48 protein-coding genes, 3 pseudogenes and 1 riboswitch (1 of these 52 running past the window's edge) are annotated in these 57,671 nt (G+C 30.8%); of the genes and pseudogenes, 15 read left to right on the forward strand and 36 right to left on the reverse strand.

What is annotated here, in order from left to right; genetic code table 11:
- Positions 1-297 (forward strand): annotated as a pseudogene (locus HKO22_RS05695) (relaxase); the annotation flags it as partial.
- A gap of 1 nt (position 298) precedes the next feature.
- On the opposite strand, the gene HKO22_RS05700 reads toward HKO22_RS05695, so the two are convergent.
- The 9 genes and pseudogenes from HKO22_RS05700 to rlmD all read right to left on the reverse strand — a co-directional run bounded on the left by HKO22_RS05700 (position 299) and on the right by rlmD (position 11,926).
- The gene (locus HKO22_RS05700) at positions 299-4,054 is read right to left on the reverse strand and encodes a YobI family P-loop NTPase (protein WP_169969195.1); all 3,756 of its coding nucleotides are present in this window, start codon (positions 4,052-4,054) and stop codon (positions 299-301) included.
- 46 nt (positions 4,055-4,100) lie between these two features.
- Positions 4,101-5,543 (reverse strand): annotated as a pseudogene (locus tag HKO22_RS10840) (LlaJI family restriction endonuclease).
- 9 nt (positions 5,544-5,552) lie between these two features.
- Positions 5,553-6,395, reverse strand: a complete 843-nt coding sequence (locus HKO22_RS05715) for an AAA family ATPase (RefSeq protein WP_328819006.1) — start codon at positions 6,393-6,395, stop codon at positions 5,553-5,555.
- A gap of 17 nt (positions 6,396-6,412) precedes the next feature.
- Positions 6,413-6,709, reverse strand: a complete 297-nt coding sequence (locus HKO22_RS10845; RefSeq protein ID WP_235932824.1) for a hypothetical protein — start codon at positions 6,707-6,709, stop codon at positions 6,413-6,415.
- A complete protein-coding gene (locus HKO22_RS05725) occupies positions 6,706-6,909 on the reverse strand; it encodes a helix-turn-helix domain-containing protein (RefSeq protein WP_169969201.1) in 204 nt (67 codons plus the stop codon). Before HKO22_RS05725 ends, HKO22_RS10845 begins: the two co-directional genes overlap by 4 nt.
- Before the next feature lie 595 nt (positions 6,910-7,504).
- Positions 7,505-8,686 carry an FRG domain-containing protein gene (locus HKO22_RS10850; protein WP_235932825.1) on the reverse strand — a complete coding sequence of 394 codons (1,182 nt, stop codon included), beginning with the start codon at positions 8,684-8,686 and terminating at the stop codon, positions 7,505-7,507.
- Between the two features lie 172 nt (positions 8,687-8,858).
- Positions 8,859-9,701, reverse strand: coding sequence for a nucleotidyl transferase AbiEii/AbiGii toxin family protein (locus HKO22_RS05745; protein ID WP_169969205.1), 843 nt, complete (start codon positions 9,699-9,701; stop codon positions 8,859-8,861).
- The gene (locus HKO22_RS05750; protein WP_169969207.1) at positions 9,698-10,285 is read right to left on the reverse strand and encodes a type IV toxin-antitoxin system AbiEi family antitoxin domain-containing protein; all 588 of its coding nucleotides are present in this window, start codon (positions 10,283-10,285) and stop codon (positions 9,698-9,700) included. The genes HKO22_RS05745 and HKO22_RS05750 overlap by 4 nt, the downstream gene beginning before the upstream one ends.
- 312 nt (positions 10,286-10,597) lie before the next feature.
- Complete coding sequence (gene rlmD / locus HKO22_RS05755; RefSeq protein WP_169969209.1) at positions 10,598-11,926, reverse strand: 23S rRNA (uracil(1939)-C(5))-methyltransferase RlmD; 1,329 nt, start codon at positions 11,924-11,926, stop codon at positions 10,598-10,600.
- 183 nt (positions 11,927-12,109) lie between these two features.
- Here rlmD and HKO22_RS05760 point away from each other — a divergent pair, with 183 nt between their 5' ends.
- From HKO22_RS05760 to HKO22_RS05780, 5 genes are all read left to right on the forward strand, one after another.
- A complete protein-coding gene (locus HKO22_RS05760) occupies positions 12,110-13,150 on the forward strand; it encodes a phosphate/phosphite/phosphonate ABC transporter substrate-binding protein (RefSeq protein ID WP_169969210.1) in 1,041 nt (346 codons plus the stop codon).
- Between the two features lie 94 nt (positions 13,151-13,244).
- On the forward strand, positions 13,245-14,009 hold the full coding sequence (gene phnC / locus HKO22_RS05765) for a phosphonate ABC transporter ATP-binding protein (protein WP_075659973.1): 765 nt from the start codon (positions 13,245-13,247) through the stop codon (positions 14,007-14,009).
- Positions 14,006-14,827 carry a phosphonate ABC transporter, permease protein PhnE gene (gene phnE, locus HKO22_RS05770; protein ID WP_169969212.1) on the forward strand — a complete coding sequence of 274 codons (822 nt, stop codon included), beginning with the start codon at positions 14,006-14,008 and terminating at the stop codon, positions 14,825-14,827. The genes phnC and phnE (HKO22_RS05770) overlap by 4 nt, the downstream gene beginning before the upstream one ends.
- A 1-nt stretch (position 14,828) precedes the next feature.
- Positions 14,829-15,641 carry a phosphonate ABC transporter, permease protein PhnE gene (gene phnE, locus HKO22_RS05775; protein WP_075659971.1) on the forward strand — a complete coding sequence of 271 codons (813 nt, stop codon included), beginning with the start codon at positions 14,829-14,831 and terminating at the stop codon, positions 15,639-15,641.
- Positions 15,638-17,077: a bifunctional metallophosphatase/5'-nucleotidase gene (locus tag HKO22_RS05780; RefSeq protein WP_169969213.1), complete on the forward strand. Its 1,440-nt coding sequence runs from the start codon at positions 15,638-15,640 to the stop codon at positions 17,075-17,077. The genes phnE (HKO22_RS05775) and HKO22_RS05780 overlap by 4 nt, the downstream gene beginning before the upstream one ends.
- Before the next feature lie 276 nt (positions 17,078-17,353).
- Here the strand turns inward: HKO22_RS05780 and HKO22_RS05785 are convergent, their stop codons facing one another.
- Both HKO22_RS05785 and HKO22_RS05790 read right to left on the reverse strand, forming a co-directional pair.
- Positions 17,354-17,902, reverse strand: a complete 549-nt coding sequence (locus HKO22_RS05785; RefSeq protein ID WP_169969215.1) for a cysteine hydrolase family protein — start codon at positions 17,900-17,902, stop codon at positions 17,354-17,356.
- Positions 17,903-18,388: 486 nt separating this feature from the next.
- A complete protein-coding gene (locus HKO22_RS05790) occupies positions 18,389-19,051 on the reverse strand; it encodes an S-layer homology domain-containing protein (protein ID WP_083635554.1) in 663 nt (220 codons plus the stop codon).
- 464 nt (positions 19,052-19,515) lie between these two features.
- On the opposite strand from HKO22_RS05790, the gene HKO22_RS05795 reads away from it, so the two are divergent.
- The gene (locus HKO22_RS05795) at positions 19,516-20,034 is read left to right on the forward strand and encodes a nitroreductase family protein (RefSeq protein WP_169969216.1); all 519 of its coding nucleotides are present in this window, start codon (positions 19,516-19,518) and stop codon (positions 20,032-20,034) included.
- A 126-nt stretch (positions 20,035-20,160) separates the two neighbouring features.
- Here HKO22_RS05795 and HKO22_RS05800 read toward each other — a convergent pair whose 3' ends face one another.
- A complete protein-coding gene (locus HKO22_RS05800; protein ID WP_169969218.1) occupies positions 20,161-21,393 on the reverse strand; it encodes an Nramp family divalent metal transporter in 1,233 nt (410 codons plus the stop codon).
- 244 nt (positions 21,394-21,637) lie between these two features.
- On the opposite strand from HKO22_RS05800, the gene HKO22_RS05805 reads away from it, so the two are divergent.
- Both HKO22_RS05805 and HKO22_RS05810 read left to right on the forward strand, forming a co-directional pair.
- Positions 21,638-22,378, forward strand: a complete 741-nt coding sequence (locus HKO22_RS05805; RefSeq protein ID WP_169969220.1) for an IclR family transcriptional regulator — start codon at positions 21,638-21,640, stop codon at positions 22,376-22,378.
- 103 nt (positions 22,379-22,481) lie between these two features.
- Positions 22,482-23,456 (forward strand): agmatinase family protein, encoded by a 975-nt coding sequence (locus HKO22_RS05810; protein ID WP_169969221.1) that lies wholly within the window; start codon positions 22,482-22,484, stop codon positions 23,454-23,456.
- Between the two features lie 383 nt (positions 23,457-23,839).
- Here the strand turns inward: HKO22_RS05810 and HKO22_RS05815 are convergent.
- A pseudogene (locus HKO22_RS05815) lies at positions 23,840-24,870 on the reverse strand (IS256 family transposase).
- A gap of 206 nt (positions 24,871-25,076) precedes the next feature.
- On the opposite strand from HKO22_RS05815, the gene HKO22_RS05820 reads away from it, so the two are divergent.
- Entirely contained in the window at positions 25,077-25,355 is a 279-nt protein-coding gene (locus tag HKO22_RS05820) for a hypothetical protein (RefSeq protein WP_169969223.1), read from the forward strand.
- Between the two features lie 19 nt (positions 25,356-25,374).
- On the forward strand, positions 25,375-25,866 hold the full coding sequence (locus HKO22_RS05825; RefSeq protein WP_169969224.1) for a hypothetical protein: 492 nt from the start codon (positions 25,375-25,377) through the stop codon (positions 25,864-25,866).
- Positions 25,867-26,049: 183 nt separating this feature from the next.
- On the opposite strand, the gene HKO22_RS11145 is transcribed toward HKO22_RS05825, so the two are convergent.
- The 10 genes from HKO22_RS11145 to HKO22_RS05875 all read right to left on the reverse strand — a co-directional run bounded on the left by HKO22_RS11145 (position 26,050) and on the right by HKO22_RS05875 (position 35,940).
- Positions 26,050-26,130, reverse strand: a complete 81-nt coding sequence (locus tag HKO22_RS11145) for a hypothetical protein (protein WP_141557086.1) — start codon at positions 26,128-26,130, stop codon at positions 26,050-26,052.
- Complete coding sequence (locus HKO22_RS05835; RefSeq protein ID WP_169969226.1) at positions 26,127-26,648, reverse strand: transposase; 522 nt, start codon at positions 26,646-26,648, stop codon at positions 26,127-26,129. The genes HKO22_RS11145 and HKO22_RS05835 overlap by 4 nt, the downstream gene beginning before the upstream one ends.
- A gap of 156 nt (positions 26,649-26,804) precedes the next feature.
- On the reverse strand, positions 26,805-27,668 hold the full coding sequence (locus tag HKO22_RS05840) for a DUF1002 domain-containing protein (protein WP_169969228.1): 864 nt from the start codon (positions 27,666-27,668) through the stop codon (positions 26,805-26,807).
- Positions 27,669-27,778: 110 nt separating this feature from the next.
- The gene (gene yihA / locus HKO22_RS05845; protein ID WP_169969229.1) at positions 27,779-28,378 is read right to left on the reverse strand and encodes a ribosome biogenesis GTP-binding protein YihA/YsxC; all 600 of its coding nucleotides are present in this window, start codon (positions 28,376-28,378) and stop codon (positions 27,779-27,781) included.
- Positions 28,365-30,698 (reverse strand): endopeptidase La, encoded by a 2,334-nt coding sequence (gene lon / locus HKO22_RS05850; RefSeq protein WP_169969231.1) that lies wholly within the window; start codon positions 30,696-30,698, stop codon positions 28,365-28,367. The genes yihA and lon overlap by 14 nt, the downstream gene beginning before the upstream one ends.
- Before the next feature lie 44 nt (positions 30,699-30,742).
- Positions 30,743-31,960 (reverse strand): ATP-dependent Clp protease ATP-binding subunit ClpX, encoded by a 1,218-nt coding sequence (gene clpX / locus HKO22_RS05855; RefSeq protein WP_169969233.1) that lies wholly within the window; start codon positions 31,958-31,960, stop codon positions 30,743-30,745.
- An 8-nt stretch (positions 31,961-31,968) separates the two neighbouring features.
- On the reverse strand, positions 31,969-32,553 hold the full coding sequence (gene clpP / locus HKO22_RS05860; protein WP_169969234.1) for an ATP-dependent Clp endopeptidase proteolytic subunit ClpP: 585 nt from the start codon (positions 32,551-32,553) through the stop codon (positions 31,969-31,971).
- Positions 32,554-32,570: 17 nt separating this feature from the next.
- The gene (tig, locus tag HKO22_RS05865) at positions 32,571-33,941 is read right to left on the reverse strand and encodes a trigger factor (RefSeq protein WP_169969236.1); all 1,371 of its coding nucleotides are present in this window, start codon (positions 33,939-33,941) and stop codon (positions 32,571-32,573) included.
- Positions 33,942-34,013: 72 nt separating this feature from the next.
- Complete coding sequence (locus tag HKO22_RS05870) at positions 34,014-34,235, reverse strand: YdbC family protein (protein WP_169969238.1); 222 nt, start codon at positions 34,233-34,235, stop codon at positions 34,014-34,016.
- A 1-nt stretch (position 34,236) separates the two neighbouring features.
- The gene (locus tag HKO22_RS05875) at positions 34,237-35,940 is read right to left on the reverse strand and encodes a proline--tRNA ligase (RefSeq protein ID WP_169969240.1); all 1,704 of its coding nucleotides are present in this window, start codon (positions 35,938-35,940) and stop codon (positions 34,237-34,239) included.
- Between the two features lie 234 nt (positions 35,941-36,174).
- Between HKO22_RS05875 and HKO22_RS05880 the strand changes: the two genes are divergently transcribed.
- Complete coding sequence (locus HKO22_RS05880; RefSeq protein WP_169969241.1) at positions 36,175-37,164, forward strand: YeiH family protein; 990 nt, start codon at positions 36,175-36,177, stop codon at positions 37,162-37,164.
- Positions 37,165-37,329: 165 nt separating this feature from the next.
- On the opposite strand, the gene HKO22_RS05885 is transcribed toward HKO22_RS05880, so the two are convergent.
- The 6 genes from HKO22_RS05885 to HKO22_RS05910 all read right to left on the reverse strand — a co-directional run bounded on the left by HKO22_RS05885 (position 37,330) and on the right by HKO22_RS05910 (position 45,682).
- The gene (locus HKO22_RS05885) at positions 37,330-38,058 is read right to left on the reverse strand and encodes an amino acid ABC transporter ATP-binding protein (RefSeq protein WP_075659956.1); all 729 of its coding nucleotides are present in this window, start codon (positions 38,056-38,058) and stop codon (positions 37,330-37,332) included.
- 1 nt (position 38,059) lies between these two features.
- On the reverse strand, positions 38,060-38,830 hold the full coding sequence (locus HKO22_RS05890) for an amino acid ABC transporter permease (RefSeq protein ID WP_169969243.1): 771 nt from the start codon (positions 38,828-38,830) through the stop codon (positions 38,060-38,062).
- A gap of 15 nt (positions 38,831-38,845) precedes the next feature.
- Positions 38,846-39,700 carry a transporter substrate-binding domain-containing protein gene (locus HKO22_RS05895; protein WP_169969245.1) on the reverse strand — a complete coding sequence of 285 codons (855 nt, stop codon included), beginning with the start codon at positions 39,698-39,700 and terminating at the stop codon, positions 38,846-38,848.
- A 101-nt stretch (positions 39,701-39,801) separates the two neighbouring features.
- A riboswitch (Lysine riboswitch) is annotated at positions 39,802-39,968 on the reverse strand.
- 132 nt (positions 39,969-40,100) lie between these two features.
- Positions 40,101-41,987, reverse strand: coding sequence for an S-layer homology domain-containing protein (locus HKO22_RS05900; protein WP_169969247.1), 1,887 nt, complete (start codon positions 41,985-41,987; stop codon positions 40,101-40,103).
- 178 nt (positions 41,988-42,165) lie between these two features.
- On the reverse strand, positions 42,166-44,745 hold the full coding sequence (gene clpB, locus HKO22_RS05905) for an ATP-dependent chaperone ClpB (protein WP_169969249.1): 2,580 nt from the start codon (positions 44,743-44,745) through the stop codon (positions 42,166-42,168).
- A gap of 19 nt (positions 44,746-44,764) precedes the next feature.
- Positions 44,765-45,682, reverse strand: a complete 918-nt coding sequence (locus HKO22_RS05910) for a DnaJ C-terminal domain-containing protein (protein WP_075659951.1) — start codon at positions 45,680-45,682, stop codon at positions 44,765-44,767.
- 302 nt (positions 45,683-45,984) lie between these two features.
- On the opposite strand from HKO22_RS05910, the gene HKO22_RS05915 reads away from it, so the two are divergent.
- Positions 45,985-46,824, forward strand: coding sequence for a gamma-glutamyl-gamma-aminobutyrate hydrolase family protein (locus tag HKO22_RS05915; RefSeq protein ID WP_169969251.1), 840 nt, complete (start codon positions 45,985-45,987; stop codon positions 46,822-46,824).
- A 355-nt stretch (positions 46,825-47,179) separates the two neighbouring features.
- On the opposite strand, the gene HKO22_RS05920 is transcribed toward HKO22_RS05915, so the two are convergent.
- Both HKO22_RS05920 and HKO22_RS05925 read right to left on the reverse strand, forming a co-directional pair.
- Positions 47,180-48,406, reverse strand: a complete 1,227-nt coding sequence (locus tag HKO22_RS05920; protein WP_169969253.1) for an ArgE/DapE family deacylase — start codon at positions 48,404-48,406, stop codon at positions 47,180-47,182.
- A 227-nt stretch (positions 48,407-48,633) separates the two neighbouring features.
- The gene (locus HKO22_RS05925; RefSeq protein ID WP_169969255.1) at positions 48,634-49,986 is read right to left on the reverse strand and encodes a hemolysin family protein; all 1,353 of its coding nucleotides are present in this window, start codon (positions 49,984-49,986) and stop codon (positions 48,634-48,636) included.
- A 133-nt stretch (positions 49,987-50,119) separates the two neighbouring features.
- Between HKO22_RS05925 and HKO22_RS05930 the strand changes: the two genes are divergently transcribed.
- Complete coding sequence (locus tag HKO22_RS05930; RefSeq protein WP_169969257.1) at positions 50,120-50,728, forward strand: DUF4230 domain-containing protein; 609 nt, start codon at positions 50,120-50,122, stop codon at positions 50,726-50,728.
- A 42-nt stretch (positions 50,729-50,770) separates the two neighbouring features.
- On the opposite strand, the gene HKO22_RS05935 is transcribed toward HKO22_RS05930, so the two are convergent.
- The 3 genes from HKO22_RS05935 to HKO22_RS05945 all read right to left on the reverse strand — a co-directional run bounded on the left by HKO22_RS05935 (position 50,771) and on the right by HKO22_RS05945 (position 53,630).
- Entirely contained in the window at positions 50,771-51,838 is a 1,068-nt protein-coding gene (locus tag HKO22_RS05935) for an enoyl-CoA hydratase/isomerase family protein (RefSeq protein WP_169969362.1), read from the reverse strand.
- A gap of 184 nt (positions 51,839-52,022) precedes the next feature.
- On the reverse strand, positions 52,023-52,649 hold the full coding sequence (locus HKO22_RS05940) for a cytidylate kinase-like family protein (RefSeq protein WP_075659948.1): 627 nt from the start codon (positions 52,647-52,649) through the stop codon (positions 52,023-52,025).
- 75 nt (positions 52,650-52,724) lie between these two features.
- A complete protein-coding gene (locus tag HKO22_RS05945) occupies positions 52,725-53,630 on the reverse strand; it encodes a DMT family transporter (RefSeq protein WP_075659947.1) in 906 nt (301 codons plus the stop codon).
- A gap of 182 nt (positions 53,631-53,812) precedes the next feature.
- Here HKO22_RS05945 and HKO22_RS05950 point away from each other — a divergent pair, with 182 nt between their 5' ends.
- Complete coding sequence (locus HKO22_RS05950) at positions 53,813-55,240, forward strand: leucyl aminopeptidase (RefSeq protein WP_169969259.1); 1,428 nt, start codon at positions 53,813-53,815, stop codon at positions 55,238-55,240.
- Between the two features lie 102 nt (positions 55,241-55,342).
- Here the strand turns inward: HKO22_RS05950 and HKO22_RS05955 are convergent, their stop codons facing one another.
- Complete coding sequence (locus HKO22_RS05955) at positions 55,343-56,035, reverse strand: hypothetical protein (RefSeq protein WP_169969261.1); 693 nt, start codon at positions 56,033-56,035, stop codon at positions 55,343-55,345.
- 215 nt (positions 56,036-56,250) lie between these two features.
- On the reverse strand, positions 56,251-57,671 hold the 3' portion of the coding sequence (locus HKO22_RS05960; RefSeq protein ID WP_169969263.1) for a sodium-translocating pyrophosphatase. It continues 583 nt past the right edge of the window; the window shows 1,421 of its 2,004 coding nt (coding positions 584-2,004); the start codon falls outside the window, past its right edge; its stop codon occupies positions 56,251-56,253.

The following is a 57,671-nucleotide window of genomic DNA, read 5'->3' on the forward strand; positions in this document are numbered from 1 at the left end:
AATACTATAAATAAGTATCGTGAAATCTATAAATACCACAAGAAAAATCCTGAAGATAAGCAATTTGCAGAAGAATATTATAGTGAACTTTCCGTCTATAAAATAGCCGCTAAAGAGATCTTAGAAAGCTATAAAAAACTACCAAATACAAAAGAAATACTATACAAACTTGATAAATTGCAAGAAAAAAAGAACACCCTTATGCAAGAGTATTCTTTGAATAAAGAACAATTTTCTGACCTTGTTCAGTATAGGAAAAACTATGAAAATTATTATGGAAAGGAAGTAGAGAGGTAAGTTAATTTTTACCTCTCTTTTCAAGTTTTTTATACTCATTTGGTTTTAAATTTAATCTACCATCTGTTCTCATTGTTACTACATCTATGCTTTCAAGGGAATTTGAAATAGAGGATTCATATTCAGATTCGAAAGTTGGCATACCACCATCAAAAACTCTAGCTATTTCTTGAATATTAGGAATTAATGAAATCCATTCTTTCCATTTAAACACATAATTTTTATCTCTAATAATTTTATTTAATAAATCTATTTTAAAGCTTACATAAATATTATCATCTATTATAATTTTATCTATAAAATTCTCTGTTAATTTATTATCCATCACTTCGTTCCATTCACTAGGATTTTCGTTAATTTTATTAATAAATTCCTTCCATAAATCAAAATTCTCAACTTCAATAATTATTCTTTCATAATCTTCCTTCGCAAACCAATTATTAAGAACGTAATCCCTCACATTTAAACTAGCTTCATCTATGTCAAATAACGAAACATTTACTTTATACTCTTCAATTAGACGAATAGTCGAATCATCATCTAACAGTTTTTTATTTAAAACTTCAATAACTGTTTCTTTAGATAGCTTTTTAATGATTCCATTTTCATTCATAAAATCAATTAATTCTTCTGATGTTACATTCTGTTTTATTATGCTATCCATATAGTATACAATTAAATTTAGTTCTTCTATATTTAGAAATGTCTCGAAATTATCAATATTAAACTTTATTAAGTTATTTTTTAGAAGTAACTTATATTTTTCCCCACTTAAATCATTAGATAAACTATTAATACTGTTGGATACTTTGTATATAACTTTTTTAAACAAATCATAATTTAATAAGCTTGAGTTTATAAGATCTATATACATTTCATTAGGCAATTCAAATTCTAAATGATAATTTAAATTTATAATATTTATTATTGGATTTACTTTTTTTGTATTATTGTAAAATTCAAGAATATTGTTTTCGTTATACTGTATTAAATCATTATCAGCTAAATCAATTAATATTTTATCTGATTTTAGACTACTTATATTTTCAATAACTGTTTCTTCATTTTTTATAAATATTTTTTTATAATCATCATTTAAATTTGATTTTAATATTTCTAAAAATGCTAATTCCCCTGTATTTGAGTTTATCTTGTTTTTTTGAACAAATTCATTATAATTTTCAATAAAATTATCAATATTAGATATTACTACTTCCCTTAAACTATCTAACAATAAAGAATCATCATACATGTATCTGAATAACCCTTTTGAAATATCATCTTTATTTTTACTTAAATACACTGATAATAAATTAATTACATTATCAAGATTTAAATTAAACATATTATTATCCAAAATAAATTTTGCTATATTGGCATCTATTTCAATATTTGAAACATCTGTGAATTTGACATCTAAAGCCTTAATAACTCTAAGCATCTCTTGTTTTTCTTCTAAATAACTTAACTCTAAAATATTACTATTATTCTCTACATATTCCTTAAATTCTTCGTTAGTTTCTATATTTTCATTTAAACAGATTAACCCAATAAATTTTAATTTAAGTTCTTTTGGAATAACTTGATTTTTAAGATTTAACCACAATCCCGAAAAATCCGACTTTGATATTAAGAAAGTAAACTTTTTTAATATCGTATATTCATAACTATTAATATATTCAATAGCTTCTTGGTCATTATTTTGTAAAATCACTTTAAATACTTCGTAAAGTTCTTTATCTTTATCTGTTGAAATTAATAGATCTATCAAATCATAATTAACAATATCCTTCCTAGAATAATCATCTAATTTTAAATATTCTAATACAAAATTGGGCTTTTCCAATTTAAAATTGTTTTCAATATTTTTACCAGATAAAACTCTACTTATATAAATGTTGTCATTTCTTCCTATATCACTATCATAGAAAAACCCTTTATATCTCCAATAATTTTCATCTACTAATCCTGTTAATAATAGATATCTAATTAACGGAAAATAGTGGTCCTTAGTTATAAGATTATATACTTCATCATTTTCTTCAAAAAAATCCATCAAACCCTCATCACTTAATTGATTGAGTAGATAACTCATTTGACTAGAATTTCTCATATTGATTTTCTTATTTAAATTATCAATTTCATCACTTAAACTATCAATTTTAATATAAATATCATCGTAATCTATTTCTTCTAATCTATTTTTCAAACTATCATCATGTTTACATAATTCACCTATGAATGAACTATACTTATAGTTAGATCCATAATTACCATTATAAATCAAATAATCTTTATTTTTATTTCTACTCCATTCATACATTATTTTTCCATATGAATCGTTATTTGCATTATCAAATCTGTAATTTTTAGGAATATTCACTGCTAAAAAGTCAGAAACTCTTTTAACTATCAATTTTTTCAATTCTTCTTTTTCTTTAATTTTTGTCTGTAGTGATTTTTTATATATAGTATTTAAAGATTCTCGCTTATTTAAAATTTCATATAAGTATCCTCTATCTCTTTCTAATTCTTCATATTCTTTTGGAAATATATTTTTTAAAACAATTAAGGAAAAAATTTCATCAGCGTTTTTATCTATATCTATACTTTTTGAATAAATTTCATATTCATTTCTAATTGAATATAATAACCTCATATCATCTATATATAATGATAATCCTAGTAAAACTTTTTTTGATATACTAAATTTATCTTCTATATCACCAAAGATGTCCAATATTTTTCCCTTTGAGTTTTTAGATGTCATAGATGGTATAACCGGAATTATTAAATCAAAAAATTTGACTCTATCTTTCGACTCAAATAAATCATCTCTAATTACATAAATAAATCTAACAGTTTCTTCAGATTTAAAATTTATCAAGCTATTTATTTCCCTCAATCTTACAAATATAGATATATCATTAAATCTATCTAAATCCTCAAATATAACTGTTTTAACCCCAGAAGACCATATCAAATAAACAAGTTCTCTTGCTTCTTGATCTAAAATATTGGTATTGTCATTTTCTATTAATTCAGATTCTGCACCCTTAAAATTAAATTTATTTAGTTTAATCGATACTCTACGACCTAACCATATACTCAATGAAATTAGTGGAAATAATATAGAAAATATAATAAAACTGTCTATAAAAAATTTTGGTTTTATATTATTTACATTATTTAAATTACTAAAAGCTAGCAACTTATAAAAATAGCTATATATAAATTCTATTTTTAGTGACATTAATATCCCAAGAATTACTAATATTAAACATGTAGAAAAAAATGAAATGTCCCTAATTTTTCTTTTATTTTTTACTTTAAACTTACTCAAAGGTATTTTGTTTGAAGGTATTTGATAAAGGATTTGATTAATAATTTGTTTCTCAGCAGATTTTATTCGATTGGCATTGTTTAAATAATTAGTAGATAAATCATTATTACTATTATCTTCATCCTCTTTATTGTCTTTGTGATTATCATTTTTTTTACTGTTTTGATCCAAATATGAATCAAAATCAGCTATAGATACATTTATAAGCTCACTCTTTTTAAAATTTGTTGAATAATATGTTTTTAATATGCTACTTTTACCAGAACCATAAATTCCAGTTATAGCAATATTTTTTATATCATTATCATCATATGCTTGATTCAATGCTTTTTCTATTATTCTATAAGACTCTGAATTTATATCTACCTTAGTTGGCGTTAATTTATGAAATTTATAATTAATATTATCCTTCATTTTTCACCTCCAGTACTTACTAATCGACTATAAATAAAATCCATAATCAGAAAATCTCATTGTTATCTAATTTTACATTTTCTAGATAGCTATCATATATTTTCTCATGTGGTAAAAGTATTACTTCTATATCATTGAAATTGAGTTGATTATAGATTTTAAATAATTCCATAGATACTGTCCCTAACCTAATTGCTTTATCTTCTTCCGTTGGCATTAAAAAAGCATTTCTATTTATATTTAAATTATTTTCTAAAGCAAATTCTTTATAGGCTAACTCGTATAAATATTGTTTGGTTACATCTCCTACTCCTGGATTATTCTTTAATTCATCTTCATTCAAAATAATTTTATAATACTTAGCGTCGTATATGGAAAGTGTATCGTTATTAATTGAGATAATATCAGGAATTAATGTCTTCGAAGCAGTGTGTGTAACGTTTGATTCCTTATGAAGCCATTTAGGCTTTGTTATAACATCTGAGAGTAACATTGACTGTTTATCAAATCTTGAATATTGTAATCCAATTTCTTTTAATGATTTATCAAGTGAATCATCAAAAACAACTGAACAAACATCTTCTCAAACTAAATTAAAACTATTCGTGCCTACGAATGATATTTTATTTGATACAGTCTTACTTGTATCTTCTTGAATAAATCTCCTAGGTAATTTTAATATATCTTGCTTATGAGTTATAAATTGAGTAGATAGTTCTTGATTTAATTTATATAAAATATAATCTTTTGTCCCAAATTTTTCTAAGCCTTCGGAACTTATATTTACTTGATTAATTTCTAAAATCGTTAAAATATCTTTTAGTTTTTCACAAGACTCTGTCAAAATAGCGGCATGCAACCTTCTAAAATAATCCTGTTCATTGTTTTCTTGATTTGTTGTAAATGTATCTAAATATATAGGTAAATTATTAGAAAAATATGCTGTACTCTCGTTTATTGTTTTTTCCCATAATATCTCACCGTCTCCATTGTATTCAATTATTTGTTTGTCATTACTATATAAGCCATATTCATGATAAATATCAATCGTTTCCAAAACTAAGGATAGCAAATTAAATTTTTCGTTATTTAAATGGCCATCTAAACCTATTGATTGCTCTTTAGATTCATATTTTCTAATTACAGATATTAGTTTTTTTAATATTTTAAAATTATTTTTTGGATCTTTTAAATAATTATCAAAATATTTAGGATATAATATTAAACAAATATCAGATACTACAATAATACCTACAAACTTAAAAACATAAGTATTACCTTCCATTTGATAGTTTAGCTCTGAAAGATTCTCTGAATCTATTAACTCATACAATTCAACATTTGATAAGTCTTTTGAAAGTCTTCTAACTATATTCATAAGTGATAGAGAATTCAATATCTCTCTAGTCTCTTCATTTGACTTACCAAACATAGTCTTTAATTCAATAAAAGAATATGGTCTTATTTCTTTTAGTACTTGAATATTCATAACATTAACCTATTCTTTTAAATCATCTTGTATATTGTCGTCTTTATATATTTTCTCAGTCTCTACATCTAAGTTTCCTTTAAATAAACTTAAAGTATTTTCATCAAAATTTTTGCAAACTGATGAGTAAGTAGAAAACTTGCCTTCAGTAAATAAATCTGGTCTATATGCCTTAGCAGCATCTTCATATAAATACATTAAGACTTTATTCTTTATTGTCTCTGTGAGTTTATTAAGATCGTCTCCTTCTAGTATTGATTTAGAAATAAAATATGGTCTTATTAATTTATCTTCGGGGATATTAATAAGAGAAAGTTTTTCATTCAATTTTCTCCTAAACTGATCCCAATTAACAGTTTCATCTGAATTAATCTTAAATCTATAATTTTCAAATTCTTCTTTATTTGCATCGGAAGCATCATTAATTCCTAGATATGTGAATTCCCATCTTCTCCTAAATGCTGTATCCATGGGCATAACCCCCTGATCCGCACTATTCATTGTAGCCCATATATAGAAATTACTTGGCAAAAATATCTTACTAAAATCATCATCCAATTTATTTTTTATATTCTCAGATAGCTCAACTCCCTCTAACTCTTTTTTTAAGAATTCTTGTAATTCTTTTGATGTAGTAATTTCATACTCACTTTTCCCGTTAGAGTCCCTATCTAATAGTTGAAATATATCTCCAAAAACAGCAGCTACATTTGCTCTTTTAATTTCTTCAACAATTAAAAGATAATTAGTATCCTCATTCTTGTAAGCTTTAATCAATTGTCTAATTAAAACTCCAGGAATGTATTCATAAGTTATGGTCTCTTTAATATTTCCGTCTTCACCTTTCTTTATTGAACCATCTTTATTTTTTAAATAACTGGAAACGGCTTAAGAGCACCTACAAAATTTCCATACATATAATTTGGATGGAATGTGACTCTTTCATAGTTATTCCCAAAGTATTTCTGGGCTTCTCTATTTAAATTATAACTTTTACCTGTACCAGCAGCACCAAAAAAATTCGAACGCATTTTTTGTAGATTTGTACCTCTACCATTCATGAAATTGGCAATATTATATGGAGGATCTGTAATAATTAAATCAACTGTAGACGATTCTAACTTTCTCAATTCTTCTATACATTCTCCATTTATTATTTCAATCATTTTTTAATACACTCCATAATGTCTGATATGTCGCAATCCAATGCATCACAAATTCTGAGCAAAACATCAGTAGTTACATTCTCACCATTCTTTAGTTTATAAAATGTACTCCTACTTACATTAGCTTTCTCCATAAGCTCATTATGTTGCATATCTAAATCGATAAGTTTTTTAAATAACCTTTTATAACTTAATTCCATATAACCTCCAAGATTATTTTTCTGATAGCTAATCTCGTACATATATACATTTAAAATATACTTATGTTTGTTATTACACATTAATTAATTATAACATTAACTATAGGCTATTTTCAATCACTTGATATATCACTTTAAATGAGAGAAAAATAACGGCAGTCCGAAGACTGCCGTTATTTTTCTCTCTGCGCCTTTGCTATGGTCTTTCTTATTTGACTTAACTTTGTCATCTGTCTTAAAGCTTTTTTTGCCCTTAATATGGACTTTTTATCCCTATCTTGACTTTTTACTTGTTCTTTTACTTTTAAGAGCTTACAAGACAAAATACGAACATTTTTATGTTCCTTTCCGTTGTTATCAATGCTTGTTTTTACTTTCCGACGATTGTTACAAAATCTCCCTGTTTTGGTTTTCTGAATCTTTAATCTTATCGCAATATGATTAACAATTGATATAAATTCCCATTGTCATCTTTTAAAATAATTGAAAATTACCTACTTTAAAGTTTTCTATATTATAGTATTTTACTCCAACATTGATTCAATTTTAAATATCTTCTTTGTTTAAAGCAGAATTTATATAAAAGGATAATTTCTTATACCTCTTCTATGTAAAAATCTTCTAGTAATTCATATTTTGATTTTCTTACTTTACTCTTTTTATACACATATTTAGCTATGTTATCAGGATCGTTAAATAATTTTTTTCTATTTATCCCTAATAAATCTAAATCTTTTACAATTTCTATTTTATTTTCAATTTCTATAGAAATATCAGGAACTATTTTCTGTATATAGTCCCTCTTTTCTTGTCTATTCAAAATATTAAATGGTGAATATAAAATATTTTGATAAATAAATCTACCAGATTGTAATGTCATTCTATCAAAATTAATATTAGGGTAATATAATATCATTGGAAAATCAGGTACTTCATAAATATTATTACCATACTTTTTAATTAACAAATAAATAAAAGTTGTTAAATACATTATTACATAATCTTCTAATTTCTGTATTTTTAGTTCAAATGAATAATTTTTTAATTTTGATAATTGGAAAAAAATATCCCTCCACATATCCAACTCTTCATTTTTGTTTTTAAGAAATACTTGAAGTAGCCTTTGATTTAATTCATTTGGCCTATCCATAATGTATCCTTCTTTAATTCCCTTATCATACCAATCTACAGCTTTTATTATTTCAGACGTATATGCATTGTGTTTACTTTTTTTTAATAAAACTTTGATCATATTTAAATTATTAGATAATGAAATTATGAATCCTTTTCTATTATTCTTATAAAATTTTAATAGTTTATTATAAAACATAACTTTTGTTTCATTTTGTTCGATTAAATCATTATAAAAGTATTGTATTTTTCTTCCTGAAATTTCATCACTAAATTTTATGAAATTATTTTTCTTAAATACATGGATATATCCTGTGTATTCAAAGTTATCACAACATGAAAAGTATAAAGCTACTAAAGCTGAACTTGTAATATCTATTAAATTTGTAGGCAATCCATGGTGTTGTGAATAAGATATAAAATTTGACTTTTCAATATCACTTAATTGTGCACTAACCTCATAGAAATATTCATCTATCATCTCATCAATTATAGATCTATCTGAGTCATTAAAATTATCTCTATAACATGATGCTGCAATATTTGTATATTTCCTAGATTCTCCCCTAAAATATGCATCCAATAAATTTTTTTCTTTAAGAATTTTAATATAATCATATAAACTGCGAGCTCTTAATACTTCCATACTACCTCCTTATTGTTTACACTTTTTTATTATCTACTTAGGCTGAACAATTGACATACAATTTTTTAGTTTTAAATACTCTGATCAAAAGGTAAAAAAGAATTAGATTAATTCCACTTCTTTAGTCTTTAATATTTTCTTGCCTATGATTTGCCAGACAGTGTCTGTTAAATTACATCTCGTTAATCCTATTTGATAAAATTGTAACTACACCAACAACCTTATCAAAGGTCAAATCTTCAATATACTTATTTTCATTGAGGTATACTTTCCACAATGATCTTAGGTATGAATCTTCTTTTATGTCCTTGATTATTTCCTTATAGTCTTGCATTATCTCCCGGCTTCCTCTTTTCTTTGAGGTTCTCTCTATTGCTTCTTTTAAAATTTCATAATCTATCTGGTCTTTTTTTAGTTTGTAGAGGGTGTATAGGTCATAAAAGTCTCTCATTCGTGTGGTTGTTATATTTCTTCTAATTATGGTTTCGTATTTTTCAGCTAAAATTGTTTCTAATGGGTATGCCATTATTTTTATATTTTCTTTGCTAAAGATACAGGGATAGGTGTATTCTATTTCCCTTGGTGTTATTGCATCTCCTGTTGTTAGGTCTAGTTTCATCGGGTTTTTGGTCTTTCCAACATTTGCTATTAATGAAATTCTAAAGTTCTCGTACTCATCCTCTTCTCTAATATAAGAGATGTCTTTTATTTCAAATTTTATTCCATCATCTACATTGATATTTATAATTTCTTCTACAATGTCTTTTATTTTTTCTTCTTTTAGGTGTATACCTTTTATGGTTGTGTCCATGTCCATAGTCGTTCTATTTTCAATACCAATTAAGGATGATATTAGGAACCCTCCCTTTATTACAAAATTATTTTTGTACTTTGATTTAGATAGTCTATCTAAAAATCTTTCAAAGAAATATATTTGCAGAACTTCTTGCGACTTTAGATTTTTCTTCTCTGCTAAACTTCTTATCTTCCCCTTTATACTCTCGATATTAATCACGATAATACCTCCATGTATTTTCTAATTTCATTTTCTATTTTAAATAATCTACTGTATTTTATGAGTCGTCTTAGATTTTTATTTTGTGATTTAAAGTATCTTTTTATGGCTTCTGTAAAAATTTGCTTATCTATTTTTTCTCTGTCTATTATGATATCGCAAATTGTTCGATCTATATCGTAAACTGGAATAAGGTTGCCTTGTGGTGATTTTATTTCTATCTTTCCTAGTTCGTATAAATCTTTTTTTACATAGTGAACTTGTAGATCTTCGTACCTCTTTTTGATATGGCTTGCATTGTAGCCTTGGGGTACAGATATATGAAATACATTTGGAGTTCTATCTGATAGGTCGTGGAGATATAGGGCTGTTTGATTGGAAAATATTATTCGGTTACTATTGGATGATATTAAAACAAAATCGTCTATTACTTTTCCTTTTAATTGATATAGTCCTGGTCTTAATCTTTCTAATTGTCCGATTTTTGTTAATTCTGATAAATTATGCCTAGTATATCCAAGTTCTTCTGCTTCTTTGTTAGTGATTACTAAATTTTCTTGTATATATTCCTTAAGTGTATTCATAGTCCGCCTCCTCTCGTATTCGCTTTTATTATATATTATTAAAGCGAATATGTAAAGTTATGTTGTGATTGTTTCATATTTTGAAAAGGATGTAACGAATCCTTACTCCCTTTCAATAAAAAAAGAGCAGCTTTTAAGCCACTCTTGTAGAAAGTACAAAATGAGTTAAATATATTTTTGTGTTTCCTCATACTAGTCTCAAAACTACTCTTACATCCATGTAGTTTTTTTGAGTCTTTTTTACATATCCTTCTTCATCTTTTTCAAATACAAAATGCTTATAAAAGTGCTTAAAATGCAGAATTTCTAAATTTACATCTTTTGTATCAACGCTATAGCTTCCACATGAGAAGTTTTTGGGAATTGGTCGACTATTTCTAATTCCTTTATTTCGTATCCTCTTTCCATAAATACTCCTATATCACGTACTAATGTAACTGGGTTGCAGGATATATATAGAAATTTTTTTGGTGCAAAGTCAATTATTTTTTCTATTGCCTTTGGATTTATTCCCTCTCTTGGCGGATCTAAGACTATTAAATCTGGATTTTTTTCTAAATCATCTAAGACTTTTAAGACGTCTGATGCTATAAATTCTACATTATCGATTTTATTTAAGACTGCATTTTCTCTTGCTGCCTCTACTGCTTCTTCCACAATTTCTACTCCAATTACTTTTTTTGCAGATTCTGCTAAAACTTGTGTAATGGTGCCTGTGCCTGAATATAGGTCGAAGACTAATTTGTCTTTTGTGTCAATTTTTTTTCGTGCCCTTTTGTATAAAACTTCTGCTGATTTTGTATTTGTTTGAAAAAATGAGAAGGGGCTTATTTTAAATTTTAGTCCAAGAACTTCTTCTACAATGTAATCCTTGCCATAGATTAAATTTATCTCTTCTGGCACAATTGCGTCAGATAAGGCGTCATTTTTTACATGGAAAATGCTCACGATTTCTCCCTCAAACTCTAATTCAAGTAAAAATTTTATGAAATCTTCTTTGTCTAACTCACTTTGCGTTGATGTGGAAAGTAAAACCATTATCTCTCCAGTTTTTGTAGCCTTTCTTATTAAAAGATGTCGCAAAAATCCTTCGTGTTTCCTTCTGTTGTAATGGGCTTCGCCTATTTTTTCAAAATAATTTCTAACTTCACTTCTAATTGTATTAAAGTCTGCATCTACAATATTGCACTCAGTTGTGTTTATTATTTCGTGAAATCTATTTTTTACATGAAGTCCAAGGGCGAGAGGTCCTCCTTTGTACTCATCGCCAAAGGTATATTCCATTTTATTTCTGTAAAATTTATGTACTGGAGATGGGATTATTTCCAGTTCTCTTTCTATTCCCTTTTCTTTAAAGAGTTTTTCTACCAAACTTTTTTTATATTCTAGCTCATCTTCGTATTTTAGCGTTTGATAAGTGCAGCCGCCGCATTTTTCAAAGTGAGGACATGGAGTTCTCTTTTCTATTTCAGATTTTTCAATTACATTTAATAATTTTGCTTTTTTAGATCTTTTGCCTTTTTGTTTAATTTCAACTCTTTGCCCAACTATTCCTCCCTTAAATTCATATTTTCTTCCTTCAAATTTTGCCCTAGATACATTAGGGAATCTTGACTCTTCTACTTTAACAATTATGCTCATTTCCTCACTCCTTAAAAAAATTATATCAAATTATGAATTTCTCCTCAATTTAATAAGTTAAAATAATTTTCATAATATTTTTTATTTTTTATGCTACTTTAATATTTATTTTTCCTTTTTTTGGTATAATAAATTTGATAGAATTTTACTAATGGCTATCCATTAAATTTACGGAGGTTTTATATGAAAAAAACGTGGTTAGTATTACTCCTTGTAATGTTAATGACTCTTACTGCTTGTGGTGGTAATAAAAAGGAAGAGGCAAAGGCTGAGGGAGACGCAAAAGCAATTGAAACTTTAAAAATTCAATTTGTTCCTTCTAGGGAACCTGAAGAAATTGTTACTCAAACTGAACCTTTAAAGGAAATCTTAAAGGCTAAACTTGCCGAAAAGGGTTACGATGTCAAAAATATTGATATAACAGTTGGTACAAATTATGAAGCTACTGGTGAGGCTTTAAGTGCAGGAAGTGTCGACATTGGATTTATTCCTGGTGGAACTTATGCAATCTATGACGATGGTGCTGAAGTTCTTCTTACTGCAACTAGAAAGGGGCTTTCTGTCGATTCTGATAATCCTAAAGACTGGAACGACAAAAAACCAACTGAGAAAGTTGAGGATCAAGTTAATTTCTACAGAGCTCTTATAATTGCTGGTCCTTCTGAAAAGGGTAAAGAACTTGCAGCTAAGGTAAACAATGGTGAAAATTTAACTTGGGAAGATCTTGCAAGTGCTAAATGGTCTGTAATGGGATCCTCTTCTTCTGCGGGTTACATCTATCCATACCTTTGGTTACAAAAAAATTATGAAAAGGGATTGACTGATCTTCCTTCAATTGTTCAAGCTGATTCTTATCCTTCTTCTATGGCTAGACTTGCTTCTGGTCAAGTTGATGTAATGGTTGGCTTTGCTGATGTCAGAATGGATAATGCTGAAAAATGGCAAAGTGAATTTAATAAAACTGCTTCCATCTGGGACGAAACGAATGTAATTGGCGTTACTGATAAAATTTACAACGACACAATTTCAGTTTCTAAAAACTCAGAAATTATGACTGACGACTTTAAAAAAGCTCTTTCTGATTCCTTCATTGAAATTGCAAACACTGACGAAGGTAAAAAGATCATTTCAATTTACAACCACGAAGGCTATCAAGTTGCAAAAGATTCTGATTACGATAGTGAAAGAGAAGCACAAAAACTTTTAAAAGATCTTAAAAACTAATGCATTGTATTTAATATAATTTTTATTACAAAGCTTTAAAGAATTAAAAATTAAGAAGGGGCTTCAATAGAAGCTCTTTTTTATGGGGAGTATTATGATTGAATTTAAAAATGTAGATAAAGTATATCCTGGTGGATTTAAGGCACTAAAAAATATTAATCTCACTATAAAAGATGGCGAATTTGTTGCCATAATAGGGCGAAGTGGAGCTGGTAAATCCACTCTTATTAGAACTATAAATAAAATGCACGACATAAATTCTGGAACTTTAACTGTGGATGGAGTTGATGTGAAAAGTTTAAAGGGAAGGGAACTTAGAAAATTCAGGAGAAATATCGGAATGATTTTCCAATCTTTTAACTTAGTTGAAAGAATTTCTGTTATAAAAAATGTAATGTCTTCCTTTGTCCCCGATTTAAACCCAGTTCAGTCAATTCTCGGCATTTATCCAAAAAAATGTAAGTTGAAGGCTTTAGAAGCTCTAGAACAAGTTGACATCTTGGAGAAAGCTTTTGAAAGGGCGGACAATTTATCTGGTGGTCAACAACAAAGAGTTGCTCTAGCGAGGACTCTTGTTCAAAATCCAAGCATTATATTAGCAGATGAACCTGTCGCCAGCCTTGACCCTGTAACTGCAAGACAAGTAATGGACTATTTCAAAAAGATTAATGAAAAACTCGGAATTACCATCCTTCTTAACATTCACCATGTTGAACTTGCCCTTGAATATGCCACAAAGGTTCTCGGCGTCCGAGATGGCGAAATAATTTATTATGGTCCAGCAAGGGATGTTGACGACAAAATTTTAAAATCTATTTATGGAGATTCCTTTGAGGAATTAAAAATGGAGGAAATATGAACCTCTACTATAAAATTTTTAAACCAAAAAAATATATTATGCCTTCAGGAAGGGAAGTTTATGAATATCCTGGATTTACTCTTCCAATAATTATTGTTCTAATATTGTTTACAATGGTATCTGTAAAAATCACTGGGTTTTCACTTAACATACTTGTGAAAAATACCCACAAACTTTTTACAATATTATCTCCAATGTTTAGGCCAAATTTTTCCTACTTCTCATCAGTTGTAGAACCACTATTAGATACTATAAAAATGTCTTTCCTCGGTTCTTTTTTAGGTGCAGTGGTGTCTGTTCCCTTTGCATTTTTGGCTGCACATAATATGGTGAAGAATAATATAATTAATTGGATTGTAAAATTACTATTTTCAGTACTTCGTACAATCCCAACACTTGTATCTGCACTTATAGCAACATATGTCTTTGGTCTTGGTGCCTTTGCAGGTACAGTTGCGATTTTTATTTTTTCCTTTTCCTATGTTGGAAAGTTAACTTATGAGCAAATCGAAACAGTTAATATGGGAGCCTTTGAGGCGATGATTTCCATGGGTTTTACAAGGACTATGGCTTTTTTCAAATCCATTGTTCCAGAAATTTTACCCTCCTATCTTTCAACAGCACTCTATAACTTTGAGGGAAATGTAAGATACGCTGCCATACTCGGTTATGTAGGCGCCGGCGGACTCGGACTTCTAATAAACGAAAACATTAACTGGAGAGATTACAACCGTGTGGGCATGATACTTTTAACACTACTTGTAACAGTATTTATTATCGAAAATGTCAGTGCACACTTTAGAAGAAAGTTGAATTAATATGTCAGAAAAAGTAATACAAAAACTAAAATCAGAACCGAAAAATCACGGCTACATTTTTTTAATAGTTGCCATAGTTTTGTTCATGGTAATTTGGTCCTCATCTGTAATTAATTTTGAATCTGCAACTGACGAAGGAATAAATGTTGCAAAAAATATTATAAAAGGAATTTTAAATCCCAACAAAGAAATGCTCTTTAGCTTGACAAAAAAGGGCGTGCCCTACCTTTTATTAGAAACAATATGTATCGCTTTCTTAGGCACACTTGTGGGTTCAATAATTTCCATTCCTCTTAGCTTTTTAGCATCATCAAATATTGTTGCAGCACCAATCGCCTATGTAGTTAGACTCCTTATAATTTTAATAAGGACAATACCTTCCATAGTCTATGGTCTTATGTTTATTAGAGTTACAGGTCCTGGCCCCTTTGCAGGGCTTATGACTATGAGCTTCACCTCCATTGGCATGCTCACAAAATTATTTTCCGACAATATAATGAATTTAAATAAGTCCATATTAGAGTCCTTTTCCTCAATTGGAGCAACTACTTTCCAAAAAATCCGTTTTGGAATAATTCCTCAACTATGGGCAAACTTCGCCTCCACTACAATTTATCGTTTCGACATAAATTTAAGAGATGCAGCAGTCTTAGGACTTGTCGGCGCAGGTGGAATTGGCTCTCCTCTCATGTTTGCAATAAATTCCTACAAATGGCGTGAAGTTGGTGCAATTTTATTAGGATTAATAATCCTAGTATTATTTATAGAATTTTTCTCAACAAAAATTAGAGCAAAATTAGTAGGTGAAAAATGAAAATAAAAATAGTTCACACATCGGATTTACATGGATATTTTTTCCCCACAGATTATTTAGATAGAGAGAGAAAAGCTATTGGCTATCTCTCTCTTTTAAACAATATAAAAAAAGATGAGTTCACAATTTTAACTGATGGCGGCGACACTCTCCAAGGCTCATCCTTTGCATATTATGTAAAAGAATTTATGAACTCAGAAATTTTAGCAGACATGATGCAAAATGTAGATTACTACACTCTTGGCAACCATGATTTTAATTATGGCTACGATTATTTAAAAAATTACACAAAAAATATGCGTGGAAAATTACTTTGTGCCAATGTTATAGACAAAAGTGGCGAAATAAATTTAGCTAATTATGCAATAAAAGAAATTAAGGGATTTAAAATTGGCATAGTAGGAATTGTAACAGACTGGGTAAATCTTTGGGAAAGAAAAGAAAATTTAGAAAATTTTGAAATAAAAGATTCCTTTGAAACTGCAAAAGAAGCTTTAAATAAATTAAAAGAAGAAAAAACAGATTTTAACATTTTAATTTATCATGGTGGCTACGAAATTGATTTAAAAACTGGCGAGAAGCTTTCCGATACCAATGAAAATGTAGGCGGGAAAATTGCAAAAAAACTGGACTATGATTTAATCTTAGCTGGACATCAACACATGGAACTATCTGGCAAGATAGACAATACCTTTGCAATAGAAACTCCTGCAAATGGAACAAAAGCAGCTGTTATAGAAATAGACACAGAAGATAAAAAAATTTCAGCTTCCTTTATCAAACCAAAGCTAGAAGAAAATTATTTAATAAAAAAATATGAAAGCATTGAAGAAAAAGTTCAAGACTATTTAGACATGCCCATTGCAAAATTATCACGCGATTACCTTCCAGAAGACAAAATAAAAATGGCAACAGAAGGTTCCGCCTTAGCTGATTTAATAAATAAAATTCAAAGAGAATACACATCTTCAGATATTTCAATTACATCCTTTGCCAATGTAGTATCAGGCTTAAAGAAAAATTTAACTACAAGAGATGTTCTAAACACTTATAGATTTCCGAACACTGCAATTGTCCTTGAAATTGACGGCAAAACTCTTCGCAAGGCTCTTGAACAAAACTACACTTATATAGAGTACGATGGAGAATACAAAATTGCCAAAAGATTTTTAGAGCCAAAGGAAGAACATTATAATTTCGACTTTTTCTATGGCATAAGCTTTGAATTAAATCTGAAAAAAGAAAGTGGAAACAAAATTGGAAAAATTTATTTTAAAGAAAGAGAAATAAAAGATGAAGACAAATTTTCTATTGTCATGAATAATTATAGAGCCACAGGTGCTGGCGGCTTTGACATGTATAAAAAATTAAAGGTATTAAAAAATTACGACAAAGAAATATCAGAAATACTTTTAACTTATTTTAGAAATTTATAATTAAAATACTTTAATTTAGTTTATTTTAAACTGAAAATAACTTTAAATCCCGTTGCAAAGAATATATTAAGTAGAAAATATCAGCTCAACCTAATAAGGAGAGCTGATACACAAAACTTTTCACAGAACCACGCAAAACTATTACAGACTCTTATACATCTTTTAATAATCAGAAAAAGCTTTCCTCCTAGTCTACGTTAAAATTTATTGGGGTGCTGCAATAGTTTTTTACACTTAATATTTCTAATTTATTTTTTGTATTCCATTTTTTATTTTTTAATCTAATATTAAATCTTCTGTTTTTATAACTTTACCATATAATGGAAATATTTCCTTTACTATAAATTCATGCTGTTTTTCTTTTGGTGCAGATATTGCATCTTCTATAAAGTATATATTGTAGTTTAGTTGATAGCCGTCTTTAGCCGATGTATCAATGCCTATATGTGTAGAAACTCCAGCAAATACAAGATTTTCTATATCATGACGTCTTAATTCCAAATCTAAATCAGTACCAAAAAATGCACTAAATCCTCTTTTTGTAACAATATAATCATTTTGTCTAATACTTAATCTATTATCAATTTGATCAAAACTTTCTTTTACATCTGATAGGGATCGTAATTTTTTATCTGCAGGTAAGATATCTTTATTGTCAATAAAAGCAGTTCTAACAAAAACTATAAACCCATTTTCCTCTCTAAACTTATTTATTAAGTGATTAGCCTTTTCAATAATCTGTATTGCCTTGTGGGGATTCAATTCAACAGCTGTTACTCCATTTTGTAAATCTATTAATATTAAAGCGCTTTTTGAAATATCCATTTTCATATCTCCTTTTAAAATAATTTGTAAATAAAAATAATTTATTGTTTATAATATAAAATTATACCTTTTTTTTGCTTTAATTTTCAATTTAAAATAAAAATGAAGAAACTGTCAACTCCAAATTTTTGTGTAAAACTCATAGTACAATGTTTTACTTATTTTTCTTACTAATTTTTTTAGAAATTAGAATATTTTAGCATACAAGAGAATAACTTTTGTATATTTTATATATTTTTAGGTTATTTTATCCATTTTTAATGTTTATCTATTAGGATAGCTTCTATTAATCTGTTTGGTGATTTTATGCTTAGAAAGACTCTGATTACTTTTCTCTTCTTCTAATTTCTTCATTTAATCTTTCTATTAGCTTCCTTCCTACTCTTTAATCTTAAATGTGATTTGCAACTGATGTATATTTGTAATGATATGTGATATTTGCACGAGTTTTTTTCTTTTTGCAAAAAAATAAGACAGTCGCCTGCCTTATTCGTAGAGATCTCTGCTTCCAAATTTAATCTTACTATTGTTTATAGCTTTTTTTTGTGGATAATTGTAATTAGAAATCATCGACCTAAAAAGTGTCGCCACTTCCGATCTCCTAATTGATCTTGTCGGATAGAAATTTCCATCAGAATAACCTCTAAGTATTCCTGCTTCGACTAAAGCACCAACATAACCTCTTGCCGACTCAGCAATCTTCCCTCTGTCTCCAAATTCATTAGTTGCACTTACCCTTTGTTGTAGAGAATAAACGTAACCGAGAATTTCCGCAACTTCTTCCCTTGTAATTTCCCTCTCTGGATTTAGCTTTCCCGTGGTTGGAACAATGTATCCTGCTTTTATGCCCTTAGCTACATCTCCATAATACCAGTCAGAAGTGCTTACATCAGAAAAGGTAACTGTATAAGTTTTATCATAGCCAATTAAATTATTAACTGCAGCATAAAACTCAACTCTCGTCATATTATCGTTAGGTTTAAATGTATTATCATTGTAACCCGACATTATTCCCTTGTCTGTTATAAAATCAATAGATGATTCCGCCCAATGACCTCTCGTGTCTCTAAAGGATTTTGCAAATACAGTGCTTGTTAAAATCAATGTTGTGGAGATAATGATCAATGAAGTCTTTTTAAAAATCTTCATTTTTATCACCTTCAATATTATTATAACTTAATAATGTCTTTTTGAAAGAGATTCTATTTTAAATTTCTGTTACAAAGAATATATATTGTAATATTATTGAAATATAAGCTAAATTTATACTTTATGTAGTGGCTATTAAAGAATTTGCGTTATTAAAATTATAAAATGAATTTTAAAATTTAATTAAAAATTTACAAAATAAAAGAGAACAGATTATGTAATTAGATAACTGTTCTCTAAGGGAAGAAAAAAGATGATGAAGTTTTCACTTCTCTTGTATTATACTTTACTTAATTATTTTTGTCAAGCTTTTGTGAAAATATTTTCAGAGAATATTTTTGTTTATTAAAGACGTTTAGTATTGATATTTAGATGAATATTTTTAAAATTAAAAATTATTATGAATATATTTGCACAGATTACTTTATGTGCTTTTTATGGTAGAATGTAGTTGAGGTGATATTTTGTTAAAAGATATAATTTTAAAAAGACGAACAGTTAGAAAATATAAAGATAAAGAAATTGACAGAAAAAAATTGGAAGAACTTTTGATGTACGCATCCATGGGACCAAGCAACGGAAACTCTCATCCCGTTGAATTTATAATTGTCGACGACAAAGATAAAATAGAAGAATTATCTCAAATGGATTCCTTCGCAACTTTATATCTAAAAGAAGCTCCAACAATCGTAATAGTTATCGCAAACACAGAAATTTGCAAAACTTGGGTAGAAGAAGCTTCTCTTACAGCTGCTTATCTTCAGCTTTTACTTGAAGAAGAAGGAATTTCATCTTCATGGATCAATGTAAAAGAAGGTAACACTGCCGAAAAAATTTCTTACGAAGAATATTTTGCTGAAAACTTTGACGTTAAAAAACCATATAGAGCACAATGTTTAATACCATTGGGATACAAAAAATCAGGCACAAAAAATCACGAAGAATTTGATATTTCTCCAAAAGTTCACTACAATAAATTTTAATTAAATCCGGTTTTCCGGATTTTTTATTTTGTATAATTTTTATAAGCTTTTGTAAATTAATATTTAAATAGTAAAAGACATTAAATCAAAAATCAACCTTTTAACTTAATGTCTTTCTTATTTAATTTAAATTAAACCTTTCAATGCAGAAATAACAGAATATCCCCCTAAAAATATTGTTATTAAACATACCAATACTCCAAGTATAATAAGTAATTTACTGTTTCTATATTGTCCTAATTGTTTAACACTTGATGCAATAATTACAACATAGATTGCTGCTATAGGTAAAATAAGTCCATTTAAAGCTTGTGCGATTAATAGAATTTGCATTGGATTAAATCCAATAGATCCAACAACTATACCAATTATTGCAACTATTAAATTAGTATATTTAAATCTTTTGTCTGAATTATCATACTTCCAACCAAGTAAACCTGCTAGTGTATATGAAGCACCTAAAGGTGATGCTATAGCAGAGGATAAACCTGCTGAGAATAAACCTATGCTCATAAAAATTTTTGCCCAAGAACCTAGCAGTGGTTCTAATTGTTTAGATAAATCTGCGGCACTTTGTATCACATTACCTCTCATAAGAGTACCTGAAGTAACAACTATTGCTGCAGTGATCAAACCTCCAATACTTATTGAAACTATCGTATCCCACTTAGATAGAATTAATTGATCTGGAGAATCCCAGTTTTCTGCAGCTGTTCCCGTATGTATGAAAAAATTATAAGGGACTATAGTAGTTCCAATCATTGATATTATCAATATTATTGATTTTGTCGGTATGGTAGGTATCGCTCCTTGAAAAACTTCCCCCCAATTCGGTCTTGAAACAAACATAGTTGTAATAAAAACTACTGCCATTATAGCCACAAGAACAGTTAAAATATTTTCTAACAATTTAATAGTTCCTTTTAAAATTAAAAATAATACAATAATTCCTATAATTGGAACAATAATTCTAATAGGCACATTTATCAAAGTTGCGATACCTAAAGAAGTACCTGTTAAATCTCCTGATATATATGCTGCACAACCAAATGCTATAGAGCCACCAACAAAATATGCAGAAAATTTTTGTATTAAAGGTCTATCTTTGAATTCTTCAAGAATTGCTTCTCCTAAACCCCCTTTAGTTATAATTCCTATTCTAGCTGACATTTCCTGTAAAATTATAGTGGCTATAATTGAAAATATTACCGTCCACAATAGTGCATATCCAAATTCAGCTCCAGCTCTAGTTGCAGTTGTAACTGTTCCTGGACCTATAAAAGATGCTGTAACCATAGCACCAGGTCCAATCGCTTTCAACTTATCACTTAAAGTATACTTCCTTTTTTGTATTTCCATAAAACGCTCCTCCTTTTCACGGTTATATCGTTTTCATAACTATAATATAATTATAATAACTCTTTTAGCCCTTGTCAACACAAATTTTATCAATTTATCAAATTAAACTAAGGCGTTCAAACAAATAAAATTAAAACCTAAATTACAATATCCTATGGAATATTTAATTTTTTTATGAATATTTTGATAAATGAAACTAAATATTATTATGATATAATGAATCTTACAAGGAGTAGTGAAATAAATGAAATTAATACAATCTATACAAAGAGCATTTGAAATAATTGACTGTTTTGATGAAGAGAATGAAGAATTAAGATTAAATGATATTAGTAAAATGCTAGATTTAAATATAAATACAACAAGAGGAATAGTAAATACTTTGGTTTATTTCTCATACTTAGAACATGATCAGGAGAAAAATGTTTACAAACTTGGTTATATATTCTTGCCAAAATCTAAACTTTTAAAAAATAGAAACGATGATATTTTAATGGAAAACTTAGAATCTTTTTTAAAAGATATAGCTAATGAATATAATGTAAATGCAAGATTTCATAAAATTTCAGAAAATAATATAGTAAAAATATTTTCTGAAGTTCCTGATGAATCAAGATATTTTTTATACATTAAAGATTCTAAAGATTTACCATTGAATGCAACTTCTTCAGGAAAATTAATCTTAAAATATTCTGATAAAGAATTTTTAAATAACTATCTAAATAATATTCCTGATGAAAAATTAAGTGAGAATACAATAACTACAAAATCAAAAATGATTGAAGAATTAAAAGATGTTGAAAAAAAAGGATATTCCAGGGAAATCGACGAGGTCGCAATAGGCATAAGTTCCGTCGCCGTACCTGTAGTAAAATTAGATAAATTAGTTGCAACAATTAGTGTAACTGCACCTACAAAAATAATTAAAGAAAATTCAGATCAAATTACCAAGAAAATTAAAAAATTCATAGAAAAACAAAAATAAAACTATATTGTCGTTTTTATTTTTGCAATATCGTTGACAGTTTTGCTCTTATCTTTTATAATTAACTTAAAAGAATATCTTAATTACTGAAGGAGTTGTTTTTATGAAAGAAAGTAAACCTACAATATATGATCCAAATTTTTTACCAAATACAATTTATAGTGGAGTCCCATCTTGGTTAAACTTGTCAGTTATTGAAAATGACAATGATTTAAAGGGATTAGATGCTGCTGTTATTGGTGTTCCTTGGGAAGGAGGATGTACAATTGGTGGTTATTCCCCAACTACAGAAGGCCCTAAAGCAATAAGAAGCACATCTATAAGATACACTGGTTATCTTCCTGACTATGATCAAGACTGTTTCGATTATTTAAGAGTTGCGGACTTTGGCGATACACAAGTCCAAAATGGAAACTATGACTTTACATTTAATGCCATAAGAGAAAAAGTTTCAAAATTATTAGATAGAAAAATTATACCTATTACATTCGGCGGGGATCATGGTATTGCATATCCTATAATTAGTGAAATTGCTAAAAGACATCCAAAAAAAGTTGGAATATTACACTTTGACGCCCATCTAGATAACTATGAATCTTTTGGTAATGATTTATATGCAAGATGTTCACCCTTTTATAGACTTTATAAAGATGAAAATATGGACCCTACTAAAATTGTCCATATTGGGATCAGAGGTCCTAGAAATCATAGAAAGGAATTTCAAAATGCTAAAAATCATGGTGCTACTGTAATATTAGCTAACGAAATACATGAAAGTGGTTGGAAAAAATCAATAGAAAAAGCAATAAATATTGCTTTTAAAGATACAGAGTTTGTGTATATTACTATATGTTCAGATTTTTTAGATGCAGCATGTATGCCACAAGGCCCACAAGATATGGGAGGATTAACAAGTTATCAACTCAATATGATGGTTCACGAAGCTGGTAAAGCTGGTGCAAAAGGCTTTGATTTCGTTGAAATCTATCCCGATACACTTTCACTTCAAACTGCAGCTCATGTAGCAAACTGGGCAGCTCTTTATTATTTAAACGGCTTAGCAAACAATTTTAAATAAAATAATTATTATAAAATAAAATGAAATGAAATAACAATAAACGACTCTTAATGAATTTTGAGTCGTTATTTTTTTAATCTTTTTAAATTTTAAAATAATAATTAAAAAGATTAAACATTCATGAGTTTCATTTCAGAAAATGTTGTATCTTTGTTTATTTTCTAAAATTTGCAATATTGTTTTATGTAAAATTTATTAAAAATACTTTCTAGTGTGTCAAGTCCAAAATCTTGTGTAAAATTCATAGTACAATATTTTATTTCTTTTTCCTGCCTACTTTTTTAATAATTTCTCTTAAGGTTCTGTCAAGGCGAAAAGCGATAACGTGCCTTGACGGGTTCTTAATGAGAAATTAGAATCCATTAGGCAGACAAAAAACAACCTTATTTACATTTGTATATATTTTTTGGTGATGATATCCATTCTTCGTGTTTGTCTATTAGTATTGCTCCTATCAGTCTATTTGCTGACTCTTTATTTGGAAAGATCCTTATACTTTTTCTCATCTTCTTATCTCTTCATTTTGTCTTTCTAATAGGTTTGTACTTTTTAGTCTCGGATGTGAGTTTCCTACTAATGTGTATTGAAAGGTATCTTCAAATCCTTCGTCTAGTATTTGATAGGCTTTAGTGTATTTTTTATCATTTTCATATTCTTCTAATACTTGATTTTTTACTTTTCTTGCTTCTTCTATTTGCTTTTACTATTCCTTTGTGTGCGTCTGATATTACTAGTTTTACTTCTCTTAATCCTCTTTCTTTTAGGTAATTAAAGAAATTCGCCCATGTTTTTTCGCTTTCTCCTTCTTGTATTAAAAACCCTAAAATTTCTTTATTGCCTCCTTTAGATATTCCTATTGCTATGTGGCATAATTTTGAGATTACTTGTTTATTTTCTCTTACTTTTATATATATTACATCTGCCATAAGGTATGGATATTCTTTCGAGAGTTCTCATACTGCCATTGATACTCTATTTCGTCTAATTCTTTTGTTAGATTTGATACAAAGGATTTTGATACTTTTTTCCCGCAAAGTTCTTCTACAATTTTGGTTACTTTTCTTGTAGAGACTCCTTGGATGTACATTTCTAGCATATTAGCGATAAGGGCTTTTTCATTTCTTTGGTATCTTTCAAAAAGATCTGTTGAAAATTTACCATCTCTTGTTCTAGGTACATTCAAGTTTAAAGTTTCTACTTGGGTAGTATAATCTCTTTGGTAATATCCATTTCTTTGGCTCCTTCTTTGTTCTCCTCTTTCATATTCTCCTACACCTATATATTGATCTCTTTGCATTTCCATTAGCTCATTAAAGACTTTAGTGAGTATATTCTTGCTCAATTCATCTGCTACTGATTCATTAATTATGTTTTGTATATCTTCTTGATTTAGCGTAAAATGTACTTGGGTCATATTTGTCCTCCTTTGTATGTTGTTTATTTAATATATTGTACCAAAAAGGGACTTATATGACCTTTTTACTTTTTACACAATTATATGGACTTTATCGTTTGAAAAAATAATAATTAATGTTATTATAGCAGTAGATAAATAAACATTTAAAAGATTTTTATGGAAGAGTAATTAGAAATGGGACAACAAGAGAATGTGAAGTATACTTGTATTGGGGTGGTACTGGCACATATAGTAATTGGAAATTTTCAAGTATAACTGTAGATAATGGACAGGCTTTAAATTATAAAAAATTCGCAACCATAGGCTCAGGAAGTGTTAGAGTAGATCCGGCAAAAAAGATTGGTTCTGTAAAGATAGCAGATGTAAAAATCCCATATAATCAAAAAGAAGCTAGAGTTATAATAGAGGATTTAAAGGGATACAACCTAAAATCTGGTTGGCAATCCGCATATATGACTCCTGTATTAGCAAAAATAAATTAATTGAGTTGAATAAAATTTTATGAGATATGAAGAAAGTAAAAAAAAGTTTAAAAGATTTGTTAATATAGGTGTAAAAACTCAAGATGAAATGATTAAATATTTAAAAAATAAGCTAGATGTAGTAGAGGTTAGTTTTGAAAATTTTACTAAAGCTTATTATGAATGTATAGTTTTTAATATTTCTCAATGTAAAAATATAAAAGAAGAAGATATGCAATTTAAACTTTTTACAATTTTAGAAAATGATAAAAGTAAAGCCTATTATGACGATATAGAAACTAGAAATGCAAAAGATGTACATGTTATTTTTGAAAGAAAATCAGGTATAATAACATCTAGCAGTGGGTTATTATCAGTAGAATTGAATTTATTTAAAGGAGTTTCTGAGGAAGAATATTATAACGAAGGTATAGTTTTTAGACAGTTGATTGCAGACTTAGAAATTGAATATGAAAGAAAAAATCCATATATTTTTGAAGAAGTTTTAAAAGTAAATTTTAAAGATTTATAAAATATTATTGGCTCTATGTCAAATATTGGGGAGACTCGTTAATTCGAGTCTCTCTTTTTATGTAAAAATAAACACATAGACGCTAATAAAGCTTAAATACTAAAATAACAAGAAAACTATTAAAAATAAGAATATCAAACAAAACCCCTAGGGTTTTTGCAAAATTTTCCCGTTTTCATATCATTACTTACAAGCAAACATGATTCTCTTTCTAAACAAATTGAAATTTTTCATACCAAAACAATTTCTTTTTAAAGTCTTTATCTTAGTATGAGTACCTTCAAGTGGACCATTAGACCAAGATAATCAAAAGAATTACATATCTCATCAAACCAGTTATTAAAAGCAGTGATACAAGATTTAAATTCTTTTAAATCAGATTCTTCAGCTCTTCTTATCCATTCCCTTAAAGATTTAGATGCTCTAACTCTATTGGGTTGACTTAGAACATATTGGTAAAACAGTTCCTTTAACCTATATGCTAACTTCAAATCGTTGTTTAAATCAAGCATTAAAGTAACTTCCTTAGCCTGTTCAGAAGTTAACTTAGCAGCAGGTTTCGTGAGTAAACTTTTACTTCTTTTAAAATATTTTCTAAGTTTAGTAGGAAGGTTTTTTTGAATTCTATGATCATGAACCCATACCTTTTTAGAACCACAGTGAGGACAAGTATCCATCTTTGTAACAGAAGCATGAATGTGAACAAATTCCTTATCCTCACAAAAACTATCAAAAATTACATCTTTAAAACCCAACAAATTCATGTTATTATTATTTTGCACTTATATGCACCTCCTAACAAAGTTTGTTGTTATTTTAAGTTTAGGACTAAATGCGTATAAGTGCAATTTTTTTGCATAAAAATATCTGTTAGAGATTTTACTCCCCAACAGATATTATAGAGCCAAAAAAATTCACCCTAAGGTGAACTTTCTTAATTATTTAAAAAGTGAAACTATAAAGTCGATAAACTTTTCTAAAAAGTTTTTTGTATTTTCTACAGCCTTTTCTCCTTCGGGGGAATTTAAAAATTTTGAAGCCTTATCCTTGTATTTTACTGCAGTGTCAGCAACTCTATTCCAGTCCACGTCGGCATTTTTCATATTGTTAAATAGATTTACAAGTTTGTCCTCTTGATTTTTGGTCAAGTTAATATTGTATTTATTAGCTACATTTTCAATTAAAATTCTAACTTCTTTTTCGTCCTTTGGCATATTTTTTGCCATTGCGTCTTTTACTTCGTATATAATATCGTTAGTCTTATTATCGCCAAGTTCTTCAGAAAGTTTACTTTGCACAACTAATTCTTCATTTGCAACTTTTTTCAAATCTTCAGGAAGTTTCTTGCCAGTATTTTCTTCATAGGATTTTAAAATTCCAGTAAGTGCTGCTGTTCCGCTAACTTTTCCTGGTGCAGTTACATAAATATCTGCATCTTCAATTCCTACTGTATTAAGTGCATTTAAAAATGCAGCTTCACTTACAATGCGAATATTGTCTGAAAGCTCAATATTTATTCCACTACCTGCTTTTTTATATTTTACAATTGCAGAAGAAATAGCCTTGTTCCCAATTTCCTTTGAGGAAAGCACGTCCCCTAAATATTTGTATTCTTCCTTATTTGTAACTTCGATAATCTTTGCATTTTCGTCAGCCTTCATCTCACGAAGCATTTCACTTTTTTGAGTCTCGCTTAAATCAGCTCCGAGAGTTACTATCTCTTTATCTGATTTTGCAAAAACTGCAGTGGGAAGCATTAGTAAACAAAGTCCCACTATAATTATTTTATTTCTAATTTTCATAATCTCCTCCATTTTTTACATCTTAACATAGGTATATGAATACTATTTAAAATTTATGTGAAAGTTTACTTTTTTATGACAAGTAAAAAGAGCCAGCTAAGCTAGCTCCTTTATTTGTCCTCGTGAAACTTAATCATATCTTCAAAGATAAACCACATATCCTTCACTTCATTTTTCTCTGATGAGGAAAAGGGGATTATATTTTCTCTATGTTCAACGCCAAGTTTTTTGGAAATAAGAGATATTTGTTTATCTACTTGTGATCTTTTTATTTTATCTTTTTTCGTTGCAATAACTATTCCAGAAAATCCTGAATGAATAATGTAGTCATACATTTGCTTATCTAAATTTGTAGGTTCATGTCTAATGTCTACAAGTAGAATTGTCTCCAAAAGATTTTCTCTATTTTCTAAATATCTATTGATTATTCCTGCCCACTTTTCTTTTTCTGTCTTTGCAACTTTTGCGTAGCCATAACCTGGCAGGTCAACAAGGCGAAGTGCTTCATTTACTTTGTAAAAATTAATTGTCCTAGTTTTTCCCGGTGTGGAAGATGTCCTCGCAAGATTTTTTCTGTTCAACATTGCGTTTATAAAGGAGGATTTTCCTACATTAGATCTTCCTGCAAAGGCAAATTCTGGAAGATTTGAAATTGGATATTGTTTTTCTAAAACGGCAACTTTTTCTAATTCTGCTTTACTTATCTTCACTAAAATCACCTATTGCAATTTCTGCAACTTCTTTAAAAGTTGAAACAGTTTTTATATTAAGTCTTTCTACTGCTGCTTCTTCGATTTCTCTTAGATCTCTCTTGTTCTCAGATGGAATTATTACTGTATTAACGCCATATCTTTCCGCTGCCAAAAGTTTTTCTTTTAGACCACCTATTGGAAGGACTTTGCCACGAAGTGTAATTTCTCCAGTCATGGCGACATCACTTCTAACAGGTCTTTTTGTTAGTGCAGATAAAACTGATGTGGCAATAGTAATTCCTGCTGAAGGTCCATCCTTTGGTACTGCTCCTTCTGGCACGTGAATGTGAATGTCCTTTTCACTTCTAAATTTTGGATCAAGTTTAAATTCCTCTGCATTAGATGCAATGTGTGAAATGGCAGCAATAGCAGATTCTTTCATTACATCGCCAAGAGAACCTGTGAGAGTTAGATTGCCCTTGCCTGGCATTACTGTAGCCTCTATTACAAGAGTAGTCCCTCCTACTTCTGTCCATGCAAGTCCGTTTACTGAACCCACTTCAGAATTTTTTTCTCTTTCATTTATTAAATAAATTTTTTCTCCGAGAAAATCCGAAATATTTTTCGTAGATACTAATACTTTTTCTAAGTTTTCTTCCACAATTTTCAGTGCGGCTTTTCTCACGATTTTTGAAATTTGTTTTTCAAGACCTCTAACTCCAGATTCACGAGTGTAATAATCAATTATGTCCTTTAACGCCCTTTCAGAAATATTTATATTTTCTTTCTTTAAGCCATTTTCAGAAATTTGTTTTGAAACTAAATATTTTTTTGCAATATTTAATTTTTCATTTGGAGTATAGCCGCCTATTTCAATTAATTCCATTCTATCGAGAAGCGGCCTCGGGATAGTCTGAGTTGTATTTGCCGTTGCGATAAAAAATACATTAGATAGGTCAAAGGGAAGTTCCATATATCTATCTGTAAAAGTATTGTTTTGCTCTGGATCAAGGACTTCTAAGAGTGCTGATGCAGGATCACCCTTAAAGTCATTGCCAATTTTATCTATCTCGTCAAATAGAAATACTGGATCATTTTTGCCAGCTTTTTTCATTAAACTTATAATTCGACCTGGGAGTGCTCCAATATAAGTTCTTCTGTGCCCTCTAATTTCTGCTTCGTCAGTGATCCCCCCAAGACTCATGCGAACAAATTCTTTATTAAGCGATTTTGCAATGGACTGTGCAATAGAAGTCTTTCCAACTCCAGGAGGTCCTACAAGGCAAAGTATTGGCCCTCTGCTTTTGTCGCCGGATAAAATCCTAACTGCGATAAATTCTAAAATTCTCTCTTTTACATTTTCAAGTCCATAGTGCTCGTCGTTTAAAACTTTCCTAGCATCACTTAATTTTACTTTTTCTTCCCCACCTTCCATCCAAGGCAGATCTAAAATCCAGTCCAGATAATTTATTAATATTGAATAATCAGGCGACTGCGAATTTAAGTTGCGAAGTTTCTTTAATTCACTAAGGGCTTTTTCCTTCACTTCTTCAGGAAGTTTTTTTTCTTCAATTTTTTTCTTATATACTTCAGTTAATTCTCCCTCGTCTTCGCTATCGCCAAGTTCTTTGTGAATTACACGAAGCTGTTCCTTTAGATAGTACTCCCTTTGGATTTCGTCCATTTTCTTTTTAACTTGATCGTTGATATTTTTTTCGATGGAAAGAATTTCAATTTCCTTTTTCATTATCTCGTGAAAAGCAACAAGTCTGTCGTAAATATCAGTGGTTTCAAGTAGTTTTTGATAATCTTCTAATTTGAAATTTAGATATCCTACTACTGTATCAATAAATCTTGATGGATCATCTGTGTCGGCAATATTTGAAAGAATCCCTGGAAAGAATTTTTCATCGAGAGAGGCATAACTTTCTAAATCATTTAATGCAAGGCGAAGTGCTGCTTCAATTTTATCGTCTTCAGTGTAGTCAATTTCATCTTCTTCTAAAATTTCTATTTCAGCTTCTATAATTTCCTCTGTAATATCTAAACTAGAAATTTTTGCTCTCTTTTCACCTTCAACTAAAACCCTTACAACTCCGCCAGGCAATTTTAAAATTTGTTTTATAGTAGCCACAGTCCCAATTTCAAAGAGATCCTCTCTCTTTGGATCTTCTACTTCTAATTCTCTTTGTGCCACCAAAAAAATTTTTGAATCTTGCATTTCCGACCTTTCAATTGCATTTACAGAAATTTTTCTGCCACAATCGAAATGCATGACCATGTGTGGAAAGATTACTAAATTTCGAAGAGGAATAAGTGGTAATTTAATTTTTTTCATTTTTCACCTTCTAAAAAAGCCGTGGCAACCACGGCTAAATATATTTATTTTTTTATTAATTCAGCAGATGCTGTACCTTCCACTGACTCTTTAGTTATTTTAACTGCTTTGATGTCATTTCTTGAAGGAATTTCGTACATCACATTCATAATTGTGTCTTCGATAACCCCTCTTAATCCTCTGGCCCCTGCCTTTTTCTCTATTGCCTTTTTTGCAATATATTTTAGGGCTTCGTCGTCAAAAATTAATTCAACATCATCAAATTTTAGCAGCTCCTTGTATTGTTTTACAAGAGCATTCTTTGGCTTAGTCAAAATTTCAACTAGGGCATCTTCGTCTAATTCTTCAAGAGTAATAGTAACAGGAAGTCTGCCAATAAGTTCTGGTATAAGTCCAAACTTTAGCAAATCTTCAGTTTCTACTTTCTTTAAAATATTTTCTCTATTAGCTTCTTTGTCTATAAGTTCAGATCCGAAGCCCATGGACGATTTAGCAGTTCTGTTTTCTATGATTTTGTCAATTCCGTCAAAGGCACCACCAACTATGAATAAAATATCTGTGGTGTCAACTTGAATAAACTCTTGTGAAGGATGCTTTCTGCCACCTTGTGGTGGAACATTTGCAATTGTTCCTTCTATAATCTTCAAAAGTGCTTGCTGCACACCTTCTCCACTTACATCTCTTGTTATAGATACATTTTCAGATTTTCTGGCAATTTTATCTATCTCGTCGATATAAATAATTCCCTTTTCTGCCCTCTCAATGTCGTAATCGGCATTTTGAATTAATTTCAAAATAATATTTTCAACATCTTCGCCAACATATCCAGCTTCAGTTAAAGTTGTGGCATCGGCAATTGCAAAGGGAACATTTAAAAGTCTGGCAAGAGTTTGTGCAAGTAAAGTCTTGCCTGAACCTGTGGGTCCAATCATGAGAATGTTGGACTTTTGAAGCTCAATATCTGGATTAACTTTTTTAGAAGAAGATATCCTCTTGTAGTGATTGTAAACTGCTACTGCAAGGGCACGCTTTGCATCCTCTTGTTTTATAACATATTGATCCAAAATTTTTTTGATTTCAGCAGGTTTCTTTAGTTCAAAATTCCTATCTATTTCATGAGAAATTTCTTCTTCTAAAATTGCATGACATCTCTCGATACACTCATCACAAATATTTACATTAGGTCCGGCGATTAACCTATTCACTTGGTTTTGCGTTTTGCCACAGAATGAACATCTTAAAATTTCATCTGTACTTGACATATATCACCTCAAACCCTTTTTTCTATAACTTTGTCGATTAAACCATATTTTTTTGCTTCTTCAGAAGTTAGCCAATAATCTCTATCTGTATCTCTTTCGATTTTTTCAAGATCTTGACCAGTTCTTTCAGCCAAAATTTCATTTAATTTTTTTCTAATTTTTAAAATCTTTTCTGCATTAATTTGAATGTCACTAGCTTGACCTTGTGCACCACCAGAAGGTTGGTGAATCATAATGTCAGAATTAGGAAGGGCAAATCTCTTTCCCTTTGCACCTGATGCAAGTAAAAATGCTCCCATAGACGCAGCCATTCCAATACAAATCGTAGATACATCTGGCTTTATATAATTCATAGTGTCATAAATTGCAAATCCTGCACTTACAGACCCACCAGGTGAATTAATATAAAGTTGAATGTCTTTATTTGGATCTTCAGATTCTAAAAATAAAAGTTGGGCAACAATTAAATCCGCCATTACATCATTTACTTCTCCACTTGCAAATATAATTCTATCCTTTAAAAGTCTTGAGTAAATATCGTAGGATCTTTCCCCTCTATTAGTTTGTTCTACTACCATTGGCACTAATGCCATTTAATCACATCCTCTAATTATTTGTCTTCTTTGTCTTCTTTATCTTCTTTTACTTCTTCTTTAATTTCTTCTTCAGTAGTTTCCTTAGGCTCAACAAATTTAACTTTTTCAACAAGAGTATCAATTGCCTTTCTCTTTTGAAGGTCGTCTCTTACAACTTCCTTATTTTGATTTAGCATATAATCTCTCATTTTTTCCATGTGTTCATTGTCGTCTTTAAAGTATTCTTCTACAACTTTGTTAACTTCTTCTTCTATTTCTTCGTCAGTAATTTCAATCTTTAAATCTCTAACAAGTGCTTCAATAGCAAGATCATTTTTTACAGTTTTTTCTGCTTCAGGTCTCATTGCCTTTTTGAAATCGTCAAGAGTTTGACCAATCATCTTGATATAATCTTCGAAGCTAATGCCTTGAGCTCTAAGACTTTGGTCATAGTTTCTAATCATATCGTCAATTTGAGTATTAATCATTGCTTCAGGAATTTCTGCATCTACCATTTCGCCAATTTTGTCAATTGCTCTTCTTTGTTTTTCCATTTTAGAAGTTGTCTTAAATTCTTCTTCTTTTTTCTTTCTAATATCAGCTTTAAACTCATCGAGAGTGTCAAATTCAGAAATATCTTTTACAAATTCATCGTCAAGTTCTGGAAGTTCTTCATATGATATGCTATTTAATTTAATTTCAAATTTTGCGTCCTTTCCTGCAAGATCCTTTTGATGATAATCTTCTGGGAATTTAACAGTAATGTCAAATTCTTCTCCAATTTTGTGTCCGATTAATTGTTCTTCAAAGCCTGGAATAAATGTATTTGAACCAATTTTAAGGTCTTGGCTTTCAGCTTCTCCGCCTTCAAAATAATTTCCATCAACAGAGCCTTTGAAGTCGATGTTTACAGTATCGCCATCTTCTACTGCTCTATCATCAACATTTATAATTCTAGCGTTCATAGCTCTTTGGTTTTCAACTTCAGAATCAATAAGTTCGTCAGTTACTTCAAGAGTTGGATCTTCGATTTCTATTCCTTCGTAGTCCTTAAGTTCAACTTCTGGTTTAACATCGACAGATACATTTACAATTAAATCTTCTTCTTTTTTTACACTTTCTTCGTCAATGTCAATATTTGGTTGGTCAACAACTTTAAGGTCTAATTCTTTAACAGCTTTTTCATATTCACCTGGAAGAATTTCATTAATTGCATCTTCGAAGAATACGTCTTTGCCGTACATATTTTCGATCATCTTTCTTGGAACATGACCCTTTCTAAATCCTGGAAGTTGGAAGTGTTTTTTGTTTTTCTTATACACTTCAGTTTCAGCATTTTTTATATCTTCTCTTTTTAAAACAATGTCAAAAAAGACAGTGTTATTCTCTTTCTTTTTAATTTCCATTTTATTTGCCTCCTCGCTCTATGGCGTTTTTTAACATCTCTATATTATAACATAAGTTATTTTAAAAATATATTAAATACCTCTGTCCTTTAGGATTTTAGAGAGAATTTCCATTTCTTCATCATTAAGTGTAACACCCTTAGACATTTTTTCGTGATTTGAATCCCATTCTCTCAAATCGTACTTTGCTGGTCTGTCGTTAAAAGAAACTTTGTTAAGTTCCTTAGTCCAGCCCTTTGCACTTTCAGATAAAACTCCCAAGTGCTCTGTAATTTCAAATTTAAAATCGCTCATATTACCTAACCTTTTCTATTTCATTTAAAACATTTTTTATTGCTTCTTCAGAAGAAATTTCAGAATTTTCCATTTCTTTTCTAGTTGAATATTCAACAAATCCTTCAGAAGACTTCTTGCCACAAGTAATTCTTAGTGGAATACCAATTAGGTCTCTGTCCTTAAACTTAACTCCAGCTCTTTCTTTTCTGTCGTCAAGTAAAACTTCCACACCCTTGTTCTTTAATTCGTCATAAATTTCTTCTCCAAGGGCAACTTGTTCATCATCCTTTACATTTACAATAGTAATAATTGCTTCATAAGGAGCCACTGCCATTGGCCAAATAATCCCATTGTCGTCGTGATTCTGTTCGATTATTGCCGTTACAGATCTTGTAATGCCCACACCATAAGAACCCATATAGAAGTAATTTGCCTTGCCCCTTTCATCGAGATAAGTTGCATTAAGAGCCTCTGAGTATTTTGTACCCAATTTGAAGATATTTCCTACTTCAATACCCCTTGCAAATTTATATTCTTCATCAGTTCCAGGCACTTTGTCGCCTTGAGATACAAGAAGAAGGTCCTCTACAACTTCACCTTCAAAGTCTCTGCCATAATTTGCATTGATGTAGTGGTAATCTTCTTCATTTGCACCGACAATAAGATTGTCCATTTCAGCAACTCTTTTGTCAAAAATCTTTCTAACATCTAAACCAATTGGTCCAGTATAACCCTTTTTGGATTTTATAGCTTCGATGTCAGACTCTTCCATCATCCTTATGTCGTGTTCAGCAACTCCAGTGTAAGATACAAGCTTTGCCATATTTAATTCTCTATCTCCTGGGATAAATACTATAACTGGCTCATCTCCAAGCATTAAGTCAACTGCCTTGGCACATTTTTTTTCATCCACCTTTAAAAATTTAGCAACTTCTTCAATTGTGCTCGCCTTCGGTGTGTGAACTTTTTCTAATTCCTTTTTATCTTCATGTGCTGGCATCGCATATTCAACAGGAGCCTTTTCTTCAGTTGCTCCAAATTTTCCAGATTCAGAATATACAATTACACCTTCGCCAGTTTCAGAAAGAGCGATAAATTCGTGCGAACCAGTGCCGCCCATTGCACCATTATCCCCTTCGACAATTTTATAATCAAGTTCTAATCTGTCAAATATTTTTTCATATGCTTCATACATATTCATGTAAGCAATGTGAAGAGTTTCAGGAGAAGTGTCAAAAGTATAGGCATCTTTCATAGAAAATTCTCTAGCTCTATTTATACCAAATCTAGGTCTTTTTTCATCTCTGTATTTAGTTTGAATTTGGTATAAATTAAGTGGAAGATCCTTATAACTTTTAACTTCATCGCGGACAAGAGTTGTAAAATATTCTTCCGCAGTAGGTCCGAGACAAAACTCTCTGTCATTTCTGTCCTTTAGCTTAAACATTTCAGGACCAAATTTTTCCCATCTACCAGACTCTTTCCAAATTTCTGCTGGTTGAATGGCAGACATTAAAATTTCCATTGCACCAGCTTTGTCCATTTCTTCACGGACTATATTTTCAATTTTTCGAATAGATCTATAACCAAGTGGCAAATATGTATAGATACCACTAGCAGATTTTCTAATCATACCCGCTCTTAGAAGAAACTTATGAGATGCAATCTCTGCATCTTGTGGATCCTCCCTAAGAGTTGGCATATAAAGTTTTGATAATCTCATATTACCTCCATAATAAAAGTATTATAATAAATAAAATAAATTTCCACAAGTTTTATGGAAAATCTCATTGCATACTATTTTCATTATACTATAAAGGTGCCAATACTTCACAGTTTTGTGGAAAAATTTTAGATTTATAAAATTCATTAGAAAATTTTTGCAAAAGTAAGAACTAATTTAAAAAAATCATGTATAATAATTATTTATTACACAAAAACATAGGAGAACATAATAATGGAAAAAAGAAATATATCTGGCATTTTATTTTCAGCTTTAATTGCAACTTGTGCCTACTTTTTAGGCAAAAACTTTCCAGTAATTGGCGGACCTGTCTTTGGCATTCTTTTCGGTATTATATTGAATAATTTTAAAAGACCAGAGTCCTTTGAATCTGGAATAAAATTTACATCAAAAAAAATACTTCAATTTGCCGTAATACTACTTGGGTTTGGTCTTAACCTTAGCGAAATTATTGTAGTAGGAAAATCATCACTTTTAATAATTCTTTCTACAATTTCAACTGCACTTATAATCTCCTTTGCCACAGCAAAAATTTTAAAAATTGATTCAGATGTTGCAACACTAGTTGGAGTTGGATCATCAATCTGTGGTGGATCGGCAATTGCTGCAACAGCACCAGTTATTAACGCAAAGGACGAAGACATTGCGACTTCAATATCCGTAATATTTTTATTTAATATTATCGCTGCACTAATCTTCCCAACCCTTGGCGTAAAACTTGGCATGACTCACACAGGCTTTGGCATGTGGGCTGGAACAGCAATAAACGACACATCATCAGTTGTGGCAGCATCAGGAACTTGGTCAACAATGTTTAATGACGACACCGCACTTAATTATGCAACAATTGTAAAATTAACGAGAACTCTTGCAATTATTCCAATTACTCTTGGACTTGGAATCATAAAATCAAAGGAAAATGTAGACAAAGTTAGCGTGTTAAAATCTTTTCCAACATTCATTTTATTTTTCCTACTTGCATCAATTTTCACAACTGTGCTTCCACTTCCAGCCTTTTTCTTGTCAACAATGAAATTTTTGTCAAAATTTTTTATTATAATGGCAATGTCTGCAATTGGACTTAATACAGATCTTAAAAAATTAATTTCACAAGGAGGAAAGGCAATAGTAGAAGGTGCTCTTTGTTGGATAGGAATAATTTTTGTGAGCTTGGCAATGCAAAACCTACTTGGCATTTGGTAATTTATTGGATTTTTTAATTTAGAATACTTGTCTTATTCGGAATTTTTTACAAAACTTGTGAATAAGATTATTTATTTTACTTGAAGCAGCCTTAGAGCTTCCTTTTTAGTAAAAAACAAAAAATAAAAGCCCTTTCGAGCTTTTTAAGATTTATTAAAATTTAAATTATAAAACCATGGACAAAAATTCCTTTGCCCTCTTAGTTTTTGGATTTGCAAAAAATTCTTTTGAATCTTCGTCCTCTGCTATAACGCCCTTATCCATGAAGAGAACTCTGTTAGATACATCCCTTGCAAAGCCCATCTCGTGAGTTACTACAAGCATTGTAAGTCCTTCCTCTGCAAGAGAACGCATTACATTTAAAACTTCATTTACCATCTCTGGGTCAAGCGCCGATGTTGGTTCGTCAAAGAGAAGAACTTCTGGATTCATTGCAAGTGACCTCGCTATGGCAACTCTTTGCTTTTGCCCACCTGATAATGATGCCGGTTTTGCATCTCTAAAGGGATACATCCCAACTTTTTTCAAAAATTCATCTGCAACCCTTACTGCCTCTTCTCGAGATTTTTTTAGAACTTTAACTTGTCCTACTACACAATTTTCAAGAACAGTCTTGTTGTTAAAAAGGTTAAAGGATTGAAAAACCATTCCCACCTTTGTCCTATAATTATTTATAGAAATATAATCTAAAATATTTTCACCGTGATATTTTATTTTTCCGCCATCTGGTTCTTCCAATAAATTTATGCATCTAAGAAGTGTTGACTTGCCTGATCCAGATGAACCAATTATTGAAAGGACTTCGCCCTTTTCAACCTTAAAATTTATATCCCTTAAAACTTCATTAGAGCCAAAGCTTTTTTCTAAATTTTCTATTTCAAAAATATACGCCATCTCACACCTCTTCCTTAACCTCTATTACTTCTGCTGAAGATTGTGAACCGTAAATTTTATAAGTTCCATCTCCATCCATTTTCCTTTCAACGAGCTTCATAATTTGACTTACTGTAATAGTTAAGAATAAATAAATTAAAGCTGTGATAAAAAATACTTCAAAGTATCTCAGATAAGTTCCCGCTGCTGATTTTGAAATAAAGAATAATTCTGAAACAGAAATTACATTTAAAACTGATGAATCCTTGATGTTTACAATAAATTCATTTCCCACTGATGGGATTATATTTCTAACGGCTTGAGGAAGTACAATTTCTGTCATTGTTTGCCAATGAGTCATTCCTATGGAAAGTGCCCCTTCAGTTTGACCCTTGTCAATAGAAATTATTCCGCCTCTAATTATTTCAGCCATATAAGCTCCTGTGTTTACAGATACGATTATAAGTGCCGAAGGCATTGCCGCCATATTTAAATTAAAATATTGAAGGGAGCCATAATAAAACATCATAGCTTGTACCATCATTGGTGTTCCCCTAATAACTTGAATGTAAACTGTAATTATGGCATTTGCAATTTTTAAAACCGCCCTTTTAAAGGCTGATGATTTTTTATTTACCTTTATTGTTCTTATTATTGCAACTAATAATCCTATTAAAAATCCAACTAATGTGCCAATTACAGCAATTATAATTGTGTTAATAGTTCCCTCGACAAAGAGGGAACCATATTCCTTTATTAAAAATCCTATCCATCCAAAAAAACTTTCCGGCATTTTATTCTCCCATAATTATTCGCCAAGTGGTTGATTTGCTACAGCTTCTTCCATTATACTTTGTCTTTCTTCTTCAGAAATTTTTGATAGTGCATCATTAACTTTATTTAAAAGTTCATCGTTGCCCTTCTTAACTCCTACTGAAATTGATGTATCTTCTTCTGATGCTTCAAATCCCTTTCCCTTTTCAAATTCTACAAAAGTTAAGTCATTGTTTGCAGAAGTTGCAGAAAGTGCGCCCGGTCTTTCAGAAACATATCCATCGATCTTTCCACTTCTAAGTGCAACTATCATTGCTGGAAAAGTTTCAAGAGCTGTGGATTTATTTACACCTTCAATTTGATCAATTACATCGTAGTGAAAAGTGTTAAGTTGCCCTGTTATATTTGCACCCTTAAAATCAGCAAGTGATTTTGCCTTTGCATAAGGCGAATCCTTTTTAACAACTATTACAAGATCTGATGTGTAATAAGTATTTGAAAAATCAATAGTTTCCTTTCTTTCAGCAGTTGGACTCATTCCTGCAATAATTAAATCAATTTTCCCTGAAGTAAGTGCAGGAGTAAGCCCATTCCATTCAGTTTTTACTATTTCAAGCTTCTTGTCCATGGACTTTGCGATTTCCTTTGCGATTTCAACATCGTATCCGCCAGCATATCCTCCAGCTGCAATTGGATAACCATTTTTTTCATTTGTTTGTGTCCAGTTAAAAGGTGCATAATCGCATTCCATTCCAACTTTTAAAGTTCCTGAATCTGATGGAGCAGCCGCTGTGCCTCCATCTCCCTTTGAATTACAAGCAGTTAAAAACATTGTGCTAGCTAAACCTGCAACTAATAAAACTTTTGCTAAATTCTTTCTTAAATTCATAATATACCTCCGTAATTCTCGGTGGCTATAAAAAGTAATAAAAAAACAGTCTGGAAAACCAAACTGTTAAAGATGTCTAATAAAATAAGACAAAGTATTTAACTTTAGATAGCTCCCCACATATTGTGACAGTCATACAAATATTGTTTGCATGCCCAGCATATTAACTTACCCTTAATACACTTCGGCGAAATTTCCTTTCATCTTTATTCACTGCATGGCCTTGCTCCAAAAGATTACTGATAAATCCCGCTCCTCTATCGTATTTTTCAATACAATGTATTCAATTGTTTTTTAAATTATATATAGGAGATTTACAAAAGTCAAGTGCTTTTTTATTTTTATTAATTTCTCCTAAAAATTTGCAATTAATAAGGCCCCTTTAGGAGCCTCATTAAAATTATTTCCACATATCAACTTCAGAAGTTGAGTTTAATCTTTCTCTGTTGTGAGTGTTTGCTGCATCAAGAATATTGTAATAAGCCCAGAATCCTTCGCTTACATCTGAGAATTTATTAAGAGATGAAGTGTTCACATTGTTAAGTGAGTTTTTAGTTGTATTTCTATTAAAAACAGAGTTTAAAATAGTAACAGCTTCGGCTCTAGTTATTTTTGCATTAGGCTTGAATGTTCCATCGGGATAACCTGTTACATTTTTGTTGCCATTTAATTTTTCAATAGCATCCTTTGCCCAGTGATCTTTAACATCTTGAAAGTCAGAAGAACCCTTCTTTTCATTCTTAACATATCCAGAAATCATTTGTGCAAATTCTGCTCTTGTAATGCTTTCATTTGGTTTAAATGTTCCATCTGGGTAACCACTAATTAGACCCTTTGCAACAACATAATTAATTGCCTTAGAGAACCAGTTGTCATTTGCATCAGAAAACTTTGTTGCAGAGCTTGTTCCAAAATCTGCTCCTCCATTTAACAAAGTAGCAAACATTTGAGCTGCTTCTGCTCTTGTTACATTTGCTTGTGGCTTAAATGTTCCATCTGGGTAGCCCTTAATATAAGCAATTGCCTTAACTTCTTCAACTGCATTTTTTGTAACTTTGTATTCAATCTTTGTAATATCTCCTGCTTCATTTTTTGCTTCGACTTTTATAGTTTCACCAAAGATTAATGCTCTATCTAAAAATACAGTGAATACTCCCGAATTATTTACAGTAATGCTTCCAAGTTTTCTATTGCTTGCATCGTAAACTGTAATTTCGTCCTTTGCATTTGCAGTTCCCTTTACAAGTTTTTGTCCTTCAAGGGCTTCTGTAATTTTAAATTTTTTATTTTCAACTGTTTTTGAATCTGTGTAGAATTTTAAATCATCAAGTTCTCTATCATATACACTTTCGCTTAAAGTTACTGAAAAATATGAATTTTTATCAGTTCTAAAGCTTCCAAGTAGCTTTCCGTCCATGTAAACTCTTACATTTTCAAAAGGATGATTTTTAACATAACCCGTTAAAGTTCTTCCCATAATTCTTAAATCACTTGCATCAACTTTTGAACCCTTGATGTTTTTGTAATTGTCATTTTTAACTTCTACACTTCTTGATTCTTTTGATCCATCTCTTGCTATTACAGAATAAGTTTCTCCTTCTTTAAGATCTACTTTAATTTTAAAATCGCCTCTATTATCTGCATATCCTATTTTTTCATATCCTCTGTCATAGCTATATCCGTATCCATATCCTGAACTAACTCTCTTTATATATATGTCAGCTTTTGCAGAAGTATAACCTGTCAAATATGTTCCATCGTATCTCACATTTGTAAGTGTAATATTATTGTATCTATCATCATATCTATCCCTAACGTCAAAGTTAATCTTAACTTCTTTTGTAGATCCATCTTTAAATTTAACTGTTACAGTTTCTTCATGATTTCCCTTTGAATAAAATTCAAAAGTTTTATTACCAATTATTTCTGCACCATCTGGTAGAGATAGAACTTTACTAGCATCAACTCTTTCTCCCTTATTAATAGTGTAATCACGGCTTGATAGATTGCTTTTATCTGCTTCTCTTTCTTTCTTATTTTCAGCCTCTGATGGAGTTGTAGTTTCAGTATTTGGTGTAGTTGTACTTGATGTAGTTGTACTTGGTGTAGTTGTACTTGGTGTAGTTCCTGCTGCTGGTGCTGATGGTGCTGCTGGTACTCCTGCTGGTGCTGCTGGTACTCCTGCTGGTGCTGCTGGTTCTGTTTGTGCAAAAGCAGATACTGGCATTGACGATACTAATACCCCTGCTAGTGCAAGTGTTAAATATTTCTTACTATATGGTTTCATTAAAGTTCCTCCTAAATAAAATGCTATTTGTATTATATTACATTATGTCATTGAGTTTAAATCTTTTTTGTGATAAAAAAGTGATAAAGGACATTATTTCAACTTAATTAATAATTTCTTAATATTCGTAATACTACCGACATAAAAAGACCTGCCAAAAATAGCAAGTCTTTAAATCTTATTTAACTCTTACAGATAAATCATCTGCATAGACATCAACTATGATTGTGTCGCCATCCATTACATCGCCCTTTATTATCATCTTTGAAATTTTTGTTTCAAGAGTATGACCAATATATCTCTTAACTGGTCTTGCACCATATTGTGGACTAAAAGATGCGTTCAAAATAAATTCAAGGGCAGCATCGGTAACTTCGATTTTAATATCTCTATCCTGAAGTTTTCTTTCAACTTCTTTAATGCTTTGTTTAATAATGTTGTAAATTTCATCTCTTTGAAGCGGTTTAAATAAAACTATTTCGTCAACTCTATTTAAAAATTCTGGTCTAAAGGAAGTACGAAGATCTTGCATTACATTTTCCCTTGCACCTTCAGTTATTTGCCCATCTTTGCCAATTCCGTCAATTAAAAAGTGTGAGCCAATGTTTGAAGTCATTATTATTACTGTGTTTTTAAAATCCACAGTCCTTCCTTGGTTATCTGTAAGTCTTCCGTCGTCTAAAACTTGTAAAAGGATATTAAATACATCTGGATGTGCCTTTTCAATTTCATCAAATAGAATTACTGAATAGGGTTTTCTTCTAACAGCTTCTGTAAGCTGTCCGCCTTCATCGTAGCCAACATATCCTGGAGGAGAACCTACAAGTCTTGACACAGAATGTTTTTCCATGTACTCAGACATATCTATTCTAATTAAATTTCTTTCATCGTCAAAAAGTGTTTCTGTAAGAGCCTTTGCAGTTTCTGTCTTTCCAACTCCAGTTGGTCCCAAGAATATAAAGGATCCAATTGGTTTGTTTTTATCCTTTAGTCCTGCTCTTGCCCTTAGTACTGCATCAGACACAACTTCAATAGCTCTATCTTGACCAATTACTCTCTTGTGAAGAATTTCTTCCAAATTGAGAAGTTTTTCTCTTTCAGTTTTATTTAGCTTTTCAACTGGAATTCCAGTCCATCTACTTACTACATAGGCAATTTCATCTTCTGTAACTTCTTCCTTTACCATGGAAGATTCATCTTTAGTAGATGACTCCTTCTTTTTTAATTCTTCCTTTAACTTTGGAAGAATGCCATATTTTAATTCTGAAAGTTTTTCTAAATCGTAATTCCTTTCGGCTTCTTCAATTGCGTGATTAGTATCTTCAATTTGTTTCTTTAAGTCCTTTGTAGAGTCAAGCTCCTTCTTTTCAGCTTCCCATTTTGATTTTAATCTGTCAAATTCTGCCTTTTCTTCAGAAAGTTCGCCTTGAAGTTTTTTAAGTCTTTCTAAACTTGCCTCATCAGTTTCCTTTTTTAAAGCTTGATTTTCGATTTCAAGTTGCAAAATTTTTCTTCTCACTTCATCAATTTCTGTGGGCATTGAATCAATTTCTGTCCTCAACATTGCACAAGCTTCATCCATTAAGTCAATTGCTTTGTCTGGCAAAAATCTATCTGTAATATATCTATCAGATAGAGTTGCTGCTGCAATTACTGCGGAATCAGAAATTCTTATTCCGTGATAAATTTCGTATTTATCCTTTAATCCACGCAGGATTGCAATTGTATCTTCCACAGTTGGCTCTTTAACCAAAACTTTTTGGAATCTTCTTTCAAGTGCAGGGTCCTTTTCAATATACTTTCTGTATTCGTCAAGAGTTGTTGCACCAATTGCATGTAGTTCTCCACGAGCAAGCATTGGCTTTAACAAATTTGATGCGTCCATCGCTCCATCAGTTTTTCCTGCGCCAACTATGTTGTGAATTTCATCGATGAATAAAATAATATTTCCATCAGACTTTTTCACTTCATTTAAAACAGCTTTTAATCTCTCTTCAAACTCTCCACGGTATTTTGCACCTGCTAAAAGTGCACCCATGTCTAGTGAAAAGACAATTTTATTTTTAAGACCTTCAGGTACATCTTCGGATACAATTCTTTGTGCAAGACCACCTGCAATTGCCGTTTTACCAACTCCGGGAGGACCAATTAAAACTGGATTGTTCTTAGTCCTACGAGAAAGAATTCTAATAACATTGCGCACCTCTTCGTCACGACCAATTACTGGGTCAAGCTTGCCATCTCTTGCAAGTTCAGTCAAATCTTGACCATATTTTTTTAATGCATCATAAGTTCCCTCAGGATTATCTGTTGTAACATGTTGATTGCCCCTAATTTTTTTTAGAGCATTTAAAAATCCATCTGCATCAATTTTATACTTGTTGAAAACAGAAGAAGAATCCTTTCCCTTCATGTTTAATAGAGCAAGGTAAATATGCTCAACAGAAAGGTATTCGTCGCCCATCTTTTTCATAAAATCTTCCGCCTTTTGGAAAAGCTCTCTATAAGAAGAGTCTGCATAAACTTCCGCACCAGATTGTTTTGGAAGTCTTTCAATAATCTTTAAGACATCTGCCTTTATCATGTCTGGGTTTTGATCCATATATGTCAAGACTCTTGGAATAAGTCCATCTTTGTCCTTTAAAAGGGCGTAATTGATGTGAATTTCTTTTACCTCGGGATTGCCGTATTCCTTAGCAATATTGTATGCACCTTGAACGGCTTCAAGAGATTTTTGAGTAAATTTTTCAAAATTCATAAAAACACCTCATTTTTTATTATTTACTTAAATTTTGTAATTCTTTATATAATTTTAATTGTTTGTCAGATAAATTATTAGGGTTTACGATATTAAAAATAATGTAGAGATCCCCCACATTGCCCTTTAAATCTTTAAATCCCTTTGAAGGAATTCTCATTTTATTTCCTCCAACAAAATTTTCTGGTATTCTTAATTTTAATTTGCCACCTAAAGTTTCCACAGTTTGACTGCTGCCAAGAGCTGCATCCCATGGATAAATATTTTGAGTTTTAGTAATATCTAACCCATCGAGAACGAGATCTTTCTCATCACGAATATTTATTTTAAATAAAATATCGCCAGGAAGACCAAATTTTTCGCCCTTGACCTTAATTTTCTTACCACGGGTTATTCCCTTAGGGATTTTGACAGCAACTTGGTATTCCTTTTTATTATAAGTCAAATTCACATTTTTCGTAGTACCCTCATAGGCATCTTTAATAGAAATAGAAAGTTCAGATTCAAACTTATTTCTGCTCTTGTTTGACGTTCTTTTTCCCCTTCCAGACAAATCTCCAAAAATATCATTTATGTTAAAACCACCAGAGAAATTTCCGCCAGATCTAGAAGAACCAAAAATAGTTTCGAAGAAATCAGAAAAATCTGCTCCACTTCCTCCAGTAGTGTATGTGTAACCATATTGAGAAGGATCGAAATCATAGCCAGAACTAAAATCATAATTAGAGCCAAAAGTATCGTATTTTTTTCTCTTATCGGCATCAGATAAAACCTCATAAGCCTCTGAAACTTCCTTAAACTTTTCAGCAGCGGCATTATCGCCTTGATGAAGATCTGGGTGATACTTTTTAGCCAGCTTTCTATAGGCGCTCTTTATCTCCTTTTCATCTGCATCTTTAGAAACTCCAAGGATTTCATAATAATCTTTGTATTTCAAAATTAACCTCCTCATAATCTATATAAACTCATTTAACTGTCAACATAATTATATCCAAATTAAAAGCAAAGGAACATAAATTATAAATTAAATGAATAATTTTAAATTTAAAATTTTGTCAGCTATATCAAAATTATTTGACTATCTTTGACTATTCCATTATACAACATCATTAGCACTCTTGCAAGTACTCTGCTAATTATTTTTTGTTTTTTTATTTTTTAAGTCTTGATTGTTTATTTAGAATAAGGATATACTAAAAATTGTAAAACTAGTAAAAATATTTAATAAAGGAGCATTACATGAGAAAAAACAACATAAAAAATATTATAACTTATATCACTTTTTTACTAATAGCACTGTTCACATTTACAGCTTGTTCAAAAAAAGAAAATAAAAATGCACCCACAATAGGAATTTCATGGTCTACTGATGAAGTTGATAAAAATTCTAAAGACAAAGTTGATATCGATACTCAAATGTATGCCGATGCACTTAGAAAAGCTGGAGCAAAAGTTATATTTTTAAAGGAAATGAAATCCATAGATGAAGCTAAAAAGGAAATTAAAGATGTAGATGGTGTTGTTGTAACTGGCGGAGATGATTTAAATCCAAATCTTTACAACGAAAATCCAATTGAAAAATTAGAAGAAATTAATCCTAGAAGAGATAGCTCTGATGTGTTTTTACTTAAGGCTTTATTAGAAGAAGACAAACCTACATTAGCAACTTGCAGAGGAATGCAACTTACTAATGTTTTATCTGGCGGTTCTTTATATCAAGATATAATTACTCAAAGGCCTACTGATATTATTCATAGAGATCCTGAAAAAAAGGTTTTTGTAAAACATGAAATTGATGTTCTGCCAAACAATATATTGTCAGATGGATTGGGAAAATCTGGAAAATTGGAAGTTAACTCATGGCATCATCAAGCAATAAAAGATCTTGGTAAAAATTTAGACATTTTAGCAAAAGCTGACGATGGAACTATTGAAGCAATAGTTAAAACCGATAAATCCTATTTCTTAGGATTACAATTTCATCCTGAAGCAATGATTATAGAAGATAATAATAAAGATGCTTTAAATCTTTATAAAGCTTTTATAACAAAATCTCAAGAATTATCACAACAAAAATAAAAAAATAATCTAGTTTTACAAAAATTTTAAAAATTTTTCTTGTATTTATAAATTTATTATGCTAAACTAATAACAGATTATTTAATACACTTTTTTAATTAATTTCCTTTTAAACGCCGAGAAAACTCGGCATTTTTTCTGCCCTTTTTTATAAAATAAAAAAATTTGAATCAAAACTATTTTATATAAGTTTTATGCTAAAATTAAGGCCATGGATGTTTCCATAGCCTTTTTTAATATATTTTTAGTTTATATACTAGTATTAGTACATAATGAAATTTATCAAGTATTTCTCTCTTTCATTTGCCTTTATTCTTAAAGATAAATTTCACAAAAAATTTATTTTTTAAAAGAATTAAACATTCATATAATTATCAATAATTCTTATATAAGCTTCAATGAAATCTATATATTGTTTTAATGGAAGTCTTTCATCTATTTTATGATTAAGCATTGGCATACCCGGTCCATAAACGGCAAGTTCTATGTCTGATCTATCTTTCATAAACTGAGCTGCATCTGTTGTTCCAGCAACTGCCATAGGTTTAATTTCAGAAAAAGATACATCAAGGGTTTCCCTCAAATCTTTGCCCAGCACTTCTCCCATAGATTTCATTAAATTCATTGGCAAAAGATCTGGCATCTCCTTTACAACATCGATGATTGTCTTGACTAACTTGGATTTTGGATCTGACTGAACAGGAGACTGATTTGCTGTTACCTCCATATTAAGTTCAAAGTCCTTTTCTTTGTTTAGTCTTGCAAGAATCTCTTGAATTTCTTCAATGATCTGTTGATTTTTTAATTCCGGTATTGTTCTCACATTTGCCTCAAATTCTGCAAAATCAGGTATAGAATTGACCTGTGTCCCTCCCTTTACAACTGTGATGCTATGTGTCATTTTTCCAAGCATTTCATTTGAGAAATCTTCTGCCCTCTTTTCAAAGTGCTTACTTATCTCACTCATTGCTCTATTTAAGTGTTCAACTGCATTTTTGCCTATCTCTGGTGTAGAGGAATGAGCTGCAACACCCTTTGAACTTACCTTATAATTAAGTGATCCCTTATGAGCATATACAACTCCTAAATTACATGGCTCTGCAATTAAAATTGCATCGACATCCTCGACATAACCAAGGTCAGTAAGTTGCTCGGCACCAAGTTCTCCTATTTCTTCTCCCACAGTTGCAATCAGTTTGATTTTACCAGAAAAATTCTTTTCCTTAGCAGTTTCAATAAAAGCAATAGTAAGTGCCGCCAACCCTGACTTCATGTCAGATGCACCCCTGCCCCAAATCACGTCGTCTTCAATATGAGCATCAAAAGGAGGAAAGGTCCACTGAGATTCATCTCCTGGAGATACCACATCCATATGCCCACTTAAAACTAAAGTTTTCCCTGGACCATTTTCTATTTCTGCGATGAGATTGGCCCTATTCTCTGCAAACTTAACAAGTTCAGATTGAATTCCATTTTTGAGAAGTAAATCCCTTAGGTAATTTGCTACCTCAAGTTCATTTCCATTTACAGTTTTAATTTTAATTAAATCACTTAAAATGTTGATTGCATTTTCTCTATTCATTTTATTTCCTCCTTCATATTTTTTTAAATATCTATTTAAACTTCTACTTAAATATAATAGGTCATTGCTCCTAATGTGAAAAAACATTAATATATAGCAATGCCCTCCTATTAAATTGTACCACAATTGTTTTCTTATATAAATTTTTAAAGCTATAATTATTTTTATATTTTTAATGCGAAATATTTACTCCTAAATAAAAAAGACAGGCCGCCCTGTCTTAGTGTTTATGAGTTAAACTCTTTATATTCTTTTTTTGCTTCTTCCTGTTCCTCGGGAATAATTTTTATGCTTGCCTTTATTATTCTTTTTTCGGCTACTGCTAATTCTGTAAGTATACAACCCGATGTTTTTACGCTAAGTTTCTTCTTCTCATTTTCTTCTGGTATGAATCCCAGTTTTTCTATGATTAGCCCTGAAATTGTTTCGTGATTTTCTGAATAAAGCGATGTCCCTATTGCGTCATTTATGTCTTCAATATCCATAGCTCCATCTACTATATATTCGTTTTCTGAAATTTTTTCCACGCTGCGAATATCTTCGTCGTATTCATCTTCTATTTCGCCGACAATTTCTTCTACTATATCTTCCACTGTCACCATGCCTGAAAATCCACCATACTCGTCAATTAGTATTGCTACATAATTTTTTGAGGATTGCAGTTCTTTTAAAAGCATGTCTATTTTTTTTGTTTCCGGCACAAAATAAGGGGACTTGATGCAATTATCTAGGTTAATTGATTCATAATCATTTTTTGCGTATTCTACGAAGAGGTCTTTGATATAAACTGTTCCAAGGATATTATCTGTATTTTCTCTAAAGACAGGCATCCTAGAGTAACCTTTTTTTAGTATTTCTTCAACTGTATCTGTGGTAAATTCGTCATAGTCAACCATGTAAATTGATGTCCTCGGCGTCATTATTTCATAAGCCAATTTGTCATCAAAGTCCATTATATTTACTATCATTTCTTCACCAGCTGAGTTTATTACTCCCTGCTGAGTCGATACTTTTATATAGGATTTTAATTCTTCTTCTGAAATTTTTTCTTCAACATCTTCTGAATATTTTCCCATGATTTTTAATACTAAGACCGTCGATAGTGATAGCAATTTTACAAAGGGATAAAATATTTTTGAGGCAAAGGCAATTATACCACTTGATTTTAGTGCAACTTTTTCTGAGTTTTGAAGTGCAATTCTCTTTGGCACAAGTTCTCCAAATACAAGTGTTATATAGGATAGTAAAAGTGTAACAAAAATAAAGGACACTGTGTTCCCATAGGGTATTCCCCTTTCTCTCAAGAATACTCCAAAGACTTGTGAAATACTTGTTGCTGCAGAACCAGATGAGAAAAATCCCGCAAGAGTTATTGCCACTTGTATTGTGGACAAAAATCTCGTTTGATCTGCTGAGATTGACATAAGTGTCTTCGCCCTTTTGTCTCCTTCTTCTGCCATTTCTTTGATTTTGTTGTTATTCACTGAAACCATTGCCATTTCAGCTGATGCAAAAAATGCATTTATGCTCGTAAGTATTGCGATTAATATGAGTTTAGCCCACAAGGCGCCATCGTCCATTAACATCTTCCTCCATATCTTTTAGACTAATTATATCAAAGAACTCGTGATTATAACAGAAAAATGTAATGAATAACAAATTTTCAGACTTTTTTTATTTTTTATGTTATAATTTTGTGAAAAAGGAGAGTTTATGAAAAAATTAAAAAAGTTAATTATCTTGATATTACTTCTTGCCATTGCTCTTACTGCCACATTTTTCGCCGGCAAAAAAACTATGAAAAGTGAAATGAAACCAAATATTACTGCCAGTTTAATTGCTAATAAAATAATGTCGGCTAAGGAACTTACTACCCTTAAATATCATTACACAAATATGGGTCAATTTGAAAATCAAAATACTTTTTACGGCTACAAAGTTCCCTTTACATCAAAAAAGTTTATAGTATCCTATGATGGAGTTATAAACGCAGGGATAGACCTCGATAAAATGAAAATAAGCCTTGACAAAAAAAGTATTGATATACAAATTCCAGCTGCAAAAATTTTGAGTCATGAAATTTACGAAGATTCGCTAAAGGTTTTTGATGAGAGAGAATCTATTTTTAACAGAATCGACATCGAGGACTACAATAATTTTTCAAAAGACCAAAAGAAAGATGTTGAATACAAGGCAATTGAAAAGGGTTTGTTAAATCAAGCTGATGAGGAAGCTAAAAAAGCAATTGAAGAAATTCTCTTGGGCGATACAATTCTAAGTGAATACAAAATAAATGTTACAAAGGACAATTCTTTGAAATAAAAAGGGCATTCCTACGAATGCCTTCTTATTAAAAATTTGTATTTATGAGTTTTTCCTTTCGCTATAAGTTTTTTCCAGTCCAAGTAATTTTTTTACTTCGTCCATATTTACATCTTCTATGGACTTCGTACTCCAATTTGGCTTGCTACCTTTGTCTATAACTTTTGCCCTTGCTCCCTCTTGCATCTCGCCAATTTCCACTGAATAATTTAAAACTTTAAGATCAAGATCCACTGTTTCATGATAACTTAAATTTTTACATACAAAATACTTTTCAAATTGCACGGCAAGCATAAGTTGTGATCTTTCTTTTAATATTTCATAGGTTTTTCTTGCAAAATCCTCATCTAAATTATTTTCTAAAATTTTGTAAATCTCAACTACACTTTCCTCTGAAAAATATTTCTCAATTTTTTCTAAGCTTTTAGTTACAGAAGTTTCTCTTGGTTCTAATTTATATTTTCTACCTTCAATTTTTAGTTTTTTTATTAACTCCTTGCCACTATAGATTTCTGAAAATTCAAAAAGCTTTTCAATTAATTTTGCATAATTCCTTGAATTTATATAAAGATCTGCCAAACCATAGTTTACTAAATCAGAAGATTCTAAACTAGATCCTGTTAGCCCAACATATTGACCTAAAGCTTGTGGAAGAGTGGAGATAAAACTACATACGCCAACATCTGGAATAAATCCAAGACTAGTTTCTGGCATAGCCCAGATTACACTCTCATCTGAAATTATTAAATCTGAATTTATGCTAAGACCAATGCCTCCACCCATTACAATTCCAGTCCAATGGCTCACAACGGGTTTTTTATAAGAAGCGATGTACTTGTCCATCTCAAATTCAGTGGCGAAAAATTTATTTTTCACTTTGCACTCGTCATTATTTATATAGTCAATGTAAAGCTCCTTTAAATCACCGCCTGAACAAAATCCCTTTTTAGTCAAAGTATCAAAGAGAACTACTCTAATATTTTCGTCACTTTCCCATCTTTCTAAAATTTCTTGAATCTTATTTATCATTTCTAAATTTAGCGCATTTATCTTCTCTGGTCTATTTAAATAAATCACACCAACATTTTTTATAACTTTCTCTATAACCAAATCATTATTCATTAAATCACCTCGAAATATTCTACCCTTATAAAAGTTAATAAAACTAAAAAGTTCACAACTTCTAATAAAATCTTTTACTAAATACTTTACTTTCTATTATATTGCATTTTACAAAATCCTTTATATAAATTGGAAACAAAAAATCCCAACTCTTGTCGGGATTAAAATAATTTTATTTCTTATTTCTTGACATATCTACAATTAAATTTGTAATGCTCTCAAAGTCAAAGGCCGATGAATTAATTAAGACATCGTAATTTGACCTTTCTCCCCATGCTTTTCCTGTATTTCTACCGTAGTGATTTGACCTTCTACTATTTTCACGTTCTAGCTTTAATTCAAGCTTGTCTTTTTTTACATTATAAGTGTTTAAAATTCGCTCTTCCTTAAATTCGCTAGATGCGTAAATAAATACAGAAAGTTTTGGAAAATCCTCCAAAACAAAGTCACTACATTTGCCAAAAATCACTGCTTTTTTACCCTTTGCAATTTCCCTTATAGTCCTTGATTCTAAGAGAAAGGCTGCATCATTAGTCGCAATGTCCTCTTGAGAATAGGAATAATTTTGTTTGTACAAATCGTAAATAGTTCCTTGTAAAAAGGAATCATCTTTTTTTACTTCATCAGGCTTTACTTTTCCTTCAAGGCTCATAAGTTCAATTAATTTCTCATCAAAGAACTCATAACCTAATTTATCGGCAACTTTTTTTGCAATTTCATTTGCTCCACTGCCATACTCTCCGTCTATTGTAATTAATTTTTTGCCAGCCTTTTCAAAAAATTTATCAAATAGTGACATATCTTCACCTCTCAAACATTATATATCATTAATGTGAAATGTTTTTTAATTAATATAAAATTCTTGTGAAAATTTTCAATGTTTCCTCAATCTTCTATTAAAATAAACTTCAATTGGAAGTTGAGCTATCAAAGTCGCCATAAAAATGATTATAGCTCCAATTATTTCTCTTTCATTCATCCTTTGTGAAAGAATAATCCAACCAAATATTGCTCCAAAAACTGATTCAAGGGAGCTAATCATAGATGCAATTACTGGGTCAAGCTCCTTTAATGCCATAAGCTGAATTGTAAAGCCAACACCCGAAGACAAAATTCCTACATATAAAATTGATACATAGGATTTTAAAATTGCACCAATATCTATTCCTTCAAAAATAATTGCGCCGATAAAAGAAATTATTCCGCAAATTGTAAATTGAAATAAAGACAGCAAGACTGCATTTGTATCCTTGGAAAATTCTGAAAGAATTAAAATGTGGACTGCAAAAATAAAGGCACTGATAATTGTAACTATGTCGCCTCTATTAATGCTTATGCTTTCCTTTACTGACATTATATAAGTTCCCATCATCGCAAAAATTATACAAATTAATAGTTTCTTACTTATTTTCTTTCCCAAAAATAGGCTAATAATTGGAATAAATACTATATATAATGCTGTGAGAAAACTTGCTTTACCTGCCGTTGTATAAACTAAACCAAATTGTTGAAGGTTAATAGATATTGTAAATACAAAACCACATAATATTCCGCCCTTTATAGTTCTAGACATGCTAAATTTTTGTTCTCTATAAGTTTTTGATGTCTTATTAAAAAACACATATGTCAAGTATAGAAATATTATTGCCACGAGTGATCTTACTGCTGTGAAGGTTAAAGGCCCTATATGATCCATGCCGACTGCCTGTGCAACAAAGGCAAGTCCCCAAATTATTGATGTGAAAAATAACATTATTGAAGCTTTTAATTCTTTACCCATTATAACACCACCCAAAAAACACCAATCCAATACTTTATCAACTAAATTTATGCTATTATTTTATAATTTTATCATATCATAATTTATCTAAAAAAAACAATAATGTTAATTTCCTTTATATTATAATATTTTTTAATTAGACCTTTTTAAAATCTCATGTATAATGAATGTAGAGGTGAAATATGATTAAATTTAATTTGTATAAAGAAGGAGGACTCAAGGTCCACTTCATAAAGAAAAACGAAGATATCAATAGTGAATTTAAAAAATTTTTAGAATCAAAAAAATTTGATGGACAATTTAATAAAATATTATACCTTCCCATAATTGAAGGCGACTCCCATGTTTTTATTGGACTTGGCGACGATGAAATAGATCTTGAAGACATAAGAAATATTTTCTTTAAACTTGGAAACACTCTTAGAAAAAATGAAGAGCACGAAGTTGAAATAAAAATGCCAGAATTTAATATTTGCAATAGAAAAACTATTATGGCAGCTTACGAAGGACTTCGTCATGGCGAATATGAATTTACAAAAAAGACCGATGTCAAGCATAAAAAAGAAGACTTTGAACTCACTGTCAATTACTCTGCTTTTAAAGGACCTGAAGAAAAGTTGCGTGAAGGTTTAAATAAAATGGAAAATATTATGGACGGAGTATTTCTAGCAAGAAATCTTGTAAATGAAAGAGCCAATGTAATTTATCCTGAGAGCCTTGCAAATATTGCAGTTGAAAAATTAGAAAATCTCGGCGTAAATGTATGTGTTTACGAAGAAGATGAAATTGAAAAAATTGGAATGAAGGCCTTTTTAAAAGTTGCTGCTGGAGCGACTAACCGCCCAAGACTTATTGTAATGGAATATAAAAATTCTGACGCCGAAAAAATTGCCCTCGTTGGCAAGGGGCTAACTTACGATTCTGGCGGCTACAATATTAAATCTCCCTCTGGAATGAATTATATGCACTGCGACATGGGTGGCGCTGCTACTGTAATTGGCACAATGTATGCTCTCGCAAAAAACAAGGCAAAGGTAAATGTAGTGGGAGTTATTGCCGCTTGTGAAAATATGATTTCAGGCACATCTTACAAATCAGGCGATGTAATCGACTCCATGAAGGGGCTTACTATTGAAGTTGCAAACACAGATGCCGAAGGAAGAATTACCCTTGCCGATGCAGTTCACTACGCTACAAATGACCTTGGCGCAGAAAAAATTATCGACCTTGCAACTCTTACTGGAGCAGTAACAATTGCCCTTGGCGAAGTTTACACAGGTGCCGTTACAAATGACGAAGATTTTTATAGAGAAGTCCTTGAAGCTGCAGAGCTATCTGGTGAAAAAATTTGGGCATTTCCTTATGATGAAGACTTTAAAAAATTAAACAATTCAGAAGTCGCAGACATCAAAAATACTTCAGGAAGAGATGCAGGATCTGTAACAGCAGGACTATTTGTCGGGGAGTTCGTAAAAGAAAATACACCTTGGGTTCACCTTGACATAGCTGCAACAGCTTACAGAAACAAAGCTAAGGGATATCTACCAAAGAACGCCACAGGAATTCATGTAAAAACATTAAATAATTTATTAGACCCAATAGATTGCTAAAAATAAAAATTTAGGAGGAGAACTGTTGGCAAAATAGTTCTCCTCCTTATTTATAAAACCTTTATTATTTATAAATTTATCAAAATTTTTTAATTAATTTAATTATTCATATACAAGTCTATATTCGCCATCAGCAAATCTGCCAACTTTTAAAGGTTCACTTACTCTGAAAAAAGTTCTATCTAAAAGAGTTGCATCAAAGTATTCTTCTTTATAACCTGTAATATCTCTATATCTTGGGATAAATTCAATATGCGCTCTTCTATTCCTTTCGACATCAAAAGAAACACTTAAATTTTCATCAGATGAAACAGATGTATTGAACGAAAGTCTCGCAGCTTTTAATTGACTAAAACTTATATTTGCTGAAGCTGGAACACTTACACTATATTGAACACTAATAGTCCCTGGTCCTACAATAGTAGGAGATACTTTTGACTTTTGGCTTCTATCTAAATATGGGGATTCATAATTAACATTTGATACAGTACTCCACAATCCTGCATTAAAAGGTTTTATTTCTACTCCTATATTTGAAACTATATTTTCTTCTCCTATTTTTACACCTTTCTCAATTGCTTCCTCTTCTCTTCTTTTAGTTTCCCTCATTGCTTCTTTGTACTTCTTCTCTTCAACTTTTTCAAATTCTCTATGCTGACTCTCAGTCATTTGGATAATCTCTCCATCATAGACTACAACAGCAACAATTGGGTCTTCCTTTGCACTTACACTAGAAATTCCAAGTACAAAAAATAATAATGTAATAGCAAAAAACTTTAGTGCATTCCTTTTCACTTATCTCACTCCTTTCAATAATCCGCACATTTTTCTTTCACTAAAACGATATTACAAGATATTTCTTTTGTCAATGATTTATTTTGGTAACTTGTTACTAAATTTCTTGAGTGTTTATATTCTTTACTTGTTAACCAATATATTGATTACCTATTATAAAATAAAATATTTTGCAATAAAAAATCTGCTAGAGAATTTCTCTAACAGATTTGTTTTTATAAGAATAGTCCGCCGTATGCAACAAATAGTGGTGCAAATACAAGGGATACAACAGTGATAAGTTTAATTAGAATATTAAGAGAAGGTCCTGATGTATCTTTAAATGGGTCTCCAACTGTGTCTCCAGTTACAGCAGCTTTGTGAGCTTCTGAACCCTTTCCACCATGTGCTCCGCCTTCAATGTATTTCTTAGCATTATCCCAAGCTCCACCAGCATTTGACATAAAGATTGCCATTAATACGCCAGTTACAAGAGCTCCTGCTTGAAGTCCACCTAGTGCTTCTGTTCCTAGTAAAATTCCTACTATGATTGGAACTACTACTGCGATAAGTCCTGGCACGATCATTTGCTTTAATGCTGCTCCTGTGGATATATCTACACATTTTGCATAGTCAGGAGTTGCCTTGCCTTCCATGATTCCAGGAATTTCTCTAAATTGTCTTCTTACTTCGTCAATCATTTCTGATGCTGCATTACCTACTGCTGACATAGTAAGTGCAGAGAAGGCAAAGGGAAGCATGCCGCCTATAAATGTTGCAGCGATTACTTCTGGTTTAGAAATGTCAATTCCCGTAAGTCCAGTAGCATTGATATAGGAAACGAAAAGTGCAAGGGCAGTAAGTGCTGCTGATCCAATTGCAAATCCCTTTCCTATTGCTGCCGTTGTATTCCCAACGGAGTCAAGTGAGTCTGTGATTTCACGAACGTCTTCTGGTAGGTCGCACATTTCTGCAATACCACCAGCGTTATCGGCAATTGGTCCGTAAGCATCTACGGCGATTGTCATACCCGTTGTTGAAAGCATGCCAACAGCTGCTAGTGAAATTCCGTAAAGCCCAATAATTGAATTTTCAGCTCCGCCTGCTCCAAGATAAGCTGCGATAATTCCAATTGCTATTACAATAATAGGTCCTACTGTTGACATCATACCAACAGAAAGTCCAGCGATAATATTTGTAGATGCTCCCGTTTCTGATTCAGCTCCAATTCTTTTAACTGGTGCATAATCGTCAGCTGTATAATATTCTGTGAATTTAGAAATAATAAGACCAACTGCAATACCAATGATAACTGGTGCAAAAGGTGCAAAACTTCCGAAAATTACATTTGATAAAACTGCTGAAGCAACCATAGTAACGGCAGCTGATACATATTCTCCTGCATTAAGTGCTTTTTGTGGATTCTTATCTCCCTTTACAAAAAATGCGGCTACAATTGATGCTAAAATACCAACTGTTGCAACAAGAAGTCCAAAGGTAACTCCATCATTTCCATAGGCTACTACCCCAAGAGTAATAACTGATAAAAGTGCTCCTACATAAGATTCAAATAAGTCAGCGCCCATTCCAGCAACGTCACCAACATTGTCGCCAACGTTATCAGCGATAACTGCCGGGTTTCTTGGGTCGTCTTCTG

Origin of the sequence: Peptoniphilus faecalis, assembly GCF_012976305.1 — a bacterium.
In the GTDB taxonomy this organism is placed as follows: domain Bacteria; phylum Bacillota; class Clostridia; order Tissierellales; family Peptoniphilaceae; genus Peptoniphilus_A; species Peptoniphilus_A faecalis.

Excerpts from the sequence above, each read along its gene's own strand:
- HKO22_RS05880 (WP_169969241.1), top strand. The coding sequence starts at position 36,175 with ATGGAAAAAAGAAATATATCTGGCATTTTATTTTCAGCTTTAATTGCA.
- HKO22_RS05780 (WP_169969213.1), top strand. The coding sequence starts at position 15,638 with ATGAAAATAAAAATAGTTCACACATCGGATTTACATGGATATTTTTTC.
- phnE (WP_075659971.1), top strand. The coding sequence starts at position 14,829 with ATGTCAGAAAAAGTAATACAAAAACTAAAATCAGAACCGAAAAATCAC.
- HKO22_RS05925 (WP_169969255.1), bottom strand. The coding sequence starts at position 49,986 with ATGGACGATGGCGCCTTGTGGGCTAAACTCATATTAATCGCAATACTT.
- HKO22_RS10850 (WP_235932825.1), bottom strand. The coding sequence starts at position 8,686 with ATGGAAGTATTAAGAGCTCGCAGTTTATATGATTATATTAAAATTCTT.
- HKO22_RS05700 (WP_169969195.1), bottom strand. The coding sequence starts at position 4,054 with ATGAAGGATAATATTAATTATAAATTTCATAAATTAACGCCAACTAAG.
- HKO22_RS05940 (WP_075659948.1), bottom strand. The coding sequence starts at position 52,649 with ATGTCACTATTTGATAAATTTTTTGAAAAGGCTGGCAAAAAATTAATT.
- clpP (WP_169969234.1), bottom strand. The coding sequence starts at position 32,553 with ATGGCATTAGTGCCAATGGTAGTAGAACAAACTAATAGAGGGGAAAGA.
- HKO22_RS05920 (WP_169969253.1), bottom strand. The coding sequence starts at position 48,406 with ATGAATAGAGAAAATGCAATCAACATTTTAAGTGATTTAATTAAAATT.
- HKO22_RS05885 (WP_075659956.1), bottom strand. The coding sequence starts at position 38,058 with ATGGCGTATATTTTTGAAATAGAAAATTTAGAAAAAAGCTTTGGCTCT.
- HKO22_RS05785 (WP_169969215.1), bottom strand. The coding sequence starts at position 17,902 with ATGGATATTTCAAAAAGCGCTTTAATATTAATAGATTTACAAAATGGA.
- HKO22_RS05725 (WP_169969201.1), bottom strand. The coding sequence starts at position 6,909 with ATGGAATTAAGTTATAAAAGGTTATTTAAAAAACTTATCGATTTAGAT.
- HKO22_RS05760 (WP_169969210.1), top strand. The coding sequence starts at position 12,110 with ATGAAAAAAACGTGGTTAGTATTACTCCTTGTAATGTTAATGACTCTT.
- clpX (WP_169969233.1), bottom strand. The coding sequence starts at position 31,960 with ATGTCAAGTACAGATGAAATTTTAAGATGTTCATTCTGTGGCAAAACG.
- HKO22_RS10845 (WP_235932824.1), bottom strand. The coding sequence starts at position 6,709 with ATGATTGAAATAATAAATGGAGAATGTATAGAAGAATTGAGAAAGTTA.
- HKO22_RS05915 (WP_169969251.1), top strand. The coding sequence starts at position 45,985 with ATGAGAAAAAACAACATAAAAAATATTATAACTTATATCACTTTTTTA.
- HKO22_RS05900 (WP_169969247.1), bottom strand. The coding sequence starts at position 41,987 with ATGAAACCATATAGTAAGAAATATTTAACACTTGCACTAGCAGGGGTA.
- HKO22_RS05895 (WP_169969245.1), bottom strand. The coding sequence starts at position 39,700 with ATGAATTTAAGAAAGAATTTAGCAAAAGTTTTATTAGTTGCAGGTTTA.
- HKO22_RS05950 (WP_169969259.1), top strand. The coding sequence starts at position 53,813 with ATGATTAAATTTAATTTGTATAAAGAAGGAGGACTCAAGGTCCACTTC.
- HKO22_RS05805 (WP_169969220.1), top strand. The coding sequence starts at position 21,638 with ATGAAATTAATACAATCTATACAAAGAGCATTTGAAATAATTGACTGT.
- HKO22_RS05750 (WP_169969207.1), bottom strand. The coding sequence starts at position 10,285 with ATGAATACACTTAAGGAATATATACAAGAAAATTTAGTAATCACTAAC.
- HKO22_RS05825 (WP_169969224.1), top strand. The coding sequence starts at position 25,375 with ATGAGATATGAAGAAAGTAAAAAAAAGTTTAAAAGATTTGTTAATATA.
- HKO22_RS05875 (WP_169969240.1), bottom strand. The coding sequence starts at position 35,940 with ATGAGATTATCAAAACTTTATATGCCAACTCTTAGGGAGGATCCACAA.
- phnE (WP_169969212.1), top strand. The coding sequence starts at position 14,006 with ATGAACCTCTACTATAAAATTTTTAAACCAAAAAAATATATTATGCCT.
- HKO22_RS05840 (WP_169969228.1), bottom strand. The coding sequence starts at position 27,668 with ATGAAAATTAGAAATAAAATAATTATAGTGGGACTTTGTTTACTAATG.
- HKO22_RS05790 (WP_083635554.1), bottom strand. The coding sequence starts at position 19,051 with ATGAAGATTTTTAAAAAGACTTCATTGATCATTATCTCCACAACATTG.
- clpB (WP_169969249.1), bottom strand. The coding sequence starts at position 44,745 with ATGAATTTTGAAAAATTTACTCAAAAATCTCTTGAAGCCGTTCAAGGT.
- HKO22_RS05930 (WP_169969257.1), top strand. The coding sequence starts at position 50,120 with ATGAAAAAATTAAAAAAGTTAATTATCTTGATATTACTTCTTGCCATT.
- lon (WP_169969231.1), bottom strand. The coding sequence starts at position 30,698 with ATGAAAAAAATTAAATTACCACTTATTCCTCTTCGAAATTTAGTAATC.
- HKO22_RS05810 (WP_169969221.1), top strand. The coding sequence starts at position 22,482 with ATGAAAGAAAGTAAACCTACAATATATGATCCAAATTTTTTACCAAAT.
- rlmD (WP_169969209.1), bottom strand. The coding sequence starts at position 11,926 with ATGAGCATAATTGTTAAAGTAGAAGAGTCAAGATTCCCTAATGTATCT.
- tig (WP_169969236.1), bottom strand. The coding sequence starts at position 33,941 with ATGGAAATTAAAAAGAAAGAGAATAACACTGTCTTTTTTGACATTGTT.
- HKO22_RS05890 (WP_169969243.1), bottom strand. The coding sequence starts at position 38,830 with ATGCCGGAAAGTTTTTTTGGATGGATAGGATTTTTAATAAAGGAATAT.
- HKO22_RS05870 (WP_169969238.1), bottom strand. The coding sequence starts at position 34,235 with ATGAGCGATTTTAAATTTGAAATTACAGAGCACTTGGGAGTTTTATCT.
- HKO22_RS05800 (WP_169969218.1), bottom strand. The coding sequence starts at position 21,393 with ATGGAAATACAAAAAAGGAAGTATACTTTAAGTGATAAGTTGAAAGCG.
- phnC (WP_075659973.1), top strand. The coding sequence starts at position 13,245 with ATGATTGAATTTAAAAATGTAGATAAAGTATATCCTGGTGGATTTAAG.
- HKO22_RS05945 (WP_075659947.1), bottom strand. The coding sequence starts at position 53,630 with ATGGGTAAAGAATTAAAAGCTTCAATAATGTTATTTTTCACATCAATA.